This is a genomic window from Bacteroidota bacterium (assembly GCA_025059945.1).
Classification (GTDB): Bacteria; Bacteroidota; Rhodothermia; order JANXDC01; family JANXDC01; genus JANXDC01.
In genome coordinates this window covers 171,277-228,078 of record JANXDC010000011.1, presented here as the reverse complement: position 1 = coordinate 228,078, position 56,802 = coordinate 171,277, and the positions used below count along the sequence as shown (strand labels likewise).

Annotated in this window: 51 protein-coding genes and 6 tRNA genes (2 of these 57 cut by a window edge); 23 read left to right on the top strand and 34 right to left on the bottom strand. The window is 62.9% G+C overall.

The genetic code is table 11. The features are described from left to right. Positions 1 to 1,232: the 5' portion of a proline--tRNA ligase gene (proS, locus tag NZ993_06845; GenBank protein ID MCS7155506.1), read on the bottom strand. It extends 241 nt beyond the left edge of the window; only the first 1,232 of its 1,473 coding nucleotides appear in the window; it begins with the start codon at positions 1,230 to 1,232; its stop codon lies off the left edge, out of view. Between the two features lie 157 nt (positions 1,233 to 1,389). Here proS and NZ993_06840 point away from each other — a divergent pair, with 157 nt between their 5' ends. The 5 genes from NZ993_06840 (at position 1,390) to NZ993_06820 (ending at position 4,944) form a co-directional block, all read left to right on the top strand. Then, positions 1,390 to 2,256, top strand: coding sequence for a sulfurtransferase (locus NZ993_06840; protein ID MCS7155505.1), 867 nt, complete (start codon positions 1,390 to 1,392; stop codon positions 2,254 to 2,256). 44 nt (positions 2,257 to 2,300) lie between these two features. Then, on the top strand, positions 2,301 to 2,738 hold the full coding sequence (locus NZ993_06835) for a SufE family protein (protein MCS7155504.1): 438 nt from the start codon (positions 2,301 to 2,303) through the stop codon (positions 2,736 to 2,738). 109 nt (positions 2,739 to 2,847) lie between these two features. After that, positions 2,848 to 3,444 carry a DJ-1/PfpI family protein gene (locus NZ993_06830; GenBank protein MCS7155503.1) on the top strand — a complete coding sequence of 199 codons (597 nt, stop codon included), beginning with the start codon at positions 2,848 to 2,850 and terminating at the stop codon, positions 3,442 to 3,444. 165 nt (positions 3,445 to 3,609) lie between these two features. Beyond that, positions 3,610 to 4,359: an SDR family oxidoreductase gene (locus NZ993_06825; GenBank protein MCS7155502.1), complete on the top strand. Its 750-nt coding sequence runs from the start codon at positions 3,610 to 3,612 to the stop codon at positions 4,357 to 4,359. 138 nt (positions 4,360 to 4,497) lie between these two features. Beyond that, a complete protein-coding gene (locus NZ993_06820; GenBank protein MCS7155501.1) occupies positions 4,498 to 4,944 on the top strand; it encodes a CBS domain-containing protein in 447 nt (148 codons plus the stop codon). A 6-nt stretch (positions 4,945 to 4,950) separates the two neighbouring features. On the opposite strand, the gene NZ993_06815 is transcribed toward NZ993_06820, so the two are convergent. Both NZ993_06815 and NZ993_06810 read right to left on the bottom strand, forming a co-directional pair. After that, positions 4,951 to 6,333 (bottom strand): RtcB family protein, encoded by a 1,383-nt coding sequence (locus NZ993_06815; protein MCS7155500.1) that lies wholly within the window; start codon positions 6,331 to 6,333, stop codon positions 4,951 to 4,953. Between the two features lie 104 nt (positions 6,334 to 6,437). Continuing rightward, positions 6,438 to 6,863 (bottom strand): archease, encoded by a 426-nt coding sequence (locus NZ993_06810; protein ID MCS7155499.1) that lies wholly within the window; start codon positions 6,861 to 6,863, stop codon positions 6,438 to 6,440. Positions 6,864 to 7,030: 167 nt separating this feature from the next. On the opposite strand from NZ993_06810, the gene NZ993_06805 reads away from it, so the two are divergent. The 11 genes from NZ993_06805 to rfbD all read left to right on the top strand — a co-directional run bounded on the left by NZ993_06805 (position 7,031) and on the right by rfbD (position 16,266). Further along, positions 7,031 to 7,864, top strand: coding sequence for an AAA family ATPase (locus NZ993_06805; GenBank protein ID MCS7155498.1), 834 nt, complete (start codon positions 7,031 to 7,033; stop codon positions 7,862 to 7,864). Further along, positions 7,857 to 8,768 carry a ParB/RepB/Spo0J family partition protein gene (locus tag NZ993_06800; GenBank protein MCS7155497.1) on the top strand — a complete coding sequence of 304 codons (912 nt, stop codon included), beginning with the start codon at positions 7,857 to 7,859 and terminating at the stop codon, positions 8,766 to 8,768. Before NZ993_06805 ends, NZ993_06800 begins: the two co-directional genes overlap by 8 nt. Next, on the top strand, positions 8,765 to 9,259 hold the full coding sequence (locus NZ993_06795) for a DUF5683 domain-containing protein (GenBank protein MCS7155496.1): 495 nt from the start codon (positions 8,765 to 8,767) through the stop codon (positions 9,257 to 9,259). The genes NZ993_06800 and NZ993_06795 overlap by 4 nt, the downstream gene beginning before the upstream one ends. A gap of 59 nt (positions 9,260 to 9,318) precedes the next feature. Continuing rightward, complete coding sequence (locus NZ993_06790) at positions 9,319 to 10,125, top strand: DUF3078 domain-containing protein (protein MCS7155495.1); 807 nt, start codon at positions 9,319 to 9,321, stop codon at positions 10,123 to 10,125. A 22-nt stretch (positions 10,126 to 10,147) separates the two neighbouring features. Beyond that, positions 10,148 to 11,887 (top strand): signal peptide peptidase SppA, encoded by a 1,740-nt coding sequence (gene sppA, locus NZ993_06785; protein ID MCS7155494.1) that lies wholly within the window; start codon positions 10,148 to 10,150, stop codon positions 11,885 to 11,887. 65 nt (positions 11,888 to 11,952) lie between these two features. After that, entirely contained in the window at positions 11,953 to 12,393 is a 441-nt protein-coding gene (locus NZ993_06780; protein ID MCS7155493.1) for a ferritin-like domain-containing protein, read from the top strand. A gap of 108 nt (positions 12,394 to 12,501) precedes the next feature. Then, complete coding sequence (gene hisB / locus NZ993_06775) at positions 12,502 to 13,086, top strand: imidazoleglycerol-phosphate dehydratase HisB (GenBank protein MCS7155492.1); 585 nt, start codon at positions 12,502 to 12,504, stop codon at positions 13,084 to 13,086. A gap of 3 nt (positions 13,087 to 13,089) precedes the next feature. After that, entirely contained in the window at positions 13,090 to 13,692 is a 603-nt protein-coding gene (gene hisH, locus NZ993_06770; GenBank protein MCS7155491.1) for an imidazole glycerol phosphate synthase subunit HisH, read from the top strand. 80 nt (positions 13,693 to 13,772) lie between these two features. Further along, the gene (gene hisA / locus NZ993_06765) at positions 13,773 to 14,552 is read left to right on the top strand and encodes a 1-(5-phosphoribosyl)-5-[(5-phosphoribosylamino)methylideneamino]imidazole-4-carboxamide isomerase (protein ID MCS7155490.1); all 780 of its coding nucleotides are present in this window, start codon (positions 13,773 to 13,775) and stop codon (positions 14,550 to 14,552) included. Continuing rightward, entirely contained in the window at positions 14,552 to 15,331 is a 780-nt protein-coding gene (hisF, locus tag NZ993_06760; GenBank protein ID MCS7155489.1) for an imidazole glycerol phosphate synthase subunit HisF, read from the top strand. Before hisA ends, hisF begins: the two co-directional genes overlap by 1 nt. Continuing rightward, entirely contained in the window at positions 15,328 to 16,266 is a 939-nt protein-coding gene (gene rfbD / locus NZ993_06755; protein MCS7155488.1) for a dTDP-4-dehydrorhamnose reductase, read from the top strand. Before hisF ends, rfbD begins: the two co-directional genes overlap by 4 nt. A 54-nt stretch (positions 16,267 to 16,320) precedes the next feature. On the opposite strand, the gene rpoC is transcribed toward rfbD, so the two are convergent. From rpoC to NZ993_06635, 24 genes are all read right to left on the bottom strand, one after another. After that, positions 16,321 to 20,595: a DNA-directed RNA polymerase subunit beta' gene (gene rpoC / locus NZ993_06750; GenBank protein ID MCS7155487.1), complete on the bottom strand. Its 4,275-nt coding sequence runs from the start codon at positions 20,593 to 20,595 to the stop codon at positions 16,321 to 16,323. A 21-nt stretch (positions 20,596 to 20,616) separates the two neighbouring features. Next, a complete protein-coding gene (gene rpoB, locus NZ993_06745; protein MCS7155486.1) occupies positions 20,617 to 24,471 on the bottom strand; it encodes a DNA-directed RNA polymerase subunit beta in 3,855 nt (1,284 codons plus the stop codon). Positions 24,472 to 24,634: 163 nt separating this feature from the next. After that, positions 24,635 to 25,018, bottom strand: coding sequence for a 50S ribosomal protein L7/L12 (rplL, locus tag NZ993_06740; protein ID MCS7155485.1), 384 nt, complete (start codon positions 25,016 to 25,018; stop codon positions 24,635 to 24,637). Positions 25,019 to 25,052: 34 nt separating this feature from the next. Then, positions 25,053 to 25,574: a 50S ribosomal protein L10 gene (gene rplJ, locus NZ993_06735; protein ID MCS7155484.1), complete on the bottom strand. Its 522-nt coding sequence runs from the start codon at positions 25,572 to 25,574 to the stop codon at positions 25,053 to 25,055. Between the two features lie 18 nt (positions 25,575 to 25,592). Continuing rightward, positions 25,593 to 26,291: a 50S ribosomal protein L1 gene (rplA, locus tag NZ993_06730; protein MCS7155483.1), complete on the bottom strand. Its 699-nt coding sequence runs from the start codon at positions 26,289 to 26,291 to the stop codon at positions 25,593 to 25,595. A gap of 52 nt (positions 26,292 to 26,343) precedes the next feature. Further along, on the bottom strand, positions 26,344 to 26,769 hold the full coding sequence (gene rplK / locus NZ993_06725; protein ID MCS7155482.1) for a 50S ribosomal protein L11: 426 nt from the start codon (positions 26,767 to 26,769) through the stop codon (positions 26,344 to 26,346). A gap of 132 nt (positions 26,770 to 26,901) precedes the next feature. Further along, a complete protein-coding gene (gene nusG / locus NZ993_06720; GenBank protein MCS7155481.1) occupies positions 26,902 to 27,459 on the bottom strand; it encodes a transcription termination/antitermination protein NusG in 558 nt (185 codons plus the stop codon). A gap of 14 nt (positions 27,460 to 27,473) precedes the next feature. After that, the gene (gene secE, locus NZ993_06715) at positions 27,474 to 27,656 is read right to left on the bottom strand and encodes a preprotein translocase subunit SecE (protein MCS7155480.1); all 183 of its coding nucleotides are present in this window, start codon (positions 27,654 to 27,656) and stop codon (positions 27,474 to 27,476) included. Positions 27,657 to 27,699: 43 nt separating this feature from the next. Then, positions 27,700 to 27,773, bottom strand: a tRNA-Cys gene (locus NZ993_06710). Positions 27,774 to 27,782: 9 nt separating this feature from the next. Further along, positions 27,783 to 27,855: transfer RNA gene (locus NZ993_06705), tRNA-Trp, on the bottom strand. An 8-nt stretch (positions 27,856 to 27,863) separates the two neighbouring features. After that, positions 27,864 to 27,936 (bottom strand) — tRNA-Thr (locus tag NZ993_06700). A gap of 12 nt (positions 27,937 to 27,948) precedes the next feature. Then, positions 27,949 to 28,021, bottom strand: a tRNA-Gly gene (locus NZ993_06695). A gap of 9 nt (positions 28,022 to 28,030) precedes the next feature. Beyond that, positions 28,031 to 28,114, bottom strand: a tRNA-Tyr gene (locus NZ993_06690). A 24-nt stretch (positions 28,115 to 28,138) separates the two neighbouring features. Further along, positions 28,139 to 28,211: transfer RNA gene (locus tag NZ993_06685), tRNA-Thr, on the bottom strand. A gap of 127 nt (positions 28,212 to 28,338) precedes the next feature. Further along, positions 28,339 to 29,475: a tetratricopeptide repeat protein gene (locus tag NZ993_06680; protein ID MCS7155479.1), complete on the bottom strand. Its 1,137-nt coding sequence runs from the start codon at positions 29,473 to 29,475 to the stop codon at positions 28,339 to 28,341. A 31-nt stretch (positions 29,476 to 29,506) separates the two neighbouring features. After that, positions 29,507 to 30,226, bottom strand: a complete 720-nt coding sequence (locus NZ993_06675) for a phosphoribosyltransferase family protein (protein ID MCS7155478.1) — start codon at positions 30,224 to 30,226, stop codon at positions 29,507 to 29,509. Positions 30,227 to 30,291: 65 nt separating this feature from the next. Then, positions 30,292 to 31,350, bottom strand: a complete 1,059-nt coding sequence (locus tag NZ993_06670; protein MCS7155477.1) for a flippase-like domain-containing protein — start codon at positions 31,348 to 31,350, stop codon at positions 30,292 to 30,294. A 69-nt stretch (positions 31,351 to 31,419) separates the two neighbouring features. Next, positions 31,420 to 32,892 (bottom strand): cysteine--tRNA ligase, encoded by a 1,473-nt coding sequence (cysS, locus tag NZ993_06665; protein ID MCS7155476.1) that lies wholly within the window; start codon positions 32,890 to 32,892, stop codon positions 31,420 to 31,422. Positions 32,893 to 32,931: 39 nt separating this feature from the next. Further along, positions 32,932 to 34,638: a DNA repair protein RecN gene (recN, locus tag NZ993_06660; protein ID MCS7155475.1), complete on the bottom strand. Its 1,707-nt coding sequence runs from the start codon at positions 34,636 to 34,638 to the stop codon at positions 32,932 to 32,934. 14 nt (positions 34,639 to 34,652) lie between these two features. After that, positions 34,653 to 38,015 (bottom strand): preprotein translocase subunit SecA, encoded by a 3,363-nt coding sequence (gene secA, locus NZ993_06655; protein ID MCS7155474.1) that lies wholly within the window; start codon positions 38,013 to 38,015, stop codon positions 34,653 to 34,655. A 110-nt stretch (positions 38,016 to 38,125) separates the two neighbouring features. Then, a complete protein-coding gene (locus tag NZ993_06650) occupies positions 38,126 to 38,509 on the bottom strand; it encodes an aspartate 1-decarboxylase (protein ID MCS7155473.1) in 384 nt (127 codons plus the stop codon). A gap of 7 nt (positions 38,510 to 38,516) precedes the next feature. After that, positions 38,517 to 39,377, bottom strand: a complete 861-nt coding sequence (gene panC, locus NZ993_06645; protein ID MCS7155472.1) for a pantoate--beta-alanine ligase — start codon at positions 39,375 to 39,377, stop codon at positions 38,517 to 38,519. A gap of 41 nt (positions 39,378 to 39,418) precedes the next feature. Continuing rightward, on the bottom strand, positions 39,419 to 40,468 hold the full coding sequence (locus NZ993_06640; GenBank protein MCS7155471.1) for a tetratricopeptide repeat protein: 1,050 nt from the start codon (positions 40,466 to 40,468) through the stop codon (positions 39,419 to 39,421). A 113-nt stretch (positions 40,469 to 40,581) separates the two neighbouring features. Then, positions 40,582 to 40,803, bottom strand: a complete 222-nt coding sequence (locus tag NZ993_06635; GenBank protein ID MCS7155470.1) for a hypothetical protein — start codon at positions 40,801 to 40,803, stop codon at positions 40,582 to 40,584. 367 nt (positions 40,804 to 41,170) lie between these two features. Between NZ993_06635 and metK the strand changes: the two genes are divergently transcribed. Then, a complete protein-coding gene (gene metK, locus NZ993_06630; GenBank protein ID MCS7155469.1) occupies positions 41,171 to 42,346 on the top strand; it encodes a methionine adenosyltransferase in 1,176 nt (391 codons plus the stop codon). 45 nt (positions 42,347 to 42,391) lie between these two features. On the opposite strand, the gene NZ993_06625 is transcribed toward metK, so the two are convergent. After that, a complete protein-coding gene (locus NZ993_06625; protein MCS7155468.1) occupies positions 42,392 to 44,035 on the bottom strand; it encodes a M28 family peptidase in 1,644 nt (547 codons plus the stop codon). Positions 44,036 to 44,060: 25 nt separating this feature from the next. Then, the gene (gene radA, locus NZ993_06620; GenBank protein MCS7155467.1) at positions 44,061 to 45,422 is read right to left on the bottom strand and encodes a DNA repair protein RadA; all 1,362 of its coding nucleotides are present in this window, start codon (positions 45,420 to 45,422) and stop codon (positions 44,061 to 44,063) included. Between the two features lie 190 nt (positions 45,423 to 45,612). On the opposite strand from radA, the gene NZ993_06615 reads away from it, so the two are divergent. The 5 genes from NZ993_06615 to NZ993_06595 all read left to right on the top strand — a co-directional run bounded on the left by NZ993_06615 (position 45,613) and on the right by NZ993_06595 (position 51,401). Next, on the top strand, positions 45,613 to 45,933 hold the full coding sequence (locus NZ993_06615) for a hypothetical protein (protein ID MCS7155466.1): 321 nt from the start codon (positions 45,613 to 45,615) through the stop codon (positions 45,931 to 45,933). Continuing rightward, positions 45,921 to 46,472 carry a bifunctional pyr operon transcriptional regulator/uracil phosphoribosyltransferase PyrR gene (gene pyrR / locus NZ993_06610; GenBank protein ID MCS7155465.1) on the top strand — a complete coding sequence of 184 codons (552 nt, stop codon included), beginning with the start codon at positions 45,921 to 45,923 and terminating at the stop codon, positions 46,470 to 46,472. The genes NZ993_06615 and pyrR overlap by 13 nt, the downstream gene beginning before the upstream one ends. After that, positions 46,472 to 47,434: an aspartate carbamoyltransferase catalytic subunit gene (locus tag NZ993_06605; GenBank protein MCS7155464.1), complete on the top strand. Its 963-nt coding sequence runs from the start codon at positions 46,472 to 46,474 to the stop codon at positions 47,432 to 47,434. The genes pyrR and NZ993_06605 overlap by 1 nt, the downstream gene beginning before the upstream one ends. Positions 47,435 to 47,745: 311 nt before the next feature. Continuing rightward, positions 47,746 to 49,749 (top strand): peptidylprolyl isomerase, encoded by a 2,004-nt coding sequence (locus NZ993_06600; protein ID MCS7155463.1) that lies wholly within the window; start codon positions 47,746 to 47,748, stop codon positions 49,747 to 49,749. Beyond that, positions 49,746 to 51,401 (top strand): FAD-binding oxidoreductase, encoded by a 1,656-nt coding sequence (locus tag NZ993_06595; GenBank protein ID MCS7155462.1) that lies wholly within the window; start codon positions 49,746 to 49,748, stop codon positions 51,399 to 51,401. Before NZ993_06600 ends, NZ993_06595 begins: the two co-directional genes overlap by 4 nt. Positions 51,402 to 51,405: 4 nt before the next feature. Here NZ993_06595 and NZ993_06590 read toward each other — a convergent pair whose 3' ends face one another. From NZ993_06590 to NZ993_06570, 5 genes are read right to left on the bottom strand one after another with little or no spacing between them, the layout of a single operon-like run. Further along, complete coding sequence (locus NZ993_06590) at positions 51,406 to 51,843, bottom strand: copper chaperone PCu(A)C (protein MCS7155461.1); 438 nt, start codon at positions 51,841 to 51,843, stop codon at positions 51,406 to 51,408. Beyond that, positions 51,840 to 52,436, bottom strand: coding sequence for an SCO family protein (locus NZ993_06585; protein MCS7155460.1), 597 nt, complete (start codon positions 52,434 to 52,436; stop codon positions 51,840 to 51,842). Before NZ993_06585 ends, NZ993_06590 begins: the two co-directional genes overlap by 4 nt. A gap of 6 nt (positions 52,437 to 52,442) precedes the next feature. Beyond that, entirely contained in the window at positions 52,443 to 54,128 is a 1,686-nt protein-coding gene (locus NZ993_06580) for a cbb3-type cytochrome c oxidase subunit I (protein MCS7155459.1), read from the bottom strand. Between the two features lie 11 nt (positions 54,129 to 54,139). Next, positions 54,140 to 54,646, bottom strand: coding sequence for a cytochrome C oxidase subunit II (locus NZ993_06575; protein ID MCS7155458.1), 507 nt, complete (start codon positions 54,644 to 54,646; stop codon positions 54,140 to 54,142). 6 nt (positions 54,647 to 54,652) lie between these two features. After that, positions 54,653 to 54,766, bottom strand: a complete 114-nt coding sequence (locus NZ993_06570) for a cytochrome c oxidase subunit 2A (GenBank protein MCS7155457.1) — start codon at positions 54,764 to 54,766, stop codon at positions 54,653 to 54,655. Between the two features lie 173 nt (positions 54,767 to 54,939). On the opposite strand from NZ993_06570, the gene NZ993_06565 reads away from it, so the two are divergent. Next, on the top strand, positions 54,940 to 56,802 hold the 5' portion of the coding sequence (locus NZ993_06565; GenBank protein ID MCS7155456.1) for a thioredoxin domain-containing protein. It continues 204 nt past the right edge of the window; only the first 1,863 of its 2,067 coding nucleotides appear in the window; the start codon lies at positions 54,940 to 54,942; its stop codon lies off the right edge, out of view.

Genomic DNA, 56,802 nt, shown 5'->3' with positions numbered 1-56,802 from the left:
AGAGCCCGAGCAAAGAGCGCGCGTTGGATGTCCTCCAGTAGCTCCCGAACGTAGGAGGCGAGCTGACCGCGGGGGACCGTGCTTTTCTCCCGCGTATCGCGCCGAACTACCTCGGCCTGCTCCTGTTTGAGATCGCGCGGTCCGACGACCACGCGCACAGGCACCCCCTGTGCCTCGTATTCGTGAAACTTCCAGCCCGGCGTATGCTGCTCATCGGTATCCAGCAGCACGCTAAGACCCGCCTGACGGAGCTCCTGTCGAATCCCCTCCCCGTATTCGAGCACGGCCGCGCGCTCCTGTTCGCTCCGCCAAACGGGTACGATCACCACGTGCGTGGGGGCAAGCTTAGGGGGCAGGACCAAGCCGTTATCATCGGAGTGCGTCATGATGAGCGCGCCGATTAAACGCGTGGACACCCCCCAGCTGGTGGCCCAGACGTATTTGCGTTGGCCGTCCCGATCCTGAAAGGTCACATCAAAGGCTTTTGCGAAATTCTGCCCCAAAAAGTGTGAAGTGCCCGCCTGCAGGGCGCGGCCGTCCTGCATGAGGGCTTCAAGCGTATAGGTTTCGACAGCGCCGGCGAACTTCTCGGACTCGGACTTCTTGCCCACCCACACGGGCATGGCCATGTACGCTTCGGCGAACTGACGATATAAATCCAAGATCCGCAGCGTCTCCTCTAGCGCCTCCTCAGCCGTGGCATGGGCCGTATGCCCCTCCTGCCAGAGAAACTCCATGGTGCGCAAAAACGGACGCGTGCGCATCTCCCATCGGACCACGTTGGCCCACTGGTTGATCAAAATCGGCAAGTCACGAAAGCTCTGGATCCAGTTCCGATACGTATCCCAGATGATCGTCTCCGAGGTGGGGCGCACGATAAGCTCTTCCTCTAAGCGCGAATCGGGATCCGGCTCCACCCCCCTGCCATCGGCCGAAAGCCGAAGCCGGGAATGCGTTACAATGGCGCACTCCTTGGCAAAGCCCTCTACGTGCTCGGCCTCTTTGCTAAAGAAGGATTTGGGGATGAAAAGCGGGAAATACGCGTTCTGATGCCCGGTCTCCTTAAACATGCCGTCGAGCACCTCGCGTATCTTCTCCCAGATCGCATATCCGTTGGGACGGATCACCATGCAGCCGCGCACAGGAGAGTAATCGGCCAGCTTGGCCTGGCGGATCACGTCCACGTACCACTGCGCGTAATCCTGCGCCCTAGGGGTAATGCGTTCAGCCATGGTTGCTGTGAGGATTTCCGGGGGACCTGTGAGGAACCGGTGAGGAAACCAAGCTTGAATTTAGCCGCTCCCGTCTTATGGACGCAACGGAACTCCCCCCAAGCCCAAAAGGTAAAATTGTCCGTACTTAGTCTAAGTTTATCCAAGGAGGCGATACATGAAACCGTATGCGCATCCTGAGTCGTTGGTCTCAACCGAATGGGTAGCGGCGCACATGCACGACACCGCGCGAATCCGGATCGTGGAGTCCAACGAGGACATCCTGCTCTACGACACCGGACATATTCCGAACGCCGTGCACCTCGATTGGACGCGCGATCTGCAGGATCCCATCATGCGGGACTACATCGACAAAGAGCGCTTCGCCGCCCTCTGCAGCCGGCTCGGCATCGGCAACGACACGACGGTCGTCTTCTACGGGGATAAGAACAACTGGTGGGCTTGTTACGCTTTTTGGGTCTTTAAGCTCTTCGGCCACAAGGATTGCCGCATCATGGACGGCGGGCGGCAGAAGTGGATCGCCGAGGGCCGGCCCCTGGTGCGCGAGGTCCCGAGCTTTGCGCCGCGCCCGTACGTGGCGCAGGATCCGGACCTGTCGATTCGGGCCTTTCGGGATCAGGTGCTGGCGCACATGCGCGCCGGAAAACCGCTTGTGGACGTGCGCACCCCGCAGGAGTACGCGGGGGAGCTGACGCACATGCCGGACTATCCGCAGGAGGGCGCGCTACGAGCTGGACATATACCTGGGGCCGTGAACGTCCCCTGGAGCCGGGCCGTGCGGGAGGACGGCACCTTCCGCAGCCGAGAGGAGCTCGAACGGCTCTACCTGCAAGAGCAGGGCCTCTCTCCGCAAGAGGAGGTTATCACCTACTGCCGCATCGGGGAGCGCTCTAGCCACACTTGGTTTGTGCTCCGGTACCTGTTGGGCTTTGAGCGCGTGCGCAACTACGACGGCTCCTGGACCGAGTGGGGTAACCTCGTGGGGGTGCCCATCGAGAAGGGCCCCGGCCGACAGAGCTCCTAACGCGAAAGGGGCCAGCCTCCGCTCTTGGCTTCGGAGGGCCCGCCATGCCCACGCTTCAGGAGTTCGTCAGACTCTTCGCATCCGGCGACGATCGGATGCGCTTTGACATCCTGCTGGATCTTTCGGAGCGCCTCCCTCCGCTTCCGACAGAGCTTCAGCAGGCAAGCGCGCGCGCCCAGGCGCGCGTTCCGGAGTGTCAGTCGCCGGTTTATCTCTGGGTGCGAGTGGATCCGGAGAAGCGCATCCGGCTCTATGCCGACGCCCCCCGCGAAGCCCCCACGGTCCGGGGGTTTGTGGCGCTGCTCGTAGAGGCCCTCGACGGCCATCCGGCTCAGGAGATCTGGTCCGCCCCGATTGACCTGCTCCATCGGCTGGGCCTGGCTCAGGCCCTGGGCATGCAACGCGCTCGGGGTCTGGAGGCCATTTACCGGCGCCTGCTGGCGGAGGTCAAGCGCCAGTTGGCGGAATCCGATTCCGCATAGCCCGATGCGAGGTCCGCTTAGCGAGCACGTCCGGAACGGAGATTGCTCAAGGAACCTCCCTTGAGGGGCGGCATAGTAAAGTTTGTCCAAGCGGCGAGGAGGAAGCGCCATGGCGCCCAAGGTGCTCATGCTCGTCGGGGACTTCGCCGAAGACTACGAGGTCATGGTCCCCTTTCAGGCCCTGCAGATGGTGGGCTACACCGTGCACGCCGTCTGCCCCGGAAAGCGGTCCGGGCAGAAAATCCGCACGGCCATTCACGATTTCGAGGGCGATCAGACGTACTCCGAAAAGCCCGGCCATCAGTTCACCTTGAACTACAGCTTCGATGAGGTCGAGCCCGAAGCATACGACGCCCTGGTGATAGCCGGAGGCCGGGCGCCGGAGTACATCCGCCTAAACGCGCGCGTGCTTGAGATCGTGCGACACTTCGCCGCCGCTCGGAAGCCGATCGCGGCGATCTGCCACGGAATCCAGGTGCTCACGGCAGCCGATGCGGTGCGGGGCCGGCGCCTGACGGCCTACCCGGCCGTGGGCCCAGAGGTTCGGCTGGCCGGAGGCGAGTACGTAGAGGTGCCCGCCGATCAGGCCGTGGTGGACGACAACCTGGTCACGGCCCCCGCTTGGCCGGCTCATCCCCAGTGGTTGGCCAAGTTCCTAGAGGTGATGGGCACGCGCATCGAACACCGGCGCGCCGTACCGGCCTGAAAGCAGGCCCTAGCCCGCAACCGAGCTCCCTTGGGGTCAATGCTACCCGAGATACGCCCTTCCTTGTGAAAATGCAATGAGGGACGCCTCGTGAGTGGAAGATGTGTGGCAAATTAAAAACTTTTTTGTTTTTTTATCTTTAACCCCTAGATAGGAGGATCTCTCATGGCTGCTTTGTTCCATGGTCGGGTGGCCCTGGTCACGGGCGGGGCCTCTGGTATCGGCCGCGCGACGGCCCTGGCATTCGCTCGCGCAGGTGCGCAAGTAGTGGTCTCGGATGTGGCCGTTGAAGGGGGACAGAGGACCGTAAGCGAAATCCAACAGGCGGGTGGAGAGGCGCTCTTCATCCAGGCTGATGTCTCCGATCCCCAGCAGGTTCAGGAGTTGATCCGAAGGACCCTTGAGGCCTATGGGCGCTTGGATTGCGCCTTCAACAACGCGGGCATCGAGGGTGCCCAGGCTTCGACGGCCGAGTGCACGGAGGAAAACTGGGATCGGGTGCTGGCGATCAACCTAAAAGGCGTCTGGCTGTGCATGAAATACGAGATCCCCGTCATGCTCCGTCAGGGCGGTGGGGCGATCGTAAACACCGCCTCGGTGGCCGGGTTGGTCGGGTTCCCCAACATCCCCGCTTATGTAGCCAGCAAACACGGCGTGGTGGGACTCACAAAAACCGCAGCCCTGGAGTACGCGCAGCAGGGCATCCGGATCAACGCCGTATGTCCGGGCGTTATTCTTACGCCCATGGTGGAGCGCTTTAGCCCAGATCCTCAATCGCTGGCGGCGATGGAGCCCATCGGACGCTTAGGACGCCCCGAAGAGGTGGCAGAGGCTGTTTTGTGGCTGTGCTCGGATGCGGCCTCCTTCGTTACCGGGGTGGCTTTCCCCGTTGACGGGGGATTTATGGCGCAATAGCGTGCTATGGGATCTTGAGCGCTCTAGAAGGTCGGCCCCGGAAAAACGGGGCCGGCCGTGTTTACACGTGCGAAACGACTTGCGCCGGGAGCCAGCAGGCGTTTTCTTTTATCGCAGTTTTAATGGGAGGAGCCGATCATGGGCAAGCGATTGCGCCATCTCATCGAGCCGGGAGCCCCTCTGCATTGCGTGCATCCCGAAAGCACGGTACAAGAGGCCGTCGAACAGATGGCGCGGCATAACGTCGGGGCGGTGCTCGTTTTGGATGCGCACAATCGGCTGGTGGGGATCTTCACCGAGCGCGATCTGCTTAAGCGCGTCGTCGCGCCCGGTAAAGACCCCCGCGCAACGAGGGTGCGTGAGGTCATGACCGAGCAGGTCGTGGTCGCGCAGGCCGATGAGGATGTGGACTCGGTGGTGCGCAAGATGCATCAGCTTAACTGCCGGCACATCCCGGTCGTAGAAGAGGGCAAGCTGGTGGGGATGATTTCGATTCGCAACCTCATGTGGCACGATCTGGCGGAAAAGGACTTCGTGCTGCGGCAGATGGAAGAATACCTCTACTACCCCCCCAAGCTGTCCTAGGGGCAGCTAGCCTTTGATCACCCCCAGGGGCCGCAACCGGGCCACGCGGCGGGCCATGCCCGCTTGTTCGACAACGCGCACGACCTCGTCGACGTCTTTGTAGGCGAACGGGGCCTCTTCAGCCAGCCCAGCCCGGCTTTGGCTACGGGCCACGATCCCCTGCTGCGCCAGCACGGCCACCAGGTCCAAGTTGGAGCCGAAGACCCGCTTTTTGGCCTGGTGACGCGAAAGCTGGCGTCCGGCCCCGTGGCAGGTGGAGTTGAAGAAGTTCGTATCGTCGCGCTGCTGTCCCACGAGCACCCATGAGGAGGTGCCCATCGAGCCCGGGATGATGACGGGCTGTCCGACTTCGGCGTAGACGGCTGGCGTCAGGGGATGGCCGGGGCCCAGGGCGCGCGTGGCGCCCTTGCGATGCACGACGGCTCGGTGGCGCCGGCCATCGAGCTCGAAGGTCTCGATCTTGGCCGTGTTGTGTACGACGTCGTAAAGCAGACGCAGCTGGGCGGCGTTCCCGAAAAGCTCGCGCCAAACTTGGCGCGTAAAGTGCGTGATCACCTCTCGGTTGGCCCAGGCGAAGTTCATCGCGCAACGCATGGCCCGATGATAGGCCTGCCCCTCCGGACTCTGAAACGGCACACAGGCCAGCTCGGGGTCCACGAGCTGTATCTTGTACTTCGAGGAGGCCGCATGCAGGGCGGTTTTGACGTAGTCGGAGCAGATCTGATGCCCGTATCCGCGGGAACCGCAGTGGATGAGCACGACCATTTGGTCGCGATGCAGGCCAAAGGCCTGTGCGGCGGCTTCGTCGAAGATCTCGGCTACGTATTGGATCTCCAGAAAATGGTTGCCGGACCCCAAAGAGCCCAGCTGCACGTAGCCGCGCTCCCTGGCCCGTTCGCTTACGGCCTCCGGATCGGCTCCCTCCATGCGCCCTCCGTCTTCGATACGCTCCAGATCCTCCGGAAGCCCATAGCCTTGGCGCACGGCCCAGTGGGCGCCCTCGAGGGCCACGCGGTCGAGTTCTTTTTTGGAGAGCGTAATGGGGCTGCCCTCTCCGGTTCCGACCGGAATGGTGCGCATTAGGCGCTCCACGAGTCGGGTAAGGCGCGCCTCATCGACGTGCTGGCGGGGAATGTCGGAAAGGAGCAACCGAACGCCGCAGTTGATGTCGTAGCCGACCCCGCCTGGGGAGACGACCCCCTCCGAGACGTCGGTGGCCAACACCCCCCCTACGGGAAAGCCGTAGCCCTGGTGCACGTCCGGCATGGCGATGGCGTGCCGCAGCACGCCCGGCAGGGTGGTCATGTTGACCAGTTGGGCCAGGGACTTGTCCTCGAGGATCTGTTCCAGGATGCGCTCCGTGGCGTACAGCCGGGCCGGGACGCGCATCTTGGCCCAAAACGTGGTGGGGATCTCCCAAGTGACCTCGTCTACGCGCACCAGGTTTTGCTTCTGAGGAATGCGAAACTCAGCCATCTTGCCCTCTCCGGTCCTTAAATATCCAGCACCACTTCGGCTTCCCAGGTTCCGTCAGCGGCCTGGGCGAAGCGCAGCCCGTGATAGGTGGCGGCTTTGAGCTGGAGTTTGGCCACTTGCTCTCCCACGGGAACGACGCCCACCTCGCCCAGGAGGCAATAACCTTCGGATCTGACTTCGGCGCGCAGCCGAAACGCCACGGGATACAGGGCGTGCGCTTCGTACCAAAAGATGAGCTCATTGAGCCAGTCCACAAGCAGCTCCGCATAAGAGGCGGCGCAGAGCCGAACAGAACGCCACTGGCGCGGCTGAGCGCCCTCTAGGGCCCCATCGGTCATTTCGTCTACAAGCCCACGGGCGGCCTCAACGTATAGGGCCGCTGGGTCCGCCCCCCAGAGGCGAAGCGCAACATCGGCCGTATGGGGTATCCAGCTGTAGCCCATGGCGAAGGTGTTATGGGCGGTGTGCGTACTTTGCAGTTCGAGGCGTCCTCACAAGGACGCCCAAGCGACATAAAGATACGATAACCTCCCCGCAGATCGCCCCGGCCTGGGCCGGTTTGCACGCTCTAGGAAGGGGTGGTATATTTTGTGAGGAGTGGACAGGTCCTATGGGCAAAATTATCGCGATTGCCAATCAAAAAGGTGGGGTGGGCAAAACCACCACGGCCATCAACCTAGCCGCCAGCCTGGCGGCCCTGGAGCAGCCCACCCTGCTCATCGATTTCGATCCCCAGGCAAACGCCACAAGTGGGGTGGGGCTAGAGCCCAGCAAGCTCTCGCTGACGATCTACGAGGTCCTGCTGGGTGGAGCCAAGCTCCCGGATGTGCTCGTTCAGCCGGTCTCCCAGCTACCCCAGCTGTACGTCGCGCCGGCCAAGCCGGATCTCGTGGCGACAGAAATAGAACTCGTGCACTGGTCAGGCCGCGAGTTTGTGCTCAAACGGGTGCTTGAGCCGCTGCGGGAGAGCTTCGCCTTCGTCTTGATCGACTGTCCCCCCTCGCTCGGCCTGCTTACGATCAACGCCCTGACGGCCGCGGATTCCGTGCTTATACCCGTCCAATGCGAGTATTTTGCCCTGGAGGGGCTAGGCCGGCTGTTGCAGACCATTCGGCTGGTGCAAGAACGCTGCAACCCGCAGCTGCGCTTAGAGGGCGTGCTGCTGACTATGTACGATGCGCGCATCCGGCTCTCCAACCAAGTCTACGACGAGGTTAAACGCTATTTCCAAGACCTCACCTTTCGCACGCTCATCCGGCGCAACGTACGCTTGAGCGAGGCGCCAAGCTTCGGCCAACCCGTGCTGCTATACGACCCTGGGAGCGCGGGCGCGAACAACTATCTGGCCCTCGCCCGAGAGATACTGGAGCGCAACGAGTGGGCGGCCGCGGAGACCACCTCCTCCTCTCATGGCGGATGGGCAGACAGCAAAACCCATGGCTGACCGCACACATACGCGCACGCGCGTCTTGGGACGTGGCCTAGAGGCCTTGCTACCTAGCCCATCTCCACAGCCCGCCCCTTCGGGCTCCGAGCTGGGGGTGATGGGCAAACTACAAGCCATCGAGATCGACATCGATCGCGTTCGCCCCAATCCGTATCAACCGCGGGAGCAATTCGACGAAGAGGCCCTCGAGGAGCTAGCCCAATCTATTCGGCAACACGGCCTTATTCAGCCCATCACGGTGCGGGCCGCCGAAGACGGCTACTACGAGCTCATTACGGGTGAGCGGCGGTGGCGCGCCTGTCGGCGCATCGGCATGCCGCGCATACCGGCCTTTGTGCGCGAGGCCAACGACGAGACCATGCTCGAGATGGCCCTCGTGGAGAACATCCAACGGGAGGCCCTAAACCCGCTTGAGATCGCCCTCGGCTACCGCCGGCTTCTGGAAGAATGCAGCCTGACGCAAGAGCAGATCGCCGAAAGGGTCGGTAAGGACCGTTCCACGGTGGCCAATTTCCTGCGCCTGCTGCAGCTGCCCGACGCCATACAGGCCGCCCTGCGCGATGGACGCATCTCGATGGGCCATGCGCGGGCCATGTTGGGCCTAAACCGGAAAGAAGAGCAGCTGCGGGTGCTGGAGCAGACCCTACGGCAAAACCTTTCCGTACGCCAGGTCGAGGAGCTCGTGCGCCGTCTTAAAACGCGCCCCCTTGTCACCGCTGGCCCCACACAGAGACCGGCTCCTCCCTTTCGAACAGAGGCCGAGGACCGTCTCCGGGCCAAGCTGGGCACGCGGGTGCAGATCGTACAGCGTTCTGGTGGCCGTGGGGAGATCCGCGTATCCTTCTATTCGCTTGAAGAGCTCAACCGTCTGCTAGAGCTCCTGGAAACGCTACCGGGATGACCGCGTTGGTGCTCACGGCGGGTTTACTGGTGGGTTGGACAGATTCGGTCTCTATTGCCCCGATAAGCCCCTCACAGGTCGCGTTGCGCTCGGCCCTCTTGCCCGGTTGGGGTCAGCTCCTAAACGGCAAACCTCTAAAGGCCCTCGGCGTCTGGGCTGTGCTCGGAGGACTAGGGGCTGAGTTGGCCTTTCTGGATCGACACTACCGGCAGTACCGGCGGGCCCACCGCTGCCGCGTGCTCGGACAAACCGACTGCTCTCTACCCGCCGCGTGGGCCGAGCTCAGCACCGAGACCCTACGCCAGCGCCGAGATGCCTACCGCAACGCGCGCGATCTGTTTTGGATTCTGCTTCTGGCGGTCTACGGCTTAAACGTGCTCGACGCTTATGTCGATGCGCATCTTCGGGACTTCGACGTTAGCCCCCAGCTGGCCGGGTCTCCTCCTGCTTCGCTCGCCCCCGGTTTGCGCTTGCGTTTGCGGTTCCGGTAGCAGAGGGCCGCCCAGGCGCCTATATTTGCCTAGCCCCCGCAGACAGGAGCGATCGCCTGATGCTGGCTACGCTGCTCATCCTTGTATCCGACTCCCTCCGTTGGTCCTGGACGCATTCCCTGGTGGGCACCCTAAACATCAGCCAAGCCTACTACGCGAACTGGCGCGAGGGGGGCGCCAACAGCCTCGCCTTTGTGGGCAAACTGGAACACGGCGCGCAGATCCGCCGCGGTCCGCACCGTTTTGAACACGGCCTCGTGCTAGCCTACGGCCAGATCAAGCAGGACAGCTTAGCTTACCGCAAAAGCGAGGATCAGATCCGTTGGCTTTTCCACTGGCAATACCTAACAGAGGGCCCGCTGCATCCGACGTTTTCGCTTGAGTGGCGCACGCAATTCGCCCCCGGCTACGACTACAGAAAAAGCCCTCCTCCATTGACGTCGCGCTTCCTGGCCCCGGCTTTCTTTACGCAGGCTTTGGGGATAACCTACGCGGCTTCGGAACGCCGCGCGGTGCGTCTGAGTCTAGCGTTGCGCCAGACCATCGTGCGCGATACCGCGTTAAGCTCGCGCTACGGCCTTAAGCCCGGGCAGCGCGTGCGCTGGCAACCCGGCATGGAGATCGTGGGGACCGTCAACCGGCAGAACCTCTTGCCCAACGTGCAATGGACGGCCCGCATGGGGATTTTCTCGCCCTACGAGCGCTTCCCGCGTCCTATAGCGCGCTGGGAGAACGAGCTGCTTATGCGCGTCAACAAATTCCTGCACGCCAACGTGAGCGCAGTATTGTACTACGATCGCGACCTCAATCCGCAGCCCCAGCTTAAGGAGGTGCTCGCGTTGGGGTTTTCGTACACGTTCTGGTGAGACCGGAGGCCCCATGCGTTTCATGAAAACTGTGCTGGCCGTGATGCTTGGCCTGCTGCTGGCCGCGGGGCTCCTCGTGGTGGGCTTCGGGATACTGCTGGGGCTGCTGATGCGCCCCGCCACGCCGAGCGTGCCTGCTCGGGCCGTGCTCCGCATCGAGCTATTCGGCCCTCTTTGGGAGCGCAAGCTCGAGGAACCTTTGCTTGCGTTGCTCGGGGGGGCTCAAGGGGAGGCGCCCACACTGGAGTTGCTTCGGCACATAGTGGAGCTAGCCGAGTCCGATGAGCGCATTCGGGTCGTCTGGGTGCGTCTGGGGGCCCTGGAGGCCGATTGGGCCCGGCTTTCGGAAGCCCGCCGGCTTTTAGAGCGTCTGCGCCGAGCGGGCAAATGGCTGCTGGCTAGTTCGGGGCCCGATGGGTTTTCGGAGGCGGCCTATTACGTAGCCACGGTGGCCGATAGCGTGCTCGGTCCTCCGGAGGGGTTTTTCGAGTGGGATGGGCTCTACGCGCAGGGGCTCTTCTTCCGCAGCGCCCTGGACAGACTGGGCATAGAGGTCGAGGCGATCCGAGCCGGATCCTACAAAGGCGCCGTAGAGCCCTTCACGCGCCGCGGCTTTAGCCCCGAAAACCGGCGGCAACTGGAGGAGCTGCTGCGCGTCCTTGACGAGACGCTGCTATCGGCCGTATCCCAGAGCCGGGGCCTTGCGCGGGATTCGCTTCTGCGCTGGCGTCGCACCGCAACGGTGCGTTCGGCTGCGGACGCCCATCGCGTTGGGCTTTTGGACGGGCTAGCTTACGAGGAGGCGATCGAGGCGGCCCTGCGTCGGCGCCTCGGCTTACAGCCCGATCGGCGGCTGCCCCTGGTGGAGGCCGGCCAATACGCTCAGCTGCCCAATGAACGCCGCAAGGGGCCGGATGCCGTGGCTATCGTCTACGCGACCGGAACGATCACGGTCGGAGAAAGCGGCCTCGATCCCCTGTCGGGGGGGCCCACGATCGGATCCGAAAGCTTCCTGCGCACGCTTCGGCGCGTGGGCCGAGACCGAACCGTCAAGGCCGTCTTGCTGCGCCTCGATAGCCCGGGCGGCAGCGCCACGGCCTCCGACGTCATGTGGCATGCCATCCGGGAGCTGGCCGCCCGCAAGCCCGTCGTGGCCTCCCTGTCCGGGGTGGCCGCCTCCGGAGGGTATTATCTAGCTGTGGCCGCCGATACCATCGTGGCCGATCCGGCTACGGTCACGGGCTCCATCGGGGTCTTCGGCCTGCACATCAACGCCGGGCCGTTCCTGGAGCACAAGCTTGGGGTGAGCGTCGACAGGATCAAAACCGCCCCCTACGCCGATTGGGCCTCGGGGCTGCGCGCGCTCTCAGCCGAGGAGCGCCGCTGGATGCAGGCGGAAATCGAGCGCCTCTACCGGAGCTTTCTTGCGCGCGTGGCCTCGGGCCGAGCTCGGCCGATCGAGCACATCGAGCCTTTAGCGCAGGGGCGCATCTGGAGCGGGCGCGACGCCCATCGTCTGGGGCTTGTGGACACGTTGGGCGGCTTCGATACGGCCCTGGAGCTGCTCTGCCGGCGAGCTGGGTTGGATCCCCGGCGCGTGCGGCTGAAAGCGTATCCCGAGCCCAAGACGCTGCTGGAGCGGCTGCTGGAGCCGTTCGTCGTCCGCGTCTCCCCGGTCGATGGGCTAGCGCAACGCCTGCAACAGCTATGCCAATCTGGGCCCATATGGATGTGGTGGCCCTTCCGGCTGTACGTCCGTTAGCGACGGAACCATAGAACGCACGCCCTCGTATCAAGACCGCAACTTAAAGCTAGATGAGGCCGACTATGACGACGAAGACCCTCGCACGGGAGGCCCTTTTGGAGGGGCTCAACACGGATTTGGCCCACGAATTTCAGGCTATCATGATGTACCGGCTCTACGCGAGTCTGGTCACGGGCCCTATGCGCTCTGAGCTACGGGAGTTCTTCACCAAGGAGATCCCCGAGGAGCTCGGACACGCCCAAATCCTGGCCGATAAGATCGCCGCCTTAGGCGGCACGCCTACCATCCAGGTCCCCCCTTTTGAGCTTACGCGCGATCCCAAGCGCATGCTGGAAAACGTGCTCCAGGCCGAACGGGAGACGATCGAACGCTACAAAGAGCGCCGGCTGCAGGCTCAGGAGCTAGACGACATAGCGCTTGTGGTGCAGCTGGAGGGCATCATCGCGGAGGAGCAGGTGCACCACGACGAGGTGCGCCAGATGCTGGAAAACTGGCCCTACTAGCCCGACCTCTGAACGAAAAACCAAGCCTGAAGCGGACGCGCTTCAGGCTTTTTTCTTCGGGTTGGCTTTTTCCCCCGAATCCACCGCGTGCCGTATATTCGCCCCGTCATGCGTTGGGCTCAAATTCACCGCAAAACCGCGGAAACGGACATCCGGGTGCGGCTTGCGCTCGACGGATCGGGTTCCCTGGAGGGCGCCACGGGGGTGGGCTTCTTTGATCACATGCTCACCCTCTGGTGCTATCATGCGGGCTTTGATCTCGAGATGCGCTGCACGGGCGATCTACACGTAGACCCCCATCACACCGTGGAGGATCTGGGCATCGTTTTGGGTCAGGCCTTCCGGGAAGCGCTGGGAGATAAACGCGGCATCGCCCGCTACGGATACGCCTACGTGCCCATGGATGAGGCGCTGGCCCGGGCCGTAGTGGACTTAAGCGGCCGGTTTTATTTCCGCTGCGAGGCCTCCTTCTCGGATCGCCGCGCGGGGGAGTTACCCGTGGAGCTTGTGCCCCATTTCTTCTACTCGTTTGCCGACGCCGGCCGCATGAACCTGCACCTCGCCCTGCTTTACGGAGAAAACACCCATCACCAGGTTGAGGCCCTCTTCAAGGCGGCGGCCCGAGCCCTGCGCATGGCGGTGGCTCTGGATCCGCGCCAGAGCGAGGTGCCAAGCACAAAGGGCCTGCTGTAGGCCATGGTGACGGTGATCGACTATGGGATCGGCAACCTGCACAGCGTGGCGAAGGCTTTCGCCGCGGTGGGCGCGCGCGTCGAACGCACAGCCGATCCGGATCGGATCACCCGAGCCGAACGGCTTGTGCTGCCCGGCGTGGGGGCCTTCGGACGGTGTATCCAGACGCTGCGCGGCCTTGGTCTAGAAGAGGCCATCCAGGCGGCCGTTCGGGCCGGAACCCCGCTACTGGGCATCTGCGTGGGGCTGCAGCTGCTCTTTGAGCGCTCCGAAGAGCAGGGCGATCATACGGGCCTCGGCCTGCTAGCCGGACGCGTGGTTCGCTTTCCAGAGGGCTTTAAAGTGCCCCATATAGGATGGAACGCGGTGCAGCCGCTCGGCTTCAGTCCATTATTTGTCGGCTTGCCCGAAAAGCCGTTTTTCTACTTCGTCCACTCCTACTACGCCGCCTGCCCGGAGCGGTACGTGGCGGCGGAGGCCGAATACGGCGTTCGTTTTCCGGCCGTTGTGCAGTGGGAGAACGTAGTGGCCGTGCAGTTTCACCCCGAGAAAAGCCAGGCCGTGGGGCTTCGGCTGCTGGCCAATTTCGCCCGGTGGCGTCCGTGATCGGATCCAGGGAACATCTGCTTCCGTGCTCTTTAGAAAATCGAAACCGATGAGCGCAACACCTGTCAGGCGACAACATGATGCTGGTCATCCCTGCCATCGATATCAAAGAGGGCCGCTGCGTACGGCTCGTGCAAGGCCGCTTTGAGACCGAGACGGTCTATTTCGAAAACCCGGTCCAGACCGCGCAGCTGTGGCGGGTACAAAACGCCAAGACGCTGCACGTGGTCGATCTGGACGGCGCCCTGCGCGGTGAGCCCGTCAACTTGTCCGTTGTGGAGGCGATCGCGCAAACGCTCGACATCCCCATCCAGGTGGGCGGCGGGGTGCGCACCTATGCGCACGCGCGCCGGCTATTAGATATGGGCGTATATAGGGTCGTGCTGGGCACAGCGGCTGTACGGGATCCGGAGCTGATCGGTCGTTTAGTACAGGATTTCGGCTCCTCGAGGGTGGTTGTCAGCCTAGATGCTCGCGATGGCGAGATACGCACCCAAGGTTGGAGGCACGGCTCAAAGCGCCAACTTATAGAGACGGCGCTGGAGGTGAAGGCGCTCGGCGTAAACCGGGTGATTTTCACAGATATCGCGCGGGATGGGATGCTGAGCGGGCCCAATCTGGAGGCCCTTCGCCAACTGGCCGAGGCTACAGGCTTGCGCATAACGGCCTCCGGAGGTGTCTCGAGCTACCGGGATCTTCTGGCGCTCGCCGATCTGGAGCCCCTAGGGGTGGACTCTGTGATCATCGGCCGGGCCTTATACGAGGGCCACTTCCCGTGCCAGAAGCTCTGGTGCGTGCACTACAAAGAGGAACTGGACTTGAGCTGCTTTACCACGGCTCGCATCCGGAGGCAGCGCTAATGCTTGCGCGCCGGATTATCCCTTGTCTAGACGTAGCTGGGGGTCGGGTAGTCAAAGGCGTGCGCTTTCAGGAGCTCGTAGACGCCGGCGATCCCGTAGCGCAGGCGCGCCGGTACGATGCGGAGGGGGCCGATGAGCTGGTGTTTTTGGACATCACGGCCTCCGCGGAGGGACGCGAGCCGCTATTGGAGGTCGTGCGCCGCACGGCCGAGGTCGTCTTCATCCCCCTTACCGTGGGAGGAGGGGTCCGATCCTTGGCGGATATGCGCCTGCTGCTTCAGGCTGGGGCCGACAAGGTGAGCCTCAATACGGCAGCCCTGATCCGGCCGGATCTGATCACGGAGGGAGCAGAAGCCTTTGGCTCGCAGTGTATCGTGGTGGCCATAGACGTCCGACGCCGACCGACGGGCGGCTGGGAGGTTTATTCGCACGGGGGTAGCCGGCCCACGGGGCAGGACGCCCTAGCGTGGGCCGAAGAGGCGGTCCGACGCGGAGCCGGGGAGATTCTGCTGACGTCCATGGATCAAGACGGTACCCGCGACGGCTACGACGTGGCGTTGCTGCGGGCCGTTGCCGAGCGCGTCCCGGTGCCGGTAATCGCTAGCGGAGGCGCCGGAGAGCCGGAGCATCTCCTGCAGGCGCTGCAAGAGGGTCGCGCCGACGCGGTGCTGGCGGCCTCGATCTTCCATTTTCGACGCTACCGAATCGAGGACATCAAGCGCTACTTAGCTCAGCACGGCATTCCGGTGCGCCCGCTGCAACAGGTGGAATCGCCATGAGCCTACCCTTTGGGGATATCCTGCCGCTTCGGGTGCTCATTACGGGCGCCAATGGGCTCGTGGGGCAGCGCTTGGTGGAGGCCTTTGCCCGCTACGCCCGCTACGATGTGCTGGCCACGGGGCGGGATGCCCAGCCCCGCTTCGGAAACCTGGGGGCGGGCTACGTGCGCATGGATGTGCTCAAGAGATCCGACATCGAGCAGGTGTTCGCCGATTTTACCCCGCATGTGGTCGTCCACGCCGCGGCCATGACGAACGTAGACGCCTGCGAGCGGGATCGGGCCCTATGCTGGCGCACCAACGTGCAGGCCACGCAGCACATTGTGCGGGCCTGTGAGCGCTACGACAGCAAACTGGTCTTTCTGTCGACGGATTTCGTCTTCGATGGCCGAAACGGCCCCTATCGGGAGGACGATCCCCCGAATCCGATCAACTACTACGGGGCCTGTAAGCTCACGGCCGAAAACGAAGTGCGCGCCAGTCTCGTAGACTGGGCCATCGTGCGCACGGCCCTCGTCTACGGCACCGCCCAGAGGTTGGAGCGTCCGAACATCGCCCTTTGGGTCATTGAGCGGCTTCGCAGGGGCGAGCGACTGCGGGTGGTTGTAGATCAATACCGCACCCCCACTTACAACGTAGACCTGGCTCGGGGCATTGAGCGCCTGGTCCGGCTCGGCGCCCGCGGTATTTACCATCTTTCCGGACGCGAGCTGCTGAGCGTCTACGACTTTGCCCGATGTGTGGCGGAAGCCTTCGATTTAGATCCGGATCGTATCGAACCCTGTAGGTCCGAGCAATTGGGCCAATACGCCCCACGTCCACCTCGAACGGGCTTTGTCATCCTCAAGGCGGAGACCGAGTTAGGCTATCGCCCTCGATCCCTGAGGGAGGCTCTGCGGGAGCTGCGCCAGCAGCTTGAGCCCCAAGCGGCCTGAAGATAAAAAAACCCCTCCAAGCAGGAGGGGCTTTTTTGCGGTCTTAGGCGGGGTCTAGGGGCTTACGGGCAGGGATCCAGAGCCTTCCAGGCCGGGCACCACTTTGGGCTTGCCTTCCCGCAGGGCCTCTAGCTCGCGCTGAGAGCCGACGAGCACGTTCCGGAATGGCCGCCAGCCCGTGCCGGCCGGAATCGGGTGCCCCACGATCACGTTCTCCTTGAGCCCCAAAAGCAGATCCGTCTTGGCGGCCACGGCCGCATCGGCCAGTACGCGCGTGGTCTCCTGGAAGGAGGCGGCCGAAACCCAGCTCTGGGTCCGCAACGCGGCCTCAGTGATCCCGAGCAGAATAGGCCGAGAGGTGGCCGGGCGAGCCTCACGGACTTCGATCAGGCGGCGATCCTGCCGCTTGAGCTCGGAGTTGAGCTCCCGCAGGCGGCGTTTGCTGATGATGTCGCCGATGCGCAGATTGGAGTCGCCCGGATCGAGCACCACAAGCTTGTCGTAGATGAACTCGTTCTCCTCGTTGAAGGCCGTCCGATCCACCAACTCGCCTTCAAGAAACTTCGTATCGCCGGGGTCCTCAACCTGTACCTTCTGCATCATCTGCCGGACGATGATCTCGATATGCTTGTCGGCGATCTTGACGCCTTGCATGCGGTAGACTTCTTGAATCTGGTTGACCAGGTATTCCTGTACGGCCCCTGGCCCTTTGATGTCCAAGATGTCCTGCGGGGAGATCGGACCATCGGTGAGCGGATCCCCGGCGTTTACAAAATCACCGTCCTGCACCAGGATGTGCCGGGAGAGCGGAATGTGGTAGCGGCGCTCCTCCTGGCCATCCCGAGCCGTGATGATGATCTCCTGTTGGCCGCGCTTGCGCTCGCCCATCCGGATAAACCCGTCAATATGGGATACGACGGCCGGATTGGCGGGTTGGCGAGCCTCGAAGAGGTCAATTACGCGGGGCAAGCCCCCTGTGATGTCTTTGGTGCGCACCGTCTCCCGGGGGATCTTGGCGATCACCTGTCCGGCTTGGATGCGCTGACCGTTTTGCACGACCACGCGCGCTTTGACGGGCAAGGGATACTCTTTGGTGATCTGCTCGCCCCGAACAACAATCATGGGCGTTAGGGTCTTGTCCTTGGACTCGATGATGGCGATATCCCGGTGCCCGGTGTGCTCATCAACCTCGGAGCGGTACGTGACGTCTTCTTCGAGCATGTGCCACTCGGCTGTGCCGGAGACTTCCGAAACGATGACCGAGTTCCAGGGGTCCCAGCGACACAGGATCTGGCCGCGCTCCACCGCCTGCCCATCCGAGACGAGCAGCTCCGATCCGTAGGGCACATTGGCGGTGAAGACCACCCGGTTGTTCTCGTCCAGGATCTCGAGCTGCCCCCCCCGGTTGATGACGACCTGGCGTTCCTCTTCTCCATCGTCGTAGACCACATAGCGCACCTTGTCGAAGCGCACCCGGCCGGAGAATTTGGCCTTAATGTTGGATTCGGCCTCTAGACGCGCGGCCGTGCCCCCGACGTGGAAGGTCCGCAGCGTAAGCTGGGTGCCTGGCTCACCGATGGACTGGGCGGCGATGATGCCCACGGCTTCTCCGATTTGCACCATGCGGCCCGTGGCGAGGTTACGGCCGTAGCACTTGGCGCAGACCCCGCGCGGCGCCTCACAGGTAAGCGGCGAGCGCACCTCGACCATCTCGATGGAGGTGTTGGCGATCCGATCGGCGAGCTCCTCGGTGATCTCTTCTCCGGCCGAGACGATAAGCTCATCCGTAAGCGGGTCGTAGACGTCGTGCACGGAGACGCGGCCGATGATGCGATCGGCCAGCGGCTCGACGATCTCCTCGTTGTCCTTGAGGGCCGTCATGTGGATGCCGCGCAACGTGCCGCAGTCCTCCAGGGTGATGACCACGTCCTGGGCCACGTCGACGAGCCGGCGCGTCAGGTAGCCGGCGTCGGCCGTCTTAAGGGCCGTATCGGCGAGCCCCTTTCGGGCCCCGTGCGTGGAGATAAAGTACTCCAGAACCGAGAGGCCCTCTTTGAAGTTGGCGATAATAGGATGTTCGATGATCTCCCCGGCTCCGCCGGTTAGGCTCTTTTGGGGCTTGGCCATGAGCCCGCGCATGCCCCCCAGCTGCTTGATCTGGTCTTTGGAGCCGCGGGCTCCAGAATCGAGCATCATGAAGATGCCGTTGAAACCCTGCTGGTCCTCGGCCAGACGGCGGTACAAGATCTCCGAGACCCGGTTGATGGAGCGCGTCCAGGCGTCGATGACCTGGTTGTAACGCTCGTTGTCGGTAATGAAGCCCATCTCGTAGCGCATCCGGATCTCGGCCACCTCGCGCAGCGTATCCTGGATGATGGGCTGCTTCTCCTCGGGCACGATGATCTCTTCCAGGCTAAAGGAGATACCTGCCCGGGTGGCAAGCTCAAAGCCCATCTGCTTGAGATCATCCAGAAACTGCGCCGTTCGGGAGATGCCGCAGGCTTTGTAAACCCGGTAAATGATGTCTTTGAGGTTCTTCTTGGTCAGCAGCTCATTGATGAAGCCCACCTCTGAGGGCACAAGCTCGTTAAAGAGCACGCGTCCGACCGTGGTCTCCACGAGCTCGCCGGCGATGCGCACCTTGATCCGGGCGTGCAGCTCCACAACGCCCTGATCGTAGGCTATGATGACCTCATCCGGAGAGGAGAAAAGCCTGCCCTCGCCCTTCGCCCCGGGCCGCGCTTTGGTCAGGTAGTACATACCCAGCACCATGTCCTGGCTTGGCACGGCGATGGGCTGGCCGTTGGCGGGGCTGATGATGTTGTGGCTGGAGAGCATAAGAATCATGGCCTCCAGGCACGCATCGTGGCTGAGGGGCACGTGCACGGCCATTTGGTCGCCGTCGAAGTCGGCGTTGAAGGCCGCGCACACAAGCGGGTGCAGCTGGATGGCCTTGCCCTCGATCAGGACCGGCTGGAAGGCCTGGATGCTAATCCGGTGCAGCGTAGGGGCGCGGTTCAGCAGGACCGGATGGCCATCGATGACCTTCTCCAGAATATCCCAGATCACGGGATCGCGCCGATCGATGACCCGGCGGGCGGACTTAACGGTTTTTACAATCCCCCGCTCGATGAGCTTACGGATCACGAAGGGCTTGAACAGCTCGATGGCCATCTCCTTGGGCAGGCCACATTCGTGCAGTTTCAGCTCCGGGCCCACAACGATCACGGAACGCCCGGAATAGTCCACGCGCTTGCCCAGAAGGTTCTGGCGAAACCGGCCTTGCTTGCCTTTGAGCATGTCGGAGAGGGATTTAAGCGGCCGGTTCGACTCGCCTTTTACGGCCGTGCCCTTGCGGCTGTTGTCGAAGAGCGCATCGACGGCCTCCTGAAGCATGCGCTTTTCGTTGCGCAGAATCACCTCAGGGGCGCGGATATCCATAAGCCGCTTGAGCCGGTTGTTGCGGATGATCACGCGCCGATACAGATCGTTGAGGTCTGAGGTGGCAAAGCGCCCCCCTTCGAGCGGCACCAGGGGCCGCAACTCAGGGGGGATGACCGGGATGACGCGCAGCACCATCCATTCGGGGCGGTTGGGCACGCGCTCGTTGGCCTCCCGGAACATGTTCACGACCTGCAGCCGCTTTAGCGCCTCGCGCTTGCGCTGCTGGCTGGTTTCGTGCATCGCCTGCTGGCGCAGCTCCTGATAAAGCTGCTCTAGGTCGATGCGCTTGAGCATCATCTCGATGGCCTCACCGCCCATCTTGGCGATGAACTTATCCGGGTTCTGATCGTCCAACTGCGCGTTCTCGGATGAAAGCTGCTGCAGCACCTCGAAGTACTCGTCTTCGCTGAGAAGCTGCTTATCTTCGATTCCGAACTGCCGCGCCGCCCCGGCCTGCACGACAACGTACTTTTCGTAGTAGACGATCTGCTCCACCTCCTTGGAGCTCATCCCCAGCAAGAGCCCGATCTTGTTGGGGATCGAGCGAAAGTACCAGATGTGCACCACGGGCACGGCCAAGGTGATGTGCCCGAAGCGCTCCCGGCGCACGGCCTTCTGGGTGACCTCCACGCCGCAGCGATCGCAGACGATCCCCTTGTAGCGGATGCGCTTGTACTTGCCGCAGGCGCACTCCCAGTCCTTGACGGGCCCGAAGATCTTCTCGCAGAAGAGCCCGTCCTTTTCGGGCTTAAAAGAGCGGTAGTTGATCGTCTCGGGCTTGAGCACTTCCCCGTAGGAGCGTTCCAGAATCGCCTCCGGGGAGGCCAGCGAGAGCGTGATGCGCGTGAAATCCCGCTTGATCTTGAGCGTCTTGGCCAGCGACAAGGCTCTATCCTCCTTTTTGGCTTATTCGATGCGCACTTCCAGCCCCAAACCCATAAGCTCGCGCACGAGCACGTTGAAGGATTCCGGAACCCCAGATTCGGGGAGGTTTTCGCCCTTCACAATCGCCTCATAGACTTTGGATCGGCCCTGCACGTCATCGGATTTGTAGGTGAGCATCTCCTGCAGCACGTTGGCCGCCCCGTAGGCCTCCAAGGCCCAGACCTCCATCTCGCCAAAGCGCTGCCCCCCAAACTGGGCTTTTCCGCCCAGGGGCTGCTGGGTGATTAGCGAGTAAGGCCCGATGGAGCGGGCGTGGATCTTGTCCTCGACCATGTGGCTGAGCTTCATCATGTAGATGTAGCCAACGGTGACCTTGCGGTCTAACCGCTCGCCTGTGCGTCCGTCGTAGAGCCAAACCCTGCCATCTTCGGGCAAGCCGGCCTTGCGCAGCCACTCTTTGACGTCTTCATAGGTGGCCCCGTCGAAGACCGGGGTGGCGAACTTGACGCCGAGCTTTTTACCGGCCCATCCCAAGAGCGTCTCGTAGATCTGACCCAAGTTCATGCGGCTGGGCACGCCCAGGGGGTTGAGCACGATGTCTACGGGCGTGCCGTCCTCCAGAAACGGCATGTCCTCTACGGGCACCACCTTGGCCACGACGCCCTTGTTGCCGTGCCGACCGGCCATCTTGTCGCCCACCTGCAGCTTGCGCTTTTTGGCCACGTACACCTTGGCCAGCTGCAAAATGCCGGAGTTGGGCAGCTCATCGCCGGCCATAATGAAGAACTGCTCGCGCTTGAAGGCGGCCTCCAGCTCCTGGTACTTCTTCATGTAGTTGCGATGCAGGCGCCGGATGAGCCGGTTCGTGTCCCGGTCCTCCACCCAGTCGGCGTTGCCATCTAATTGGGTTGGCAACAGGTTCGCGAAGGCCTTCCGGGTGATGACGGCGCCCTCAGGCACCAGAAGCTCCCCGGCTTTGGTACGCACCCCCAGAGAGCGCTTGCCCTCGGCGAGCTTGAAGAGTTTTTCATAGAAGAGCCGGTTCAGTTCGGCTAGCTCCTGTTTATGGCGGCGTTCGAGCTCGGCCAAAAGCTGCTTCTCGTCCCGTTTGACGGCTCCGTCTTTCTTCTTGCGGCTAAAGAGCTTGGTGTCGATCACCACCCCGTATAGGCCAGGAGGGGCCTTTAGGGAGGCGTCCTTGACCTCCCCAGCCTTCTCGCCGAAGATCGCTCGAAGCAGCTTCTCTTCGGGCGTGGGGTCGGTCTCGCCCTTCGGGGTGATCTTACCGATCAGGATGTCGTTGGGCCGGACCTCAGCCCCGACGCGGATGATCCCGTTCTCGTCAAGATGCTTGGTGGCCTCTTCGGAGACGTTCGGGATCTCGCGCGTAAACTCCTCTTCACCCCGCTTGGTCTCGCGCACCTGATGTTCGAACTCGTCGATGTGCACGGAGGTGAAGACGTCCTCGGCCACCAGGCGTTCGCTTACGACGATGGCATCTTCGAAGTTGTAGCCGCGCCACGGCATGAAAGCCACCAGCACATTCTTGCCCAGGGCCAATTCGCCGCGCTCGATGGCGTAGCCGTCGGCCAAGACATCCCCCTTCTTGACCCGATCACCCGGGCGCACGATCGGCTTCTGGTTGATGCATGTGTCCTGGTTGGTGCGCCGGAACTTGATGAGCCGGTACGTCTTGGTGGGCGGATCGAAAGAGACCAGTTCTTCTTCGGGAGAGCGATCGTAGCGCACCACGATGCGCGTGGCATCGACGGCCTCCACGACGCCATCGGCCTCGGCCAAAATGAGCGCGCGTGAGTCGCGCGCGACGCGCTCCTCAAGGCCCGTGCCCACGATGGGGGCCTCGGTTCGGAGCAGGGGCACGGCCTGCCGCTGCATGTTTGAGCCCATCAGGGCGCGGTTGGCGTCATCGTGCTCCAAGAAGGGGATGAGCGCCGCGGCCGCGCTTACGATCTGGTTGGGCGCCACGTCGACATATTCGACCTTATCCGGAGAGACCACCGGGTAGTCGGCCTCGCTGCGGGCCCGGACCTGGTCGATTCGAATTCGGCCCTCGGCGTCTATCGGCGTGGTGGCCTGCGCGATGATCGTCTCGTCCTCCTCCTCGGCCGAAAGCCAGCGGACTTCGCTTGTAACCTTGCCGTCGCGTACGATCCGATAGGGGGTCTCCAAGAACCCGAAGCGGTTGACCTTCGCGTACACGCACAGCGAGGAGATGAGCCCGATGTTCGGACCCTCAGGGGTCTCAATAGGGCAGAGTCGGCCGTAGTGCGTGTAGTGCACGTCGCGCACCTCAAAACCGGCCCGTTCACGCGTCAGCCCGCCCGGACCTAGGGCGGACATGCGGCGCTTGTGGGTCAGCTCCGCCAGCGGGTTGGTCTGGTCCATGAACTGGCTGAGCTGATTGGTGCCGAAGAAGCTGTTGATTACGCTGGTGATCGTGCGCGCCGTCACCAGATCCGAGGGGCGGATCTGTTCGCCCTCGGTGATGTTGAGCCGCTCCCGAATGGTGCGGGCCATCCGAGCCAGCCCCACCCCGAATTGGGCCGCAAGTTGCTCCCCTACGGTGCGCACGCGCCGGTTGGAGAGATGATCCTGATCGTCGACCTTAGCCTTGCCGTTAAGGAGATCGATAAGCTCCCGGATGATGGCGATCAGATCCTCGTGCGCGAGCGTGCGCGTGTGGATGGGCACGTTCACGCGCAGCCGCTTATTGATCCGATAGCGGCCCACCTCACCCAGGTCGTATTTCTTCTCGTTGAAGAAAAGCCGCTCGATGGTCTGCCGGGCCGTCTCCAGATCTGGAGGCTCGCCTTGACGTAGCTGCCGGTAGATGTACTCCAGGGCCTCTTGCTGCGAACGCGTGGGATCCCGGCTTAGGGTGTTGAGCAGGATCTCGCTTTCGTCTGTGATCTCCTCATCGCGCCGCTTGACGTGTACAGCCCGAACCCCTGCATCGCGCAATAGATCGTAGTCCGCCTCGCTTAGGACGTGATCCTTGTAGAGCAGCACGCGGCGCTCTTCGCGCAAACGCACCTCGCCGGTGTCTTCGTCTACTTCCTCAACCTCAGCCTCCACGACGACGTCCGTGGCCAGCACGCGCCCCACGGCCTTATCCCGGAACTCAGCCCGCGTGGTAAGGCGGATCTCCTCCGACAACGAAAACAGCCGCAGAATATCTTCGTTGGTGCTCCAGCCCAGGGCGCGTAGCAGCATGGTGACCGGAAACTTCTTCTTCCGGTCGATGTACACCCACATGACGTTGTTGACATCCGTGGCAAATTCCAGCCACGAGCCCTTCATGGGGATCACGCGCGCCGTGTAAAGCTTCGTGCCGTTGGGATGCAGGGACTCCCCAAAGATCACCCCGGGGGAGCGGTGCAGCTGGCTGACGATGACCCGCTCAGCGCCGTTGATGATAAAAGTACCCCGTTCGGTCATGTACGGGATCGTGCCCAAGTACACGTCCTGCTCGATGGGCGGCTCGGCCAGCTCAGGCTCGTCCTTGGGCACGAACGAAAGCCGAAGCCTCGCCTTGAGCGTGACCGCGTACGTCAGGCCCCGCTCTTGACATTCCTCGATGGTGTACTTGGGGGGTTCGATCGTGTAGTGGAGGAAGTCCAGCGTGTACTCTTCGCGCGAATCCTGAATGGGGAAGTTCTCCAGGAAGACCTCCTGCAGGCCCACGCGCCGCCGCTCCTCAGGCGGCACGTCCTCTTGGAGAAATTCCCGAAACGATTCCAACTGCACCGACAGGAAATCCGGATAGTCGATCACGGGCTGAATGCGGGCAAAGGAGATGCGCCCGGAGGAGGTCACCGTGTGGCGACCGTTTGGGGAGAGCTCAGGCTGGCTCATGTGCGCTCACGCCGATTGTTGGGTTAAGCATGAAATGTCTTTGTAGAAACCGGCCCGATAGGGCGACGGTTCCCCAAAGCGAGACAACAAGGCGGCCTCGGCTCCGAGTAGCCCGGAGCCGAGTGCCGCGCAATAGCAGGCGTTCTCTTTGGGGAGGCGCCGGTTACTTGATTTCGACCTCGGCCCCGGCATCCCGCAGCTTCTTGGCGATTTCCTCGGCCTCCTGTTTGGAGATGCCCTCCTTGACCGTTTTGGGGGCGCCATCGACGAGCGCCTTGGCCTCCGTTAGGCCCAGACCGGTGATGGCGCGCACCTCTTTGATGACGTTGATCTTGTTCGGCCCGGCGCTTTTGAGGATGACGTCAAATTCTGTCTTCTCCTCCACGGCCGCCTCCGCCGGACCCCCGGCCGCGGGAGCCGCCGCCACCGCCACGGCAGCGGCCGCCGGTTTGATGCCATATTGCTCCTCTAGGATCTTGGCTAACTCGCTGGCCTCCTTGATGGTCAGATTGACCAGCTGTTCAGCGAGGGCTTGCAAATCCGCCATAGGTATGAGCTCCTTTCTTCTGCTGTTGACTTTTCTACGCCGCTTCGCGCTCCGATAGCGTGCGCAGTGCGCCCACCAGTTGGGCGCCTGGCGCCGTAAGAGCGCCCAGTACGTTCTGGATTGGGGCCAAAAGCAGCCCCACCAGGTCGCCGATCAGCTCTTGGCGGGACTTCATCGCGGCCAGCTGTTCCAGCTGCGCCCCGTCGAAGACTTCTCCACCCAAACTAGCCGCTTTAAGGCGCAGCTTGGGGTTCTGCTGGGCGTACTCCTTGATCAACCGGGCCGGGGCGATGGGATCGGCGTAGCCGAAGGCCACCGCGGTTTGCCCGTTCAGGTACGCCAACAGCCCCGCATGGCCGCCGACGCGCTCCAAGGCGATGCGCAACAGGGTGTTTTTGACGACGCGATATTCCACGTTCGCCTTCCGGAAAGCGCGCCGCAGTTCCCACTCCTCGAGCACGGTCATATTGGAGAAGTCGACCACGTAGATACCTTGCGCCTGCTGGGCCTTCTCCACCAGCTGCTCGATAAGCTGGGTCTTCTCCGCTCGATTCATGCTTCGCTCCTTGGCGCCTTACAGGTTCTGCAGCACCGCCCGATTGACCTTGATCCCTGGTCCCATCGTGGGAGCCAGGTACAGGGAGCGCACGTAGGCCCCTTTAGCCGCCGCGGGCCGTAGGCGGAGGATCTCCTTCAGCAAGGCCTTGGCGTTCTCCACCAAGTGCTCCGGCGGGAAAGAGACGCGCCCGATGCTAGCGTGGATGATCCCGTAGCGATCGACGCGGAACTCGATACGACCCGCCTTTACGGCCTTGACGGCCTCGGCTACATCCATCGTCACGGTGCCGCTCTTGGGGTTGGGCATAAGCCCCTTGGGGCCGAGGATCTTGCCCAGACGCCCCAGCTGAGGCATTACATCCGGCGTGGCGATGATCACGTCCACATCCGCCCACCCCTCCTGGATCTTCTGAATGTAGTCCTCTAGGCCCACGTAGTCGGCTCCTGCAGCGCGCGCCTCATCTTGTTTGGCCGGATTGGCCAAGACGAGCACGCGCACGGTGCGGCCCGTGCCGTGCGGCAGCACCACCGAGCCGCGCACCATCTGATCGGCGTGCCGGGGGTCGACGCCCAAGCGCACGTCCATGTCGACTGAAGCGTCAAACCGCGTATAGGAGACCTCCTTGACCAACCGGGCTGCCTCCTCGAGGCTGTATTCCCGGTTGGGTTCGAATTTCTTGAGCGCTTCGAGGTATTTCTTCCCACGTTTTGGCATGATTCCCTCCGCGGTCTTAAGCGACGGCCTCAAGGCCGTCTTCCGCCTAGGCTCACTCTACGACCGTGATGCCCATGCTCCGGGCTGTGCCGGCGATCATGCGCATGGCGGCCTCCAGGGAGTCCGTGTTCAAATCGGGCATCTTCATCTCCGCGATCTCCCGGATCTGCTTCCAGGTGACCGTGCCCACCTTGGTGCGGTTGGGCTCTGCGGAGCCCTTCTCGATGCCCGCGGCCCGCTTCAGCAGCACCGGCGCCGGAGGGGTCTTGACGACGAAACTAAACGACTTGTCCGCGTAGACGGTGATCACGACGGGGACGATCAGCCCCATCTTGTCCTGAGTGCGCGCGTTGAATTGCTTGCAGAACTCCATGATGTTCACGCCGCGCTGACCCAGGGCCGGACCCACGGGCGGAGCCGGCGTGGCCTGCCCCGCCGGGATCTGCAGTTTGACGTATCCGACGACTTTCTTAGCCATGACGTCTACCGCTTATCGGTTCGAGGATCTATGGACACGCGCCGTCTGCCTACGAGAAGCCCTCTTCCGGCTGCCCTGAGAGGACCTGAAGGAACAGCGCCCGGAAGACATAGGAGACGGGCACGGTTGCGTTCACTCGTCTTGCGCGCGCACCTGGGAGAAATCCACCTCGACCGGGGTTTTACGGCCGAATATGGAGACCATGACCTTGACTTTCATCTTTTCGGGGTTAACCTCTTCCACGGTGCCCTCAAAATCCTGGAAGGGACCGCTCGTGATGCGAACCCACTCCCCGGGCCGAAACGGGACCTCTACGACTCCTCCCTGACGGGCCTCGTCGACACGCCCCAGGATGCGATTCACCTCCTCGGGCCGCAAGGGGGTAGGTTCTTTGCCTGTGGACAAAAATCCTAAAACGGCGCTGGAGCTCAACACCACGTGCTTCACTTCATTATCCAAAACCGCCTCCAGAAGTACGTAACTGGGGAAAAAGGTGCGCTCGCGCATACGCTTTTTGCCCCCCCGCACTTCCACTACGGTTTCCGCCGGCACCAGTATCTGCCCCACCTTCTCCTGCAGACTCCTAGAACGGCGCAGCTCGTGCTCCATGTAGGCGACGAACTTCCTCTCCTGACCCGTGCGGGTCTTGACCACATACCACTTGCGCAGCCCTTCCGTCGTCGCAGCCATCTCCAGACAAACCCTTATTTCAGAATGGCCTCTAGGCCAAGCGTGAACAACTCATCGGAGACGAAAATAAACAGGCTCAACAGCAGGGAGAAGATGAGCACCACGACGGTGTTGTCTCGCAGCTCCTGCTGCGAGGGCCAATTGACCTTGCTCATTTCCCGAACGACGTCCTCGAAGAACTGGCGGATTTTCTGCATGGATCGGACTCCTTTCGCGTCGTGGGGCGCGAAGTGCTGCTCCTGGAGGCGACGGGCGGATTCGAACCGCCGTAGGAGGTTTTGCAGACCTCTGCCTGACCGCTCGGCCACGTCGCCCCACGCCGGCACGGGTGGAGGGACTCGAACCCCCAACCTGCGGTTTTGGAGACCGCTGCTCTGCCAGTTGAGCTACACCCGTAGGGCTAGAGCCAACGGCCGGATTCGAACCGGCGACCCCTTCCTTACCATGGAAGTGCTCTGCCGACTGAGCTACGTTGGCTCGTTTCTGGGGAGCGGGCGACGGGATTCGAACCCGCGACCACGAGCTTGGAAGGCTCGCGCTCTACCAACTGAGCTACACCCGCTTAGCCCTGTGGGCAGGGGAGGATTCGAACCTCCGAAGGCATGAAGCCAGCAGATTTACAGTCTGCCCCGTTTGGCCGCTTCGGTACCTGCCCGTTCACCATAAGCCCACCAGACGGAGCTGGCGAAGGGACTCGAACCCTCACCCTGCTGATTACAAGTCAGCCGCTCTACCTGTTGAGCTACGCCAGCCTCTTAGATAGAACACGTCAGGGGCGTGACGTTACAGCGCGTTGCGCTTATCGGATCAAGCGCATACAAGCGCGTCGACAAAGTTAACCGCCTCCTTTTTAGCTTGTCAAGGACGTTTCGGCCGGCTTTATGGGATGTTGAGCGGCAGAGCAAGCTCCTGATTTTCCAACCATCCCGAGCCACAAGCCCGATAGGCGGCGCGTAGGCGCCCTTCGACCTCTTGGGAACGTTCACCCTCTAGGCACAGAGTCAGCAGCTCGGCGTGCAGGCGCTCAAAGCGGTATCCGTGTCGGTTAGCTCGGTCCCAAGCCGCCTGCACGTATCGACGTGCGCGCCCCAGCGCGCGACCCTCCAGAAGGGCCAGCTCCGCTAGTCCCAGATACGCGTAGGCCAGCCCCCGGTTATCTTGCGTAGCCCGAAAAAGGGCGGTCGCCTCGCGAAAACGCCACCGAGCCGCATCGAGCTCCCCCCGCACCTTCCAGAGCGTGCCCTCCCCCCAGAGGGTGTAGGCGTAGCTGACGCGGTCTCCGATTTGGCGGTACAGCTCTTGAGCTCGCGCAAAACACCGAAGCGCCTCATCCCAGTGGGCTAGCATCCGGTGCGCATTGGCCACCCCGCAGGCCGCGTAGGCCTGACCGAAGAGGTCTCCATTCCGGCGCATAAGCCCATCGGCCCTTTCGTACTGTTCCAAGGAGGCCTCGTAGGCGCCCCGCATGCGGCTTAGCCCCCCCAGAGCGCATCGGACGTACGCTTCGGCCTCGGGCTGACCGGTGCGCGTGCAAATTTCCAAGGCCTCCTCTAGATGCGCTTGAGCCGCAAGAAAGTCTCCTTTAAGCCGCAACAGACCCCCGAGCCCCCACAAGACGTAGGCCCGACCCTCCTCGTCCCGGTGACCCTGATAAAAGGCCAGCGCAGCGGAAAATTGCGCATGCGCCTCCTCAAGGCGTCCCAGAGCCCGCAGAGCCATGGCGCCCCCTACAAGCGCATCCACAGCTAGGTCCTCTTGAGCGGCGACCGAGGCGATCCCCTGCGCCCTGGTGTAACAGCCTAGGGCTTGACGGAAGCGGCCCACCAGACGCAGCGCATGCGCGGCCCCGAGATAAGCCCGGGCGCGCAGATCGGGCTGGGATTGGGCTCGACTAGCAGCCTGTATGTATAGGCGAGCCGCCTCCCAAAATCGGCTCTGTTCATGCAGCCGTTGAGCGCGTCTAAACAGACGCTGGGCCTCCGGCCGAATCGAACGCGCAGAAAAATGCCGCGACACGTGTCTTTAGTATAGCTTGAACCGGACAAAGTTACTTGGTCCTATGGGCTTCAGGCGAGAGGGAACGAGCGACGTTGCTCGGCACGGTGGCCAACGCGAGCCCGCCCACCCAATCGGCTCCGGCCATCCGGAGCGCCTGCGCACAGGCGGCAAGCGTGGCCCCCGTGGTCAGCACATCGTCGACAAGCAATAGCCTCAAACCGCGCAGGTCCTCCCCATTTCGGACCCGGAAGGCCCCTTGAACGTTTTGCAGGCGCTCCGAGGGACCAAGTCCGGTCTGGGAGCGCGTGGGACGAAGACGTTCCAGCGCGTTCCAGACCGGAAGCCCCAAGACGGCCCCCACGGCCTCGGCTAGGCGTTCGCTCTGGTTATAGCCGCGCTCTCGCAGCCGCCGGCGATGAAGCGGGACGGGCACCAAAGCCCTTAGGCCGACTTCTTGAGCGCGTTCGCGGACCTGCTCTGCTAGTATGGGCCCTAACTCCCAGGCGAGTCGAGAAAACCCTCGGTACTTGAGCGCATACACCGCCCGCTGCACCCGATCCTGCGCATCATATACCCACACGGCCGTGACCCAATCCAGAGCCCGCGCCCGCCAGGGCCCCGGAAGCCCCACCCGCTCCAGGTCGGCCCGGGGCCAGGTGGCCAGACAAAGACGGCATATGCGCACCTCCTCAGCTCTGAGTCGCTCTCCGCAGGCCAGGCAAAGGTCCGGAAAAACCCAATGCCTTAGGGCGCGCCATAGCAGCCGCATAAGACCTTGCCCTGCTCTTCGCAGGTAAGATCTGGGAGCCAGAAGCGATGTTACGGCTAAGGGGGCTACGAATACTCCACCTGCGGGGTCAGCGGCGCCATGGCGCGTCTGCAAGCTGTGCGGCCCTTGCGCACCTGACGCGCCAGCAGACCCAGGCCGCTTAGAACGAGGAGATGATACGTCAGCAGACGCCACAGTCCTAGTATGGGCACACGAAAAGCACGGGGTAGCAGGGGCGCTACGAGCAGCATGAAGAGCCCCTCCACGCCTCCACTGCCCCCTGGGGTGGGAATGAGAAGGCCTCCTAGCAGCAACAGAGCTTGACGCAAAAACAGAAGCAGCCAGTCCGCGGAGGGCACCAGGCTGGCCACCACGGCCAACAACACCCCCATGCGGGTCAACCAGACCAGTAGCGTGAGCGCGTACCCTTTGAAGAAAAACCCCAGAGGCCGCCTACGAAACTCCCGGGAGCGCACCACAAGCTCCTGCAGCTCCCGCTGCACAAGCTCCTGATAGCGTCTAAAAAGCCCAAGCCGACAGATACGCTGCCCGATGCGTGGAATCCAATCCGGACGCAGCACCAGATAGCCCAACAAGCCGGTCCATCCGAGCGGCAGGGCTAGCAACAGGACAGCTCCTCCTTTAAGCGCCCCCCCCAGCGGGAAAAGCGGCACATACCAGGCGCTTACGCAAAGAGCGAAGACGAGCGTGGCCAGCCACAGTTGATCGAAGAGCACGGCCAGAAGCGCCACAGAGGAGGCCACTCCCGCGCGCATGCGCTCGCGGCACATAAAGTATACAGCCGCCGGGGCCCCACCGATGCTGGAGGGCGTAACGGTGCCCGCAAACTCCCACCAAAGCTGCACCCGCCAAGCCGCGCGCCATGAGAGCCGCCCGGCGGCAAGCCAGCGCAGCCGTAGGGTGCGCAGCCCCAGAGAGGCTCCCAGCAACAACAGCGCCACGGCGAGCCAGCGTCCGTCAAAAGCGCCCCGCAGCAGATGCCACGGGCTTGGCTCGCCAAGGCCAATGGCGATCCCAACGAGCACGCCCAAGCTCAAAAGAAGCGGCGTAAACAGATGCCGTCGGGACAGGCGCTGCCTGCGCAACCAGGCTGACGGATGCACCCTCAGGCGACCCCTTGTATCCGAAACAACATAAGGTAGGCCCAAGCGGGCTTTTGCGCAACGAGATCCCTAGCTTGGCCGGGGCCGAAAGCGCCAAGCCGGCCCTTGGGGGGTATCTTGCACTTCGATGCCGATCTGGGCCAGCCGGTCTCGGATCGCATCGGCGAGCTCCCAGCGGCGTTCCGCTCGAGCCCGCTGGCGCAGCTCGAGCACAAGCTCCAGAAGGGCCCGTAGCTGTGGCTCGGCCGGTGTCCGCAACTCCAGGGGAGGCCATAGGCCCAGGACTTCATCCAGCCAAGTGCGTACAAGCAGGCGCACCTGCTCCAGGTTGGCCGGTGCCTGTCCGGCCAGCAGGCGCGCCCGCGTCTCCTTGAGCAGCTCAAAGAGCACGGCCAGGGCCTGCGCCGTATTGAAGTCCTCGTTCATGGCCGCCTCCAGGCGCAGCCGGTAGACCTCGGCATCCAAGGGCGAACCCTCGCCCGAGGATGCCTCCTCGAGCAGGCGCACGGCATCGGCGAGGTTCCCCCAGCCCCGCTCGGCCGCCTGCAGGGCCTCGTTGGAGAAATCAAGCGGGCTGCGATAGTGGCTTTGCAGGATGAAAAACCGCACCACCAGCGGATCGTAGCCCTGCTCCAAAAGGGGGTGCTCGCCGCTAAAGAGCTGCTTAAGGTAGATGGCGTTGCCCAGAGATTTGCCCATCTTCTGACCGCCCACCGTGACCATGTTGTTGTGCAACCAGTAGCGCACAAAGGGCTCCAGGCTCGTGGCCGATTCGCTTTGGGCGATCTCGCATTCGTGATGCGGGAACTGATTCTCCAGCCCCCCTCCGTGGATGTCAAACTGGGGCCCCAGGTATCGCATGCTCATGGCCGAGCACTCAATATGCCAGCCCGGATAGCCAATCCCCCATGGGCTGCGCCAGCGCAGCAGATGTCCGGGCTCAGCCCGTTTCCAGAGGGCGAAGTCGGCGGGATGGCGTTTTTCGCTCATCCCCTCAAGCCCCTCTCGAGAACCGGCTAAGAGCTCTTCTATGCGCCGGCCCGAAAGCTTGCCGTAATCGGGGTCCTTGCTCACATCAAAGTAGACGGATCCGTTGACCACGTAGGCGTAGCCGCGCTCCAGCAGGCGCTCTATGAGCTCCAGCTGCTCCGGAATATGCCCGCTGGCGCGAGGCTGGATATCCGGGGGCCGAACCCGCAGCCGCTCCATATCCTCGGTGAAGCTGCGCAGGTATTTTTCGGCGACCTCCATAGGCTCCAGTTTCTCGCGCCGGGCGGCCAGCAGAAGCTTGTCCTCTCCTTCGTCCGCATCGCCCATCAGGTGTCCTACGTCGGTTATGTTCTGCACATATCGGACCCGATAGCCCAGGTAGCCGAGGTAACGCCGAATGACGTCGAAGCTCACGTAGCTTTTGGCATGCCCGAGATGGGCGTGGTCGTACACGGTTGGGCCGCAGACGTAGACGCGCACAAGCGCCGGGTCCAAGGGTTGGAAGGCCTCCTTTTGGCGCGTGAGCGTGTTGTAGACGTAAAGCGCACTCATATGGCGACACGCTCCTTTCCTGTTAGGAAGGGGCTTTTTTCAACAGCGGGCGGCCTGCAAAAGCTCTCGAGCGCTCTCGAGGGCCTTTTCCGTCACGGCGTCTGCGCTGAGCAAACGGGCGATCTCGTATGGGCGTTCGGATTCCTCCAGAAGCCGCAGCCGCGTTACGGCTCGGCCTTTATGCAGAACCTTTTCCACAAGGAAGTGAAGATCGGCTTGAGAGGCGATTTGAGGCAGGTGGGTGATGGCGATCACCTGATGAAATTGGGCTAGCTCCTTTAAGCTGCGGCCCACCTTGGCCGCGATCGCACCGGAAATGCCCGTATCGATCTCATCGAAGACCATAATCGGCAGGCGCTCGCTGCGGGCCAAGATGCGTTTGAGGGCAAGCATAATCCGGGAGATCTCGCCCCCGGAGGCGATGCGCGCTAGCTCCTTGAGATCCTCACCGGGATTGGTGCTGATGAGGAACTCCACCCGGTCTATGCCCCGGGGGCCAGCCGCGTAACGGCGCCCATCTGGGCCCTGCACCCAACCCTCCGGGTCGGACTCCCGCTCTAGGCGCACCGCAAAGCGGGCATGCGGAATGCCGAGCTGCACTAGCTCGGCCACGACGGCCGATTCTATTGCGCCGGCGGCCCTGTGACGGGCCTCCGAAAGGGCCCAGGCGGCCTCCGATAAGCTTTTGCCCCACTCGCCGAGCGCCTCTTCCAGGCGGGCGCGTTCGGCTTCGTACTGGTCTGCGGCCTCCAGCTCGCGTCCGATTCGCTCTCGGTAGAGGAGCACCGCCTCTAGAGCGCCTCCGTAGCGGCGCTTTAGCCGTTCAAAGGCGCCCAGACGCCCTCGGATCGCCTCCAGGCGCTCCGGATCGAAGGCGATGCGGCCCTGGTAGTCCAACAGAAAACGGGCCAGTTCCTCCAAGGTTACCAGAGCCGAGCGCAGCTCGCGCGACCACGGAGCAAAGGCCGCATCAATCCGGGCCAATTCCTCTAGCTCCTCAGCCGAGGTGGCCAGCTGGCCCAGGACCGCTCCCTCGGATTCGCTCAGCAAAGCCCGCAGCTGGGCTGTGCTCGCATACAGGCGCTCGGCGTTCTCCAACCGGCGGCGCTCGGCCTCCAGAGCCGCCTCCTCCTCCACAGAGGGGGCTACGGCGTCGATCTCTTGAGCCTGGAAGGCGTACAGCTCGCGCCGCTCGCGCATCTGCTTGGCCCTCTCCTCCAGCGCCTGCCGTTGCCGCAGCAGGGCCTGGTAGCGGCGATAGCGCTCCTGATAGGCCTCTAGCTGCGGGCCTAAGCCCGATACGCTGTCCAGCAGGTAGCCATGCTGCTCTACGCGCAGAAGCGATTGATGTTCGTGTTGGCCATGCAGGTCCACCAGATAAGAGCCCAGCTCCCGCAGCACGGGCAGTGTGACGGGGGTATCGTTTACGAAGGCTCGGCTTTGGTTGGGGCTGATCTCCCGACGCAGGCAAAGGGTCGATTCCGCCTCGATGCCCTGCTCGGCCAGGTAGCGGCGCACGCGTTCGTCGTCCGGGAGCACATCCAGCGTTGCCTCCAAGATGGCCTTAGAGGCGCCCTTGCGGATGCGATCCGGGCTTGCGCGATCGCCCAGCAGAAGCTTTAGGGCGCCGATCAGGATGGACTTGCCGGCCCCGGTTTCTCCGGTTAGGATGTTGAGCCCGGGGCCGAAGGATACGTCCAATTCCTCTATCAGGGCGTAATCCCGGATGTAGAGCGTCCGCAGCATCGTCTTGGCGGCGCTCAGGCTTCAAAGCGACCGTGGCAGTGCTTGTATTTTTTCCCGCTTCCGCAGGGGCAGGGTTCGTTGCGGCCGATTTTTTCCCCCACCACCACCGGTTGCAGGCGCTCCCCGGGCGCCGCAGCCCGCGGCCGCTCGGGGGTGCGGCCGACTCCAGAGGCTCCGGGCTGCACCAGCGCGGCCAGACCTGTCAGGGACTCGTGCGTAGCCCGGGCGCGCTCCAGATCCATGCGCGGCCGGGCGGGGGCGGGACGGTGAGCCTGCCCCTCGGCGGCGGGCATGGCCCGCCAGATAAAGGAAATCACCTCCTCCCCCAAGCGCTCCATCATGCGCCGGAAGAGGTCAAAGGCGTCCATTTTGTACTCCAGTAGGGGATCCTTCTGCCCGTAGGCCCGCAGATGGATCCCCTCCCGCAATTCATCCAGATCGCGCAGGTGCTCGGTCCAGCGCTCATCGATAAAGCTCAACAGCGTGGCCCGCTCGAGGGCGCGCAGCAGCTCATGCCCCTGGCTGCGCAGGGCCTCCTCTAGCTGGATGTTGGCGAATACAAACCGGCTTCCGTCGGTGAAGAGCACCGAGGCGTATTCGGGTTTCTGCTCCAACGGGCTCTCGTAGATTTGCCGAACAAAGCGGAAAAAGTCTTCCGAGAGGATCTCCTCTTTACGCCGGTATGCGCTCCGGGCGGCCTCTAGAGCGCGTTCGGCCACCCCTTCCTCGCCGAGTTTGAGGAACTGTTCCCGGTCCAGCTCCAAATCCAACGCCAGATGCCGCACAAGTGCCATCCGCAGTCCATCTAGGTCGCCATCCGGGTAGTAACGCGCTACCAGGTTGTGGACAAAGTCCTCCAGCATGTGCTCCAGATCCGCGCGCACACGCCGGCCCAAGAGCGCATTGCGACGCAGCTCATAAATCGTTTGCCGCTGCTTGTTGAGTACGTCGTCGAACTCCAGTTGCCGCTTGCGGATGGCGAAGTGATTTTGCTCGACCCGCTTCTGAGCCCGCTCGATGGCCCTGGTCACCATCGGGTGCTGAATCGTCTCGCCCTCCTTCATGCCGAAGCGCTCCATGATACCCGCGATGCGATCTGAGCCGAAAAGCCGCATCAGATCGTCTTCGAGCGAGACGAAGAACTGGCTCTCCCCCGGATCTCCCTGGCGGCCGGCGCGGCCGCGCAGCTGGTTGTCAATGCGCCGGGACTCATGCCGCTCCGAGCCGACGATGGCCAGCCCGCCCAGTTCGCGAACGCCGGGCCCGAGCTTAATGTCCGTGCCCCGACCGGCCATATTGGTGGCGATCGTGACGGCCCCTCTCTGGCCGGCCTGCGCGATGATCTCGGCCTCCCGCTGATGGTGTTTGGCGTTGAGCACGTTGTGCGGAATGCCGGCGCGCTGTAGCATCCGGCTCAAGGTCTCGGAGACCTCGACGCTTGTGGTGCCCACGAGCACAGGCTGGCCGCGCTGATGATACTCTCGGATCTTCTCGATGATGGCGTTGTACTTTTCGCGCTTGGTCCGAAAGACCACGTCCTCTTTGTCTATTCGGATAACGGGCTTATGCGTGGGGATGACGACCACGTCGAGCTTGTAGATCTCGTAGAATTCGGCCGCCTCCGTCTCGGCCGTGCCCGTCATGCCGGCTAGCTTGTGGTACATGCGGAAGTAATTCTGCAGCGTGATCGTGGCGTAGGTCTGGGTGGCGGCCTCCACCTTGACGTTTTCTTTGGCCTCTATGGCCTGATGCAGGCCATCGGAGTAGCGTCGGCCCGGCAAGATGCGCCCCGTGTGTTCGTCGACGATGAGCACCTTGCCGTCTTGCACGATGTACTCGACGTCCTTCTCGAAGAGCGTATAGGCGCGCAAGAGCTGCTCCACAGCGTGGATGCGCTCGGCTCGTTCGGCGTAGAGCTGATAGAGCCGCTGCAGCCGCTCCTCCTTCTCCTTGCGCAGCAGGCTGAGCTCCTGCTCCCATTTGCGCTTACGCTTTTCCTCTGAGAGGTCCGGATCGTTGCGCAGGCGCTCCTCCAGCTGACGCTTTTGCTCCTGAAATTCCTGTTCGATCTTGGCCGTTTCGGTGCCCAAATCGGGGATGACAAAGAACTCCGGGTCCTCGCCCTGTTCGGTGATGAGCTGGCGGCCCTTTTCGGTGAGTTCGATGGTGTTGTGTTTTTCGTCGATGACGAAGTACAGCTCCTCATCGACGATGTGCATGTTCTTGCCCTGCTCCTGCAGGTAATAGAGCTCGGTCTTCTGGATGAGCCGCTCGATGGCCCCGTCCTCGGTGCGCATCTTCATGAGCTGCTTGTTGCGGGGGAAGCCCCGATGGGCCCGAAATAGCAGCAGACCAGCCCGCTCGGTGTCCCCGGCATCCAGGGCCCGTTTGGCGTCGGCCACGCATTGGGCTACGAGGCGCTGTTGGGCGTAGACGAGTCGCTCGACGCGGGGCTTGAGTTCGATGAACTTGTTTTCGTCGCTTACCGGAACCGGACCCGATATGATCAAGGGGGTGCGCGCCTCATCGATCAGGATCGAGTCTACCTCGTCGATGATCGCGTAATGATGGCCGCGCTGCACGATCTGGTCGGGCCGCAGGGCCATATTGTCGCGCAGGTAATCGAAGCCGAACTCGTTGTTGGTGCCATAGGTCACATCGGCCTCATAGGCCTTGCGGCGCTGCGGGGTGTTGGGAGGGTATCGATCGATGCAATCGACCGTAAGGCCCAGAAACTCGTAAATCGGGCCCATCCACTCCGCATCGCGCCGGGCCAGATAATCGTTGACCGTCACGATATGGACCCCGCGGCCGGCCAGCGCGTTCAAGTAAGCGGGCATGATGGCCACGAGGGTTTTCCCCTCGCCGGTTTTCATCTCCGCGATCTTGCCTTGATGGAGTACGATGGCGCCGATGAGCTGCACATCGAAAGGCACCATGTCCCAAGTGATCTCATGCCCCGTGACGGTCCATCGCCTGCCCAACAGACGCCGGCAGGCCTCCTTGACGACCGCATAGGCCTCGGGCAGGAGCTCATCTAGAGTCTCCTCGACCGTCTCCAGCCAGGCTTTCTCCAGCTCATCCAGTTGTGCATAGAGCGCTTCGCGCTCCGAGGGGGAAAGTTCAACAAGTCGCCCATCGGAGCCCACGGATCCGTCCTGAGCCAGACGGGCTTCGATCTGGGATTTTTCGGACTCGATCTCCGCTACGCGCTGCCGGATGCGCGCCTTAAATTCCTCGGTCTTAGCGCGCAGTTCCTCATCCGAGAGCGCCTGCAAGCGCTCGTAATGCCGGTTGATTTGCTCTACAAGGGGCATGAGCTTTTTGATGTCGCGCTCATGCTTGGAGCCCAACAATTTGGTGAGCAGCTTCAGCATGGGAGCTCTATACTCCTGCTCAGGCAAGACATGTGAAGATAGCGGCCCGCAGCGCCTCCCAGCAAAGACTTCGGGCAAGGAGCTAAACGAGATCGGCCATTAAACGACGCTCAGAGGAGGATCGTTTCCGACTCCAGGATGCGGACCTGGCGCGGGTTGTTGTGCCGATCCACCAAGACCACACGCGGCCGATGCCGACGGGCCTCCTCCAAGGGCATCTGCGCGTAGGCGATCACGATCACCTCATCACCCGGGGCGCCAGAGCGCGCAGCCGGGCCGTTCAAGCAGACGATGCGACTGCCCCTCGGACCGGGAATGGCGTAGGTCTCCAACCGGGCCCCGGTGTTGAGGTTTACGACCTGGACCTTCTCATACGGCAGGATATCGGCCAGCTGCAGTAGCTCCTGATCGATCGTGATGCTGCCCTCGTAATATAGGTTGGCCTCCGTCACCACGAGCCGATGCAGCTTGGATCGGAACATCGTCACCCACATACAGCGGCTACCGCTCCGGAACGGTTATGAGGATGTTGTCCAGCAGCCGGGTCGAGCCGAAGCGCACGGCCAGGGCCACAAGTACCTCCTGGCCTGGATGGAGCTCGGCCACGTCATCTAGGCGTTCTGTGTCGCAGACGGCCACGTAATCGATGCGCGCCAAGTGGGCCTCCGCGAGAATCCGGCGTATGCCTTCAATGAGTCGATCCGGATTTCGTTCCCCCGATAGAATCTGCCCCTCAGCCCATTGCAGAGCCCGATACAGCACAGGGGCCTGGGCGCGCTCCTGCGGCGAAAGGTAGACATTTCGGGAGCTCATGGCTAACCCATCGGGCTCCCGGACGATGGGATGGATGAGGATGTCGACGTCAAAATTCAGATCCCGCACCATGCGCCGGATGATCAGGGCCTGCTGGGCGTCTTTTTGCCCGAAGACGGCCACGTGCGGGCAGGTCAGGTGAAAGAGCTTGCTCACAACCGTGGTCACACCCCGAAAATGCCCAGGCCGCATGGCACCCTCCAGGGGACGGCTGAGCTCGGTGACCACGACATACGTCTGATATCCATTCGGATACATAGCCTCCACGCTGGGCGCGAACAGGATGTCCACCCCCGCGGCGTCGGCCTTATGCAGATCTCCTTGCCAATCGCGCGGGTAACGCGCATAATCCTCATGGGGCCCGAACTGAATGGGGTTGACGAAAAGCGTGACGATGACGACGTCGGCGTGTTGCCGGGCCATACGCACGAGGGCCAGATGGCCGTCGTGCAACGCACCCATGGTGGGCACGACCGCGATGCGCCGGCTTTGTGCACGCAGCTCCGTGGCCCGGCGCTGCATTTGCCGAATATCCTGAATAATCTCCAAGGGCATGCCCCCCAGGCGCGCCCCTCGAGTCGAGCGAGGACCTACTCGTCGGCCGCCGCCTCACGCGGCAGCAAGCCGGCTTCTACAGCGTCGCGAATATTTTTGTAGATGGTTTGACGGGTAACCCCGATGCGTTCGGCTAGCTTCTCCCGGGTCGGTATGCCGGGCACTTTGAGAAAGCTTCGGACCAGACCGGCGATGTAACGCTGCCGGAGTTCGCGCACGGTCATCGTGCCCACTATGCGGCCCAGGTTTTCTAGAACTTGCTCCCGACCTCGAAGGGCCTCCTCCAGGCGAGCGCTTTTTTCGGCCACGTCCCGCTCCGCCCCCATTTCCCGATATAAGGCCAGGGCCAGCTCGTAGTATTCTATCGCCAATCCGTAGAAACCCTGATCATGATGCAGCGTGGCCAGGTTGTATAGGCACAAAGCCTGCAGGCGCCGGGCGCCCATATCCATGGCGACCTCGTAGGCCTTGCGGTAGTAGCGCTCTGCCTCCTCCCAATTGCCCTCGTCCTCGGCCAACACGCCCAGGTTGAGGGTGACCACAAGCATCCGCTCGCGCAGCCCATGTCGGCGGGCGATATAGTACACGGTGCGCAATTCACGTCGGGCCTCTTCAAACATGCCCATTTGGTGGTAGCATTTGGCCCGGTTGTTCATCGCCCGCAGCTCCCAATCCTTTTCGCCTGTGGCGGCGAACTGCTCGCAGGCTTGATCAAACCAGCTCAGGGCGGTCTTGTAGTCGTGTGCGATGTCCATCAACGCTACACCCGTGCGCAAGCTTAGCAGGGCCCGCTGAAAGTCCGTAACGGGCTCCAGCAGGTTAATGTACGCGAAGACCCGCTCATCCTTGATCCAGTTTAAGGAGGCGATAAGCTGCAGAAGCACATCGGCGCGCACCTCTGGGGGCAAACCCTCCTGGAGGAGCGCCTCATAGCGTTCGGCCGCCTTCCCGTACAGGCCCTCCTGATAGAGGCGGTTGGCCTCTAACAGACGCCCTCGGAGCGTTTCGGGAAGCGTCTCAGCGCGCGCGATGAGTTGGGCTAAATATTCGTTGTCTAACGTGGCCGTAGGCGAAGAAGCGCTCATGAGGGGCGCCCACCTCCTTCTGGCAACCTTAATGCGAATGCGCGGTAAGTATACGTTACCGGATTGCCCAAAATCTAGGGGGTAACACCCTTCATGGAGCCGATCAAGGCCGATCAGCGCTGATCAGAGGCCATCTCGCCGCCCTGATCGGAGGCCATCTCGCCCCCTTGATCGGAAGCCATCTCACCGCCCTGATCGGAGGCCATCTCACCCCCTTGATCAGAGGCCATCTCGCCGCCCTGGACGCTAAATAAATCCAGGGAGCAGCCGCTCAGCACAGTACCCGTGCCCACGGCGAGCAGAAGCGCGAAAAGATAGCCCGTTAGCTTTTTCATCCCGTCGCCCTCCTTCTTATCACCCGGCCCCAGGCCACCGGAACCGGTCTAAAGTGAACTGGATAAAGGTGGGCGCCCATCATAAGCGCGTTGTGGGCAATAGACCACGCTGTCAAAGAACCCTTGGAGTCTGGAGGCAAAGTATCGTGCAAGCCCCCAGAGGCCTCAAGGGCGAGCGAAGGAACGCCGCATTATGTGATCTGGATTGGAACGGCTTCGCGAGGCGTGCCAATCAAGGTTTACTTTTATATGGGCTCATTTATCCTCTACCGATTCTGAGCCCGTCCGGGCATCGGCTGCGGCGGGATCTTGCGTCAAGTATAACCCCCCCCGTAACATTGCCCAGTTCGTCCGAAGGGGGATGTATATGCCGCACCTGTTTACCTCCGAGTCGGTATCTGAGGGGCATCCGGACAAAATCGCCGATCAGATCTCCGATGCGATTCTGGATGCCATGCTGGAGCAGGATCCCCATGCTCGCGTGGCCGTGGAGACCCTGGTGACCACAGGCCTGGTTTTCATCGCCGGAGAGGTTACCACGCGCGCCCAAGTCGATATCGACGGGGTCGTCCGAACCGTGATTGAGGGGATCGGCTATACCCGAAGCGAATACCGGTTTGAGGCGCACTCCTGCGCTGTCTTAACAGCTCTCAAAAAACAGTCTCCGGACATCGCACGCGGCGTGGATCGGGGAGGAGCTGGGGATCAGGGCATGATGTTCGGCTACGCCTGCCGAGAGACCCCTGTGTACATGCCGGCCCCCATCTACTACGCGCACAGGCTGTTGCAGGAATTGGCACGTATTCGCAAAAACAGCCTCGAAATGCCTTATCTAAGACCCGATGCTAAGAGCCAAGTCACGATCGAATACGACGATCAGGGGCGGCCCCGGCGCGTGCATACGATCGTACTCTCCACACAGCATGATCCAAGCGTAGACCAAAAGCGCATCGAAGAGGACGTCCGCACGATTCTCATCCCCCGCGTCATACCCCCGGAGCTTTTAGACGAGCACCTCACACTCTACGTGAACCCCACAGGGCAGTTCGTGATCGGCGGACCGCACGGCGACACCGGGCTTACGGGCCGGAAGATCGTCGTCGATACCTACGGGGGCCGCGCGCCGCACGGCGGGGGAGCCTTTAGCGGCAAAGATCCCACCAAGGTGGACCGATCCGGGGCTTACGCGGCCCGGCACATCGCGAAAAACGTCGTGGCTGCGGGCCTGGCCGACGAATGCCTGGTGCAGATCGCCTACGCCATCGGCCTACCGAAGCCGGTTTCCGTTTACGTCAACACGCACGGCACGGGCCGAATACCGGATCACCAGCTAACCGCCATTATCAACAGGCTTTTCGATCTCACCCCTCGAGGCATTATCGAGCGTTTCCGCCTGCTTCGTCCCATTTACCGGCAGACCGCGGTCTACGGACACTTCGGCCGCGAAGAGTTCCCGTGGGAAGCTTTAGATGCCGTAGAGCTGCTGCAGCAAGAAGCCGAAAAGGTGCATCAGCTCGGCCACCGCAGTGCTGTGCGCACTTAAACTTCTCGGAGCGCCTCCTCATAGGAGGCGCTCCGAGAAGGGGCTTCATTGCTGGGTAAACCATTTGCCGTCCACTCGGGGCCGATCCGGGCGATTGGCCAAATTCCAAGTCGTAGCCAAGATCAGCTGGACGATGCGGGCCATCTTCTCATAGTGAATTTTGTGCGGCTCATCGCCCGGTCGATGATAATCGGCATGCGTGCCGGTAAAATAGAAGATGAACGGAATGCCTTTTTCCCCGAAGTTGGCGTGATCGCTGCGGGCCCAGAACCGATTGGGATCATCCTGGCGGTTGTAGGTGTAATCTAGGGTAAGTTTCGTCGTGAGCGCGTTCATCTGCTCGTTGATCGCATGCAGATCGGAGCTCAGGATGTTGGAGCCGATGATGTAGACGTAATACGGATTGCCCAGGCGCTCGTATTTGGGATCAACGCGGCCGATCATGTCGATATTCAGATTGGCCACGGTCTTCTCCAGGGGCACTAGGGGGTGATCTACGTAGTAGCGCGACCCCAGAAGCCCCCGCTCCTCAGCCGATACAGCCATAAAGAGGATGCTGCGCTTGGGCCCGTGGCCTTCGGCCTTGGCGCGCGCAAAGGCCTCGGCGAGCTCTAGAACGGCCACGGTGCCGGATCCGTCGTCGTCGGCTCCGTTATAAATACGATCCCCCGTGGAATCCGGAGCCCCGATGCCGACGTGATCGTAGTGGGCGGTGATGACAACGTATTCGTGCTTCAGAACGGGATCAACCCCCTCCAACAGGCCCACCACGTTCTGGCTTGTATGCCGACGGGGCTCTACACGAAAACGCACCGTCAGCCGAACGCTTTCGGGCAAGCCGAGAGGCCTCGGATCGCGCCGGTAGGCCTGCCAGTCCGGTCCCCCAACTGCGCGCAGAAGCTCCGCGGCGGCCTCCGGATGCAGATACAGCAGCGGGGGGAACCGGCTCGCTCGGGGCTGTCGATTCTGGTAAGCCAGGCTCAGGGCGCCTATGCGTTGGGCCTGCTCCCGAAACTCGGCCTTAAGCGCTTCAAAACGATCCGCTTCCGGAACCACGATCACGCCGATAGCCCCCTTCTGCCGGGCCGCTACGGCCTTCTGCCACCATTGGCGAGCCCACACGGAGGGCTCGCCATTAGGTGTAAGCGCGCTGCGACCGTTGATATGAGGCTCCCCATCGAGGACCATGACCCACTTGCCCCTAGGGTCTAGGCCCTGGTAATCGTCTCGGCCGCCTTGCACGTCGACAATCCCGTATCCGGCCAGCACTAGCCCGCCAGTGCTATCCGGCCCCGCTGCGCGAGGGATCAGCCGATCCGGATCTGTGGGAAGAGAGCGCACCTCTTGTGCGCCCGCCGGGCCTTCCAGGCGAAGCCGGACCTCGGCCAGGCGCTGTTCTACGAGATCAAAGTGCTGATAATAGGTGCCGCCATCTCCGATGGGCTCAAGCCCTAAGCGCCGGAACCACGAGGCAAGGTAGCGGGCGGCCACATACTGCCCTCGCGTGGCCGTCTCTCTGCCCTCGAGCTCATCGGAGGCCAGAAATTCCAAATGAGCACGTAGCTCTTGAGGGGTGATCGTCTGCTGGTATCGGCTGAGCACCCGTAGATCGGGCCGATAGCGGGTGGGCTGGGCCGCGGCGGAGGCGAGTCCCACCCCAAGCAAAAGCCCCAATAGCAAAATCGGCATGAGTAGCTCCTCCTTTGGGTGCGGGTTATAAACATCCCATTAGCTCCAGGGCTTCCACAAGCGTGCCGGCGTACAAAAGTTCCAGCCCCGATGCCCGTATGCGCACTCCAGACGGAGGCTCCGGCACTAGAGCGTGTCGAAATCCCAGTCGGGCCGCCTCTTCCAACCTGCGCTCCAGGGCACTTGCGGTCCGCAGTTCCCCCGCTAACCCCACCTCGCCGATCAGGACCAGCTCTGCCGGGATGGGCCGATCGCGAAAGCTTGAGGCCACGGCCGCTACTACAGCCAAGTCCACCGCGGGCTCCTGAAGCCGGATTCCGCCCACGACGTTGACGTAGACATCTTGATAGGCCAACGACAAGCCCGCCCGTCTTTCGAGCACCGCCAGGAGCACGGCAAGCCGCCGCACATCGAGGCCAGCGCTTGTGCGCGTGGGCGTCCCGAAGGCCGTAGGCGCCACAAGCGCCTGCACCTCCACAAGCAGGGGGCGCGTGCCCTCCATCGCCGCCACCACGGCTGAGCCACTCACCTCCGTCCGACGCTCGGCCAAAAACAACGCCGAGGGGTTGGATACCTCGCGCAGGCCTGAGCCGGTCATCTCGAAGATCCCGATCTCGTGGGTGGAGCCAAAGCGGTTCTTGATCGCCCGAAGCACGCGATAGGCATATTGCCGATCGCCCTCAAACTGCAAGACGGCGTCAACAACATGCTCTAGTGTGCGCGGCCCAGCCACCCAGCCCTCCTTGGTCACGTGCCCCACAAGCAAGACCGTGCGGCCCGTGGCCTTGGCCATGCGAACGAGCCGAGCCGCGCATTCGCGCACCTGCGCTATACTGCCCGGGGCGCTCTCCAGCTCCGGCGCGTACACGGTCTGAATGGAATCCAGCATCACAAGCTCGGGCTGGACCGCTTCTACGGCCGCAAAGATGCGCTCCAGATCCGTCTCGGCCAGCACATACAGATCCCCGACCGCAAGTCCGAGCCGCTGAGCCCGATGGCGCACCTGCTCTAAAGATTCCTCCCCGGTCACGTACAACAGGCGGCGATCGCTTAAGCGCTCCGCGAGCTGAAGAAGCAGCGTAGATTTGCCGATGCCCGGATCGCCACCCAGCAACACCACGGAGCCCCGCATCAGGCCGCCGCCGAGCACGCGATCTAACTCCCCGATCCCCGTAGCCCAACGGGACTCCTCTAGAGGCTTGACCGCTTCTAGCGGCATAACGACCGGAGCTTCTTGAACGGAACCCGAACGCCGAATGCCGAGCGAAGCTATCGGGGCCTCCTCCACCAAGGTGTTCCAGGCCCCGCAGGCGGGGCACTGTCCCAGCCAACGAGGACTTGCATAGGCGCAGGCCTGGCAGAGGAATCGGGTGGCCGTCTTGGGCACTTCGCCTTCCCCTCAAAGTCTATTAAAAGTAAGGCGGCCAAACCTTTTTCGCAGCAAGCCGGGCCGCTAGCGCCTGTTGGCGCAACTCGGGCACCGGGAAGTCTTGAGAAGGCAGGCGAACTTGAGCGCTTAAAGGGCGGCTTGGAGGCCTTTGCGGAAGCGCGACGGCTCTCCTTAGCTTATGCAGCCGATGGAAAGCTTTATCCGCTTCGGATTGGCTTTGCTCTTCGTGGGCTATCTAGCCGACATGCCCTACGATTACTATGAAGCCGTGCGCTGCTTGGGCATGATGGGTTTTGTTTATCTAGCTTTCCAGGCAGGAGAGGAAGCGCGGCAACGACAAAATGCTCTGGTTTTGGGCGGCATCGGCCGTTCTGATCAATCCCATCACCAAAATTTCCCTAGGACGAACCCTCTGGAACGTGGTCGATATTCTGTGGGCGGTGGTATTGATGTGGCCGTTGTTGAGACGACCTTCGTTACAAGCCTAGAGGCGCTATGGCGTCGGTAGGCCTCGTTAAGGCCCGTCTGCTGGATGCATCGGAGCTAGAGCGGCTGCTGCGCCGCCTGGGGCAGGAGATCATCGAGCCCGCAGCCGAACTGGACCGGCTCGCTTTGGTGGGCCTGCAGACGCGCGGCGTGTTTTTGGCCCGCCGCATCGCCGCCTGGATCGCGCACGATGAGGGGCACTCGGTTCCCGTGGGGGCGCTGGATGTTACGCTCTATCGGGACGACCTGCGCCTGCGGCCCGGACCTCGGATGCGCCCCACCGAGCTGCCGTTTACGGTTGAGGACCGCATGATCGTGCTCGTAGACGACGTGCTCCATACGGGCCGCACGGTGCGCGCCGCCATGGACGCGCTGCTCGATTATGGACGACCGGCGGCGATCCAACTGGCCGTGCTCATCGACCGCGGAGGAAGGGAGCTTCCGATCTGCGCCGACTACGTGGGCCGGCGCATCCCCACCACAGCCCAAGAGCGCATCCGAGTCGCCCTGCGTGAGGTGGACGCCGAAGACGCGGTCTATCTGCTTGAGGTTTCGCCCTGATGCACGCTCAAGCTGTCGCCCCCCTTACGCACCTGGAACACCGGCATCTGCTGGGGCTAGAGGACTACTCGGCCGCCGAGATCGAGCTCATCTTGGAGGCGGCCCGGTACTTTCGCCAGATACTGGAGCGGCCCGTTAAAAAAGTGCCCACGCTGCGCGATCGCACCGTCGTCAACCTGTTTTTTGAACCCTCCACGCGCACGCGGATCTCCTTCGAGCTCGCCGAACGCCGCCTGTCGGCCGATGTGGTCTCCTTTCAGGCTGCGGGCTCCAGCCTGTCCAAAGGCGAGACGCTGCGCGATACGGCCCGAAACCTGGAGGCGATGAAGATCGACATGCTCGTCGTCCGGCATTGGGCCTCTGGCGTACCGCATCAGCTAGCGCGCTGGACGTCAGCCCAGATCATCAACGCCGGCGACGGGGCCCACGAGCATCCCACACAGGCGCTATTGGACCTCTACACGCTGCAGGAGCGCTTCGGACGCATCAGGGGGCTGCGGGTGGCTATCGTCGGGGACATCGCGCACAGCCGCGTGGCGCGCTCCAACATCCACGGGCTGCGCAAGCTGGGGGCCTCCGTGATCGTCTGCGGCCCCCCTACGCTGCTTCCTGCGGGAATCGAAACGCTGGGCGTAGACGTCACCACGAACCTAGAGGAGGCCTTGAAAGGGGCCCACGCCGTGATCGCGCTGCGCCTGCAGCGCGAACGCCAGCAGTCCGGTCTTTTGCCGAGCCTTCGGGAATACCACTTCACCTACGGCATCCGAGCCGAACACCTAGAGCGCTACCCCGATCTCGTCATCCTACACCCGGGCCCTATCAACCGAGGCGTGGAGCTGGCCGACGAGGTGGCCGACTCCCCTCAGGCCGTGATCCTAGATCAGGTCACCAACGGAGTGGCCGTGCGCATGGCTGTCTTGTACCTGCTGGCGGGCATGCCAAAGCCTGAGACCCTTCCGTAGCGGGACGTCCTTAGCCCGCAGGTCGGCGTGCAGCGAGCTATAGCGCCCGCCTACACCCTGAGCTGGGCATCCATCGGAAAGAAAAGGCCCGCTTTCCGGTCTGTATCCAATCCGAAAAGAGCACAACGGTAGCGTGGCGGTCGACGGGCTCATACACATCGACATACGCATCGAGCGGAACTATGCCGCTCCGAAACCCACGCTGAACCGCTTCCCTGGAGATGCACAGAATGCGAAGGTCTGAGGCCGACTTGCCCGCTCCGATCGCTTTGCGCCAACTTCACTCGGCTGATGGGAGGCGCACACGTCATATGCGGACGCTGCTAACAGGGGTCCTGCTCGTATCTACCGCCTTGCGGCTTTGGGGGCAAAACGCGGACCCTTTACTAGACGTGCTAAGGGCCCAAGATGCGCGCCATCTGCCAACCTTGCTAGCCGTCCTAGAGCATCCGGAACCGCGCGTACGCGCCCGCGCGGCTTTCGCCCTGGCCAGCCTGCAGGATACGGTTGCGCTGCCCGCCCTCGGAAAGGCTCTTGAGGATCCTCACCCCGAGGTGCGGCAAGAAGCGGCCTTCGCCCTGGGTCAGCTCTTCTCCGCCCGGGCCGCTGGAGCTCTATGGAATCGCTTGCTGCAAGAGCCCTCCTCCGCGGTGCGGGCCACCTTGCTGGAGGCGATCGGCAAGTGCGCGGACGCAGTAGCCCTGGGGCAGCTTGTGCGCTGGACTCCCCCGGAGCCGGCCGATACCGTGGCCTGGCTCTGGGCGATCGCGCGCGCTGGACTTCGCGGGGTCTCCAGTCCAGAGGCCGCGCGCGCGGCCCTGGGCGGGCTTGCTCACCCCCACCCCGAGGCCCGGCGGGCTGCGGCCTACTACTTTAGCCGCGCTCCCTTGGGGGCTTGGTCAGAGCAAGCCCCTCTGCTCTGGCGCATATTGGAAAGCGATACTTCGGGCCCTGAAGAGGCTACCGGGTACCTGGTGCGGGCCCTGGGCCGTCTGGTGCAACCGGAGGATCGCCACCGCCTTGTACGCGTCCTGAAACATCCGGATTGGCGGGTGCGCGTGGAGACCGTTCGGGCCTTAGCCCAGATCCAACCCTTCCCGTGGGAGGAGGTCTCGAGGGCTCTTGGGGACCGAAGCGCGCACGTACGCTTGGTCGCCTTGGAGGCGCTAGCGGAGGCTCCGGGGCGGGCTCCTGAGTCCATGCTGGCCCTTCTGCGGGCCCGTCTTCGGGAGCCCCAACTAGAGCCCTGGGAGCGCGGAACGCTCCTTGTGGCCCTGGCTGCGCACGCACCCGCAGAGGCCCTTCGCATCGCGCAAGCGCTCCACAGGATCCCCCATCCGTTTCTTCAAGCTCGCCTAGCTGAGGCCTTAAGCCGCATCGAGCATCCGGAGGCCCGCACCCGGCTATTGCGATCCTGGCGGATCCAGCTTCGCGCCTCCGGATCGGCCGTGGTGCGCAACGCCCTCTTTACGGCCCTACGCCGACAACGCGAGGCGGGCTGGCTACCTGCGCCCCAGGCCTTGGAGCTTTACCGCGAGGCGCTTCTTTCCCGGGATCTCGCCCTTATGACCCTGGCCGCGCAGGCCGCAGCTTCCGATACCCTACTGGGTCGTAGGCTCGTGCCTGAACTCCTGCGCCTGCTAGAGAGCCTAAAAACCCCACAGGACGTAGAGCCCATGGAGGCCCTGATCCGGGCGCTTGTGCGTCTGCGAGCGCCTGAGGCTGTCTCGGTCTTGGAACCGCTTAGCCGGGATCCTAGCCCCGTGATCGCACACCTAGCCGCTTCCGGCATCGCTGCCCTAACGGGCCGGGCTGTCTCAGCGCCTCGCCCATCGCCTCTGAGTCCGGTATATCAAGCCGAGGAGGTCTTTCCCCTGCTCGGCCGCAGACCCCGGGTCGCGATCAAGACCCCACGCGGCGAGTTGATCGTAGAGCTCTATCCGGATCAGGCGCCTTTTACGGTGTGGAATTTCCTTCAACTGGCTCGCTCTGGTCGCCTTGACGGGGTGCCGTTTCATCGCGTGGTCTCAAACTTCGTCGTGCAAGGTGGCGATTTCCGGCGCGGCGACGGATGGGGCGGACCGGACTACGCGATTCGCAGCGAATTCGGACGGCTGCGCTTCGAACGCGGCACCGTGGGCATGGCCAGCGCGGGCAAGGACACCGAGGGCAGTCAGTACTTTATCTGCCACAGCGCTCAGCCGCATTTGGACGGCCGCTACACCGCTTTCGGACGCGTTCTGACGGGACTGGAGGCCTTGGATCGCATACTGCCGGGAGATCTAGCCCTGCGCGTATATCTGATCGCCGAATGAACCCTTTGCAAACCGCTGCCCCGTCTGAGATCCCTCCGCCTGACCTGGTGCGGGATCCGGACCGCATAGGGGCCTACTTGGCGGACGCCTCGGGCTTCGGTCCGGCCTGGGCTTTGGGACTGGTGCGGCCCGCCTCGGAGGCCGAGGTGGCGGCTTTCTTAAGAGGCACACTCCAGAAGCCCGTACCTGGCTCAAGGCGGCTTCCCGTTCCCGTGCTGCCCCAGGCGGGGCGCAGCTCCCTTACGGGCGGGGCCGTGCCGCAGGGGGAGGTTATCCTCTCCGTGGAGCGCCTGAGCGCGATCGGACGCTTGGAGCGCGTAAGCGCCACGGAGGCGCGCTTGTTCGTCGAGCCCGGGGTCCGGTTGCGCCAGCTGCAGGAGCACCTTGCAGAGCGCGGCTGGTACTATCCCCCCGTGCCCACTTACCAGGAGGCCTGCCTGGGGGGCACGGCCGCCACGAACGCCGGCGGGGCCGCCACCTTTAAGTACGGCTCTACCCGGGATTGGATCGAGGGCCTGCGCGTGATCTTGTATAACGGCGACCTGCTTGAGCTGTGGCGGGGCCAAGCCGTGGCCCGGCCGGGTCAGCGTTTCGAGATCACGCTCTCCTGCGGATCCCGCCTTGAAGTCCCCGTGCCCACATACCAGACCCCGCCGCTTAAGAAAATCTCGGCCGGATATTACGGGTCCGATCCGCTGGACCTCGTGGACCTCTTTATCGGCTCCGAGGGCACGCTGGGCGTGATCACGGGCCTCGTGGTGCGGGTCGTATCGCTTCCGCCCTCGGTGCTAACGGGGCTGCTGTTTTTGCGCTCCACGGCGCAGGCTTTTCGGCTCTCGGCCTCGCTGCGCGACCTGGCCCTGAAGACTCGATCCGGAGAAGCCGGCGCGGATGTGCGCGCAATCGAGTTACTGGATGCCGCTTGCCTGAAGCTGCTGCGGCCCCAGAGCGAACGCTGGCGGCTTCGGGTGCCATCGTGGGCTCAGGCCGCCGTGCTGGTGGAGGCGGAGCTCTCAGAGAGCCTGCACACGGAGGAGCTAGCCGAACGCTACGGGCGATGGCTTGCCGGGACTTTGGGAGATCGCGACCCCCTCGGACGCCTATGGGACGTCATCGTCGCCGCGGGGGCCGATGTGGAAGCGGCCGAGTGGGCGCTCAGCGACGATCCGGTCCGAAGCGCGGAGCTCGTCGCCTTCCGAGAAGCCGCCCCCCAGACGGTCAACGAACTCCTCGGCCGCCGCCGCGCCCAGGACCCCGAGGTGCGCAAAATCGGCGGGGACCTGATTGTTCCTGTAGCAGAGCTAGAGGACTGCTATCGGGCCTGTCAGCGGGCCTTTGCACGACGGGGTCTAGAGGCGGCCATCTGGGGGCATGTCTCCGACGGCAACCTGCATCCTAACGGCTTGCCCCGCACGGCCGCCGAGGTGCGCCTTGGTTATGAGGCCCTGCTGGAGCTCGGAGATTGGGTGCGCGCCCGCGGCGGATGCCCCCTTTCGGAGCACGGCGTGGGCCGCAATCCCGTCAAACAAGCCCTTCTGGCGCGCTTTTGGGGCCCGGACGCGCTGGCCCAGATGTGGGCCGTCAAGCGGGCCTTGGATCCTTTTGAGCGCCTGGCGCCGGGTGTGCTACTGCCTCCCCTTGAGCCGGCTTAGGCCCTCATCTGGCGCGCTCAGGAGCTAAGGCGCGGACGGGCGCCCGCAGGCGCACCCGACCTGCCCGCGCAAATTCCAGCTCCACCGTCACCGTATCTCCGGCCCGGAGGGCGCGCTTAAGCCCGATGAGCATCACATGCAGCCCCCCTGGGACGAGCTCCACCGTAGAGCCGGCCGGCAGCGCGATGTAGGGCACCGGCTCCATGCGCCGCATCCCGCCCGCCGCGCTCACGGTGCGATGCAGCTCCACGCGCGCGGCCACCTCCGCATATGCCGCACGCAAGGTATCGGCCGCAGCCTGCGTGTTGTGCAGGCGCCCATACAGGGCGCTATTGCCCCCGCTTGGAGCGGGCCGCGCCCAGGGATCCTGAAAATGCAGGCGATGCGCCTGCTGCGCCATCAAAACCGCCGCAAAGGTTAGTAAGGGGGCTAGTCGGATCATAAGGCCTGCTCCCTTTGCTCTCGCCACAGAAAGAGCACGTCGCGCCGGACGCGCTCCGGATCAGCCCGGGTGCCCTCGTAATGCCGCCGCACGCGACCCTTCGCGTCCAGAAGGCTGACGCGGTCCGTATGGTCGATGAAGTAAATCGGCTCCCCGTTTTCGGCAAAGCGCGTCCAGCCCCGGCGCCGGAGCACGCCCACCTGATCCAAAAGGGCCTGGATTTCGGCCTCTGAGCCGGTTAGCAGCCACCAGGCGGGCCCTCTCAACCCGTAGAGCTCGGCGTATCGCCGGAGTTTATACGGGCGATCGCGCTCCGGATCCAGGCTGATCAGCACATAACGGATCCGCACGGAATCCGGGATCCGCTGAGCGATCTGGATCATGCGCTCCGTGATCATGGGGCAGATATCCGGACAGTGCGTGTAGATGTACCCCAAAAGGGCTGGCCCTCCGTTTAGCGCCTCGGGCAGACGCACAGGGAGGCTATCCTGGTCCAGGAGTCGCACGGGCCGGCGCGACAGATCCGCTTCCACAGCCGGCCTTGCGCAGGCTCCAAGGAGCGCAAACCCGATTATCCATCGCAAGCGGCTCATCGTCAATCAGCGTCCAGTAGGCTGTACCGGTAGTGGGCTACCGGGCAAATATGGCGGGGCGTTTTCGTATGTGCTGCGGAGCACATCCCAGATCACGGGCGTGTAGGCGATCACGATCAGGATCAGAGCCGCTACGATCCAGGGCCGGAAGTTGGCTAGCGCCCGCACCGGTTCATCGTGATACGCCTCCGCCAGCGGAAAGACCAAAGCGGGTTCAGCCGCCGGCCGGGCCATGAGGGTGCCAAGGAAGCTGATCAGATACAGCACAAAGGCCAGCGTCATGATCACCCCGCCCACCACGGCCATATCGGCCCACAGGACCCAGTCCTCCCGGTAAAAGGGGCTACTGGGGTTGAGGTACGTTACGCCCATGTTCGTGCGCCGCGGCATGCCCAACAGGCCCCCACGGCTCATGGCGAAGGAGAAAAGCAAAACCCCCACAAGCCACGTCCACGGAGCGGCCACAGCCAGGCCCGTAAAACGCACCTCTTTACCCGAGGCCTGGCCAAGCAGGTAGAGGCTCATCCCCAAAAAGGCCAACAGCACGGGGCCGGCCACGGTCATGTGAAAATGCCCAGGCACCCAAGAGGTATTGTGTACGGCCGCATTCATGCCATAGGAGGCGTTGATGATGCCCGAAATGCCCCCGAAGATGAAGATGACCAGGCCCGCTATGAGGTAGCTAAAGAGCCACTGCTTGCGGCTGAAATACGGTTGCTTCCAGAGCCAGCCGAAAAGCCCGCGCGCCCCGCGCAAGCGCCCGGCGTACTCCAGCGAGGCGGCCACGCTAAAGGCCGTGATCAAGCTCGGAAGCGCCACGGCGAACGTGAAAAAGGCGTGCAAGAGCTTCCAATTGGCCCCGATTGCAGGGTCCATGTACTGATGGTGCGTGCCGACGGGAATGGAGAAAACGATGAAGAGCAAAAACACAAGCCGACCCGCCGCGTCTGAGTACAGCTTCCCGCCGGCCAACTTGGGCAGCATGGTGTAGTACATCACATAGGCCGGAAGCAGCCAGAAATAGACCAGCGGGTGCCCGAAGAACCAAAAAAGCGTACGGGCCAGCATCACGTTCACCTCCTGCGTCCAACCCAAGGACCATGGAAGCAGCAAAAACAGGATCTCCACGGCCACAGCCGAAGTGGCGATCAGCCACACGATAAAGGTCGCGAGCATACCCACTACGGCCAGGGGCGTCTTCTGGTCCGGGTTTTCGCGACGCCACCCCAGATACAGGGGAATCCAGTTGAAAAACGCCACCCAGGATCCCACCACAAGCAAGGTCAGGCCCAGGTAAAAGGCCGGATGCGCCTTAAGCGGCGGATAAAAGGTGTAAAGCACCGAGGCCCGCCCGGCGAAGATCGCCGCGGCCGCCATCAAAGAACCCAACACCATGAGCAAGGCCGACAGCCAAGCCCAACGCAGCTTGAGGCGTTTGCCCAGGGCATAGGGTATGAGCGCATTTCCAAAGGCCACAGCAAAGAAGGTCGTAAAGACGATCGCGTTGAAGACCCCATGCAGGGTGAGCCCCTGATAGTAATTCGGGCCCAAGAACGGATCCCGTTGCACGATCCCGGCGCGCATGAGGGTCTGCATAAGCCCCCCATAGACGCCCATGGCGAGCAACACGAGGGGATAAAGCAGCTCTAAGAGCAATAGCCGACGTTCGCTTCGCGTTAAAACCATGCGCATGGCCGTCCCTCCTATTGGACGAGAATCGTGGCGTTCATGAAATGGTGGTTGTCGCCGCAGTACTCATGACAGACGATCTTGTAGCGGCCCGGCCGGTCGAAGCGCACCCGCGCGTAGGTCACCGCCCCGGGCACGGCCATCAGGTTTACGTTTTGGCCCGTATAACGGGGAACCGCCACGGCCATGAGCGCGGGAAGGCGCATGTGGGCTTTGCTGGCCGTCTCGTCCTCGATCATAAAGCCGTGGATCACGTCCAGCGACGTCAGGTATAGATCCACCGTAGAACCAGGGGGCAACCGGATTTCCCCCGGACGAAACTCCCACATCCGAGCGATCATCTGCAGCTCATAGACCCCGGGCTGGCGCTCAAAGAGCGTATCGCGCTCGAAAGGCTCCCGGTCCACAATGCAAGTGGGCACCCCGACGTTGCGGCCCGCCGAAGCGTATACGACGGCTATGAAGAAAAGCCCTAACAGGCCCAAACTGAACCCCAAAGTCAGGCGTTCGGCGCGGTCCATGGCCTCTTACCCCCTGGCTAGGATCTCGAAGTAGAGCACAAACCACAAGAGGGCGAAAAACGCAAGCAGCGCCCCTAGAAAAGCGAGCGCGCCTTTCGGATAGAAGGACTCCTCCGACATAGGCTCTGCCTCCTCATATTGCCTTCGGACAACAATATAATGTCCATTGCTCGATAAAGCAACCTGATAATCTTTTTATCGACTTATCGACATTTCCCCCAAACCCGGGCGCGGGGATCTTTCAGAGCTTTGGTGGGTTTTCATTGTCAATACAACAAACCCGAAAGGCGCGCATGTCCTCTGCCCAACCCAATCGGCTCATCCGCTGCGCAAGCCCGTATCTGCGCCAGCACGCTTACAACCCCGTTGATTGGTATCCCTGGGGGGAGGAGGCTTTCGAGCGGGCGCGGCGGGAGGACAAGCCCATTTTGCTCTCCGTCGGCTACGCCTCCTGCCACTGGTGTCATGTAATGGAGCGGGAGTCGTTTGAAGACGAGGCCATAGCCGCACTCATGAACGCGCACTTCGTCTGCGTTAAGGTCGACCGGGAGGAGCGCCCAGATGTGGACGCGGTCTACATGCAGGCCGTGCAGGCCATGACGGGTCATGGGGGGTGGCCGCTAACGGTTTTCCTGACCCCTGAGGGCGCCCCATTTTACGGAGGCACCTATTTCCCGCCAGAGCCGCGCGCTGGGCTACCCGCTTTCCGACAGGTGCTGGAGGCGGTGGCCACGGCTTGGCGGACGCGTCGGGAGGCCATCCAGGAGGCGGCCCAGACGCTTCTGGCGCATTTAGAGGCCGCTGCGCGTCGGTGGGCCAAAGGTGAGCTTTCGCCCGGGCTTCTGGATCGGTCCTATGCGGAGCTAGCCCGGCAGTTTGATTCCCGCTATGGAGGCTTTGGCGGGGCCCCCAAGTTTCCCCAGGCCATGACGCTTCGGTTTCTGTTGCGTTACGGCTGGCGCGCGCAAAGGGCCGAGGCCTTACAGATGGTCCATTTTTCGCTCATTCAGATGGCCCATGGCGGCATTTACGATCAGCTCGGCGGCGGCTTTCATCGGTACGCGGTGGACGCGCGTTGGCGGATTCCGCACTTTGAAAAAATGCTCTACGACAACGCGCTTCTGGCCTGGACCTATTTAGAGGCCTGGCAGCTTACCCGAGAGCCCGAGTTTCGGTGGGTGCTGGAGCAAACCCTCACGTATCTGCTTCGCGAGATGCGGCATGAAGCGGGCGCCTTCTTTAGCGCTCAAGACGCGGATTCCGAGGGCCAGGAGGGCCTATACTATACGTGGACGCTGGAGGAGTTGCGCGCCGTCTTGGGTCCGCACGCCCTGCGCGCGGCGGCCTACTACGGGGTCTCTAGGGAGGGCAACTTCGAGGGCCGCAACGTGCTCTTTCGCCCCTTTACGGAGGCCGAGTTCGCCGCCCTACAGGGTCTGGAGGCCTCCGCCTGGGCCCGCGAGCGCGAAACCATCCGCACAGCGCTTTTAGAGACGCGCACCCTGCGTCGAGCCCCGGAACGGGATGAGAAGATCTTGGCCTCCTGGAACGGCATGGCCGTGCTGGCCCTAGCCCAGGCCGGGCGCGCCCTGGGTAGGCCCGATTGGCTTGAAGCGGCGCAGCAGGCCGGGCGCTTCCTGTGGACCCACTTGGTTCAGGGGGGGCGCGTGTATCGATCCTGGACGCATGGGGAGCGCCTGGAGCTGGGCTTCTTGGAGGACTACGCCTGGCTGGGGCTTGCGGCCCTGAGTCTATATGAGGCCACCTGGGATCGGATGTGGCTGGAACGCGCCCGCACCCTGGCCGAGGCCCTCTGCGCGGAATTCTGGGATACGGCCCTGGGGGGCTTTTGCGATACCTTGGCGGATCACGATCCGCACCTTCCTATAAGGCCGCGGGAGCGCACAGATCAGGCCACCCCGGCCGGCGCCTCCGTGGCCGCCGAGCTCCTGTGTCGGCTTGCCGCGATCTGGGATGAGCCTCTTTGGCGAGAGCGCGCCCGCGAAACGGCCGCCTCCGTGGCCGAGCTCATGGGCCGCTATCCGGGCGCCTTTGGGCACCTGCTGGGCGTCTCGGATGCGCTCATTTACGGGTTGCGGGAGGTCGTTCTGCTCGGACCTGCGGGGGAACTGGCCCCCCTTCGCCAGATCGTCGAT

Bases quoted from the DNA above. Each gene is read 5' to 3' on its own strand.
- secE (MCS7155480.1), bottom strand. From the start codon at position 27,656: ATGCAGAAAATCCGCCAGTTCTTCGAGGACGTCGTTCGGGAAATGAGC.
- recN (MCS7155475.1), bottom strand. From the start codon at position 34,638: ATGCTGCGGACGCTCTACATCCGGGATTACGCCCTGATAGAGGAATTG.
- NZ993_06810 (MCS7155499.1), bottom strand. From the start codon at position 6,863: ATGGGCTACAGCTGGATACCCCATACGGCCGATGTTGCGCTTCGCCTC.
- NZ993_06805 (MCS7155498.1), top strand. From the start codon at position 7,031: ATGGGCAAAATTATCGCGATTGCCAATCAAAAAGGTGGGGTGGGCAAA.
- NZ993_06780 (MCS7155493.1), top strand. From the start codon at position 11,953: ATGACGACGAAGACCCTCGCACGGGAGGCCCTTTTGGAGGGGCTCAAC.
- rplA (MCS7155483.1), bottom strand. From the start codon at position 26,291: ATGCCAAAACGTGGGAAGAAATACCTCGAAGCGCTCAAGAAATTCGAA.
- NZ993_06585 (MCS7155460.1), bottom strand. From the start codon at position 52,436: ATGAGCCGCTTGCGATGGATAATCGGGTTTGCGCTCCTTGGAGCCTGC.
- nusG (MCS7155481.1), bottom strand. From the start codon at position 27,459: ATGGCTGCGACGACGGAAGGGCTGCGCAAGTGGTATGTGGTCAAGACC.
- rplJ (MCS7155484.1), bottom strand. From the start codon at position 25,574: ATGAATCGAGCGGAGAAGACCCAGCTTATCGAGCAGCTGGTGGAGAAG.
- NZ993_06625 (MCS7155468.1), bottom strand. From the start codon at position 44,035: ATGCCGATTTTGCTATTGGGGCTTTTGCTTGGGGTGGGACTCGCCTCC.
- secA (MCS7155474.1), bottom strand. From the start codon at position 38,015: ATGCTGAAGCTGCTCACCAAATTGTTGGGCTCCAAGCATGAGCGCGAC.
- hisB (MCS7155492.1), top strand. From the start codon at position 12,502: ATGCGTTGGGCTCAAATTCACCGCAAAACCGCGGAAACGGACATCCGG.
- hisH (MCS7155491.1), top strand. From the start codon at position 13,090: ATGGTGACGGTGATCGACTATGGGATCGGCAACCTGCACAGCGTGGCG.
- rfbD (MCS7155488.1), top strand. From the start codon at position 15,328: ATGAGCCTACCCTTTGGGGATATCCTGCCGCTTCGGGTGCTCATTACG.
- hisA (MCS7155490.1), top strand. From the start codon at position 13,773: ATGCTGGTCATCCCTGCCATCGATATCAAAGAGGGCCGCTGCGTACGG.
- NZ993_06840 (MCS7155505.1), top strand. From the start codon at position 1,390: ATGAAACCGTATGCGCATCCTGAGTCGTTGGTCTCAACCGAATGGGTA.
- NZ993_06820 (MCS7155501.1), top strand. From the start codon at position 4,498: ATGGGCAAGCGATTGCGCCATCTCATCGAGCCGGGAGCCCCTCTGCAT.
- NZ993_06675 (MCS7155478.1), bottom strand. From the start codon at position 30,226: ATGCGGCTGCTATGGCGCGCCCTAAGGCATTGGGTTTTTCCGGACCTT.
- NZ993_06605 (MCS7155464.1), top strand. From the start codon at position 46,472: ATGCACGCTCAAGCTGTCGCCCCCCTTACGCACCTGGAACACCGGCAT.
- NZ993_06825 (MCS7155502.1), top strand. From the start codon at position 3,610: ATGGCTGCTTTGTTCCATGGTCGGGTGGCCCTGGTCACGGGCGGGGCC.
- NZ993_06650 (MCS7155473.1), bottom strand. From the start codon at position 38,509: ATGTGGGTGACGATGTTCCGATCCAAGCTGCATCGGCTCGTGGTGACG.
- NZ993_06600 (MCS7155463.1), top strand. From the start codon at position 47,746: ATGCGGACGCTGCTAACAGGGGTCCTGCTCGTATCTACCGCCTTGCGG.
- NZ993_06835 (MCS7155504.1), top strand. From the start codon at position 2,301: ATGCCCACGCTTCAGGAGTTCGTCAGACTCTTCGCATCCGGCGACGAT.
- rplK (MCS7155482.1), bottom strand. From the start codon at position 26,769: ATGGCTAAGAAAGTCGTCGGATACGTCAAACTGCAGATCCCGGCGGGG.
- cysS (MCS7155476.1), bottom strand. From the start codon at position 32,892: ATGAGTGCGCTTTACGTCTACAACACGCTCACGCGCCAAAAGGAGGCC.
- NZ993_06815 (MCS7155500.1), bottom strand. From the start codon at position 6,333: ATGCGCGTCCCGGCCCGGCTGTACGCCACGGAGCGCATCCTGGAACAG.
- NZ993_06800 (MCS7155497.1), top strand. From the start codon at position 7,857: ATGGCTGACCGCACACATACGCGCACGCGCGTCTTGGGACGTGGCCTA.
- NZ993_06790 (MCS7155495.1), top strand. From the start codon at position 9,319: ATGCTGGCTACGCTGCTCATCCTTGTATCCGACTCCCTCCGTTGGTCC.
- NZ993_06580 (MCS7155459.1), bottom strand. From the start codon at position 54,128: ATGCGCATGGTTTTAACGCGAAGCGAACGTCGGCTATTGCTCTTAGAG.
- rplL (MCS7155485.1), bottom strand. From the start codon at position 25,018: ATGGCGGATTTGCAAGCCCTCGCTGAACAGCTGGTCAATCTGACCATC.
- NZ993_06830 (MCS7155503.1), top strand. From the start codon at position 2,848: ATGGCGCCCAAGGTGCTCATGCTCGTCGGGGACTTCGCCGAAGACTAC.
- NZ993_06640 (MCS7155471.1), bottom strand. From the start codon at position 40,468: ATGAGCGCTTCTTCGCCTACGGCCACGTTAGACAACGAATATTTAGCC.
- NZ993_06575 (MCS7155458.1), bottom strand. From the start codon at position 54,646: ATGGACCGCGCCGAACGCCTGACTTTGGGGTTCAGTTTGGGCCTGTTA.
- metK (MCS7155469.1), top strand. From the start codon at position 41,171: ATGCCGCACCTGTTTACCTCCGAGTCGGTATCTGAGGGGCATCCGGAC.
- hisF (MCS7155489.1), top strand. From the start codon at position 14,552: ATGCTTGCGCGCCGGATTATCCCTTGTCTAGACGTAGCTGGGGGTCGG.
- NZ993_06795 (MCS7155496.1), top strand. From the start codon at position 8,765: ATGACCGCGTTGGTGCTCACGGCGGGTTTACTGGTGGGTTGGACAGAT.
- rpoB (MCS7155486.1), bottom strand. From the start codon at position 24,471: ATGAGCCAGCCTGAGCTCTCCCCAAACGGTCGCCACACGGTGACCTCC.
- NZ993_06595 (MCS7155462.1), top strand. From the start codon at position 49,746: ATGAACCCTTTGCAAACCGCTGCCCCGTCTGAGATCCCTCCGCCTGAC.
- NZ993_06635 (MCS7155470.1), bottom strand. From the start codon at position 40,803: ATGAAAAAGCTAACGGGCTATCTTTTCGCGCTTCTGCTCGCCGTGGGC.
- NZ993_06615 (MCS7155466.1), top strand. From the start codon at position 45,613: ATGGAAAGCTTTATCCGCTTCGGATTGGCTTTGCTCTTCGTGGGCTAT.
- sppA (MCS7155494.1), top strand. From the start codon at position 10,148: ATGAAAACTGTGCTGGCCGTGATGCTTGGCCTGCTGCTGGCCGCGGGG.
- NZ993_06590 (MCS7155461.1), bottom strand. From the start codon at position 51,843: ATGATCCGACTAGCCCCCTTACTAACCTTTGCGGCGGTTTTGATGGCG.
- pyrR (MCS7155465.1), top strand. From the start codon at position 45,921: ATGGCGTCGGTAGGCCTCGTTAAGGCCCGTCTGCTGGATGCATCGGAG.
- NZ993_06570 (MCS7155457.1), bottom strand. From the start codon at position 54,766: ATGTCGGAGGAGTCCTTCTATCCGAAAGGCGCGCTCGCTTTTCTAGGG.